The following is a 57,671-nucleotide window of genomic DNA, read 5'->3' on the forward strand; positions in this document are numbered from 1 at the left end:
ACGAACGCGACCGATGCCGACACGGACTGGCTCAGTCGCAGCGTCACGATCCCCGAGGCCACCGAGCTGGCCAAGCGCAACCGCGACGACGGCCTCGACCCGCTGAAGGCCTGGCGCGTCACGGAGCCCGAGGAGATCGCGTACACGAAGTCCTCCGGTACCAACTCGGACGACCCGCGCACCGTGCGCGAGGTCCGTACGAAGACGACCTACGAGTCGACCTACGGTCTGCCGACGCTGGTCGAGTCCCTCGGTGACGTGGACAAGCCGAATGACGAGTCCTGCACCAAGTCGGAGTACCTGCACCACACAGGCAAGAACATCATCGGTCTGACCAAGCAGGTTCTCACCTCGCCGACCACCTGTGCGGGCGCGAACTGGACCGACCTCACCACGCTGACCGGCGCTGCCCGTACCGCGTACGACAGCGCGGCCTACGGCGCGACCCTCGCCGACACCACGCGTGCTCTCGCCACGGAGACCTGGCAGCTGAAGGGCGACGGCACCGGCTTCCAGAGCAACGGCACGACCGGCTTCGACGCCGTCGGCCGTGTGATCCGTGCGACGGACCAGAACGGCAAGACCGGCACGATCACCTTCGACCCGCCGAGCGGTCAGGTGTTCAAGGTCACCCAGGTCAACCAGCTTGGTCACACACAGGTCCAGGAGCTGGAGCCGGGCCGCGCGGTCACGCTGAAGACGACCGACGCCAACGGGAACGTAAGCGAGGCGAAGTTCGACCCGCTGGGCCGTCTGGCCGAGGCTTGGGCCGCAGGCCGCACGCCTGCGGCGGGTGCCGTGCCGGACTTCCGCGCCGAGTACACGATCCCGAAGCCGGAGCAGGACCCGAACGACGCGTCGCTCGAGGTCCGCAAGCCTCCTTACGTCACGAGCTACTCCCGTGGCTACGAGGACCGGATCGAGACCTCCGTCACGCTGTACGACGGCCTCGGCCGTGAGCGTCAGTCGCTGGAGGAGGCCGACAACGACGCCGGCTACCTGGTCACGGACACGCTGTACAACTCCTCCGGTGAGGTGTGGCAGACCAACAACGCCTACCTGACCAAGGAGGCGAAGCCGGGCGAGCTGTTCACCCCGCTCGCCGACACCGCGATCCCGAACATCACGCGCTTCACGTACGACGGTCTGGGCCGTGTGGTCCAGGAGACCCCGTACATGAAGTACGTGGACCCGGTCACCAAGGAGACCTCGTCCAAGGCGTACCCGGAGCGGGCCACCCGCTACGAGTACGGCCAGGACTGGTCCAAGGTCATCAACCCGCAGGGTGACTCGTCCTACCGCGTCTTCACCGACGCGATGGGTCGCACGACGCGCACGGACACCTTCAACCCTGCCGCGCCCGACGGGTACACGTCGACTCGCTACGAGTACACCCCGCACGGAGACGTCAAGAAGGCGACCGCCTCGGCCGATCCGACGCACCCGTGGACGTGGACCTACGACCACAACGGTCGGATGCTGTCTTCCACCGACCCGGATACCGGCACGACCTACACCGAGTACGACGCTCTCGGTCGTGTCCAAACCACGACCAACGCCCGCGGCGTCAAGATCTGGAACGACTACGACGAGCTGTCGCGGCCCAAGCAGCAGCGCCTGAACGACGCCAACGGCACGCTCCTGTCGGACTTCACGTACGACACCGTTCCGGGCGGCAAGGGCATGGCCGCCAGCGCCACCCGCTACACGGACGGTCTGGCGTACACCCAGAAGGTCAACGGCTACACCAAGGACTACGCGCCGACCTCGACCACGCTGTCCCTGCCTCAGTCGATCGCTGACACGTGGGGTCTGCAGAAGGACTACAACTACAGCTACTCCTACTCGGACACGGGAGCGCTGGAAGACACCACGCTTCCGGAGGTCGGCAAGTTCGGCGCCGAGAAGCTGGTCGTCCGCTACAACAAGGACGGTAAGCCGCTCTCCATCTCCGGCAAGGACTGGTACGGCTCCGAGACCGTCTACTCCCCGTACGGTCAGGTTCTTCGCTCCACCCTGGGCGCTCAGCCCTACCGTGTGTGGGCGCAGAGCTCGTACGACGAGGGCAGCGGTGAGCTGAAGGAGCAGTCGGTCTACCGGGAGCAGAACACTGCCTCCCTGGTGAACGGCAACCTTGTGTCGAACCGGGCGTACACCTATGACCCGGCCGGCAACGTCACCTCGATCCAGGAGAAGTCCGTCGGGATCGAGGAGCGCCAGTGCTTCGCCTATGACCCGATGGGTCAGCTCAAGTCCGCCTGGACCTCGAAGGACCAGACGAACTGCACCACCCCGAAGAACACCGACGGCACCCTGAACGTCGCCGCCGGCACCGACAACTCCGGCTATTGGCAGGAGTACGAGTACGACCTCCTCGGCAACCGCACCAAGCTGACCGAGAAGGACCTCACCGGCGACGCTTCGAAGGACGCCACCAGCACGTACGCGTACGGCAAGGGTGCTGCCAAGGACCAGCCGCACACGCTGACCAAGGTTTCGAAGACCTACAAGACGCCCGCGGGTGCGCAGGTCACGGCCGAGGCCACGCGTCTGTACGAGCTGACCGGTGAGACCAAGTCGATCACCTCAGTCCAGAACGGCGACAAGCAGGAGCTGACCTGGACTCCTGACGGTCAGGTCGACCGGATCACCGGTCAGGGCACGGGTGGCAAGACCCCGTACGTGGGTCTGGGCCAGAAGTGCCTCGACCTGAAGTCCGGTCTCGCGACCGCGGGCAACGCCATCCAGCTCTACCAGTGCAACGGCACCGTGGCGCAGGCGTGGCACTTCGACCCGGCCCCCGGCCAGGCGGACGCCAATCTCGGTACGCTCGAGGTCTACGACACCTGGTGTGTCCAGCCGGCGGCGAACACCGCTGGTTCGGCTGCGCAGCTGCAGAAGTGCAACGGTTCCGCCGCGCAGCAGCTCAAGCGCAATGCGTCGGGTCAGCTGACCCACGTCGCCTCCGGTCTGTGCCTCGCGGTGCAGGGCGCGGCGAACGTGAACGGGACCGCGATCGTTCTGGCTACCTGTGACGCGGCGCAGGCCGCTCAGCAGTGGCTGCCGCAGAACGACACCCGTCACATCTACGGCCCCGACGGCGGGCGCCTGCTGACCATCCAGGGCAAGCAGGCCACGCTGAACGTGGGCGACGCCACGGTCACCGTCCAGCAGGGCGGCGTCCTGGTCCGCACCGAGCGCACGTACACCACCCCGGGCGGCGCGATCCTGCGCTACGCCAACGGCACCGGCGGTGACGCACTGGTCGCCCAGACCACAGACCACCAGGACAGCGCGTACACCGAGGTCGGCCTCTACACCAACATGCCGGTCCGGGTGCGCAAGCAGGACCCGTTCGGCAACCAGCGTGGCGCCGACACCGCGGGTCAGAACCTCCAGACCCACAAGGGGTTCACGGGACAGACCCGAGACGACGCCTCCGGCTTCCAGCCGCTGGGCGCCCGTCTCTACGACCCCGTCGTCGGACGCTTCCTGTCCGCCGATCCGCTGGTCGACCTGAACGACCCGCTGCAGTCCAACGGGTACGCGTACGCGCACAACAACCCGGTGACGTACGCCGACCCGACCGGTCTGGCGATCAGCCTCACCGCTTCCGAGCGGGCCGCGGCCCTCGCGGGCGCGGGTCTGTCGGCGGCGCAGGTCGCGCAGGCCGAGGCGATGCAGGGCAAGTCCCTCACCTCCGTCATCCTCGCGGTCGCGTGGGAGACGCTGAAGGACTTCATCGGCATCAACGACGCCATGGCCTGCTTCGGCGGTGACATGTGGTCCTGCGGCAGCATCATCCTGGACGCCATTCCGTGGACGAAGCTCGGCAAGATCCCGTCTGTCCTGAAGGCGATCAACCGCACCATCGACGCCATCCAGGCGTTCAAGGCAGCCAAGAAGGCCGCCGAGGCCGTCCTCAAGGCCGCCAAGGCCGCCGAAGAGGCAGCCTTGAGAGCCAAGAAGCTGGCAATCGAGAAGGCCAAGAAGGAGGCCGCGCAAAGGGCCAAGAAGAAGGCTGCGGAAGAAGCCAAGAGAAAGGCCGACGCAGCAGCCGCCGCCAAGCGGAAGACCGGTAACCCCGTCCAGAAGAAGGCCCAGGCGAAGGCGGCCCCGAAGGCCTCGTCCCACGCCGGCAAGGGTGGCGGCAAGGGCGGCGGAGGCGGCAAGGGCGGCGGCAAGGTCAATACGACCAAGCCGGGCGGCTCCTCCGGCGGTTCCTCCCGTGGTAAGGGCGGAACCAGTGGAAGCGGCGGCTCCGGCAAGGCCGAGAGCGGCGGCTCCTGCCCGATCAACAACAGCTTCGTGCCCGGCACGAAGGTGTTGATGGCGGATGGCTCAACCAAGTCGATCGAGAAGGTCAAGGCGGGCGACAAGGTCGTCGCGACCGACCCGAAGACGGGCGAGACCCTGATCGAGACGGTCACGGCCGCGATCAAGGGCCAGGGCCTCAAGCACCTCGTCACCGTCACCATCGACATCGACGGCAAGGCAGGGACGAAGACCGCGAAGATCACGGCGACCGACGGGCACCCCTTCTGGGTCCCCGAGGTCGGCAAGTGGATCGAGGCCACCGACCTCACCGCCGGTGAGTGGCTGCGGACCAGTGCGGGCAGCTACGTCCAGATCGGTTCGGTCGAGCGCTGGACCGCGCAGGGCGCCACGGTCCACAACCTGACCGTCTCCGACGTCCACACGTACTACGTCGTGGCGGCGGGGTCCTCGGCACTCGTCCACAACTGTGGCCCCAGCCGGCCCAACGAGGGTGATGGACTGACGCCGGAGAACCCGGCGTTCACCAATGACCCGTATGGTGAGGCCGCACAGCGGCAGCGCACTGCGGACTGGGCAGCGCACTTCGCGAACTACGAAGACCTGACGAGGCAGCTCGACAGGCTGGCCCGCTACGTCGCCCAGAACCCGGGTGCTGTGCAGCGTGTGAACGCAAATGGTCTCGACCACTTCGGGAACTACGGCAACGTGCGCGACTGGGGCAGCTGGGTGGGTTCGCCCATCTTCGACGGCGAGAACATCGGTCTGCCGGCGAACAACCAGCTCCGCGTCATGCTGAATCGGTCGACTGGTGAAGTCGCATGGTTCCCGCTCAAAAACGGGGTCCACGACTACAACAGGCCGACGCTCTATCACTACGCGCGCCGTAGGTAAATTCCGGCCGTGAGATGCTGAACGGGCGGGCCGTCCGAAAGGACGGCCCGCCCGCTCGTTTTTTCGCAAGGAAGAAAAGGAAGCAGTGACATGGATGTCGCACAGGAGGCCCTGGAGAAGCTCTCCGCCGCCGGGTTCGTCTTCCACGAGGTCCTGGAAACACGCGACGACCTGCCTCCCGTCAACGTCGCCAGTTACATGGGACACGTCGGCGCGGAGAGCGGCCGGCACGGATTCCTCCTCGCGCACGACGAGAAGGACCTGGGGAGCCGCTTCAACGGGGAGTGGGAGCGGCTGGCCCGTGACAGCGGCCTGTTCTCGACGGGCGCAGACGGACAACCCGAATTCCTGATCGGCGTCGATGTCGTGCAGGACACCTCTGCTGACGGGGAGTCCCAGTCCTGGCGGTGGGTCCGGGTGGCGCTCGCCGACCACTGGGACATTGCGGGGGCCGGCTGCACGAACGGGATCCTCGGGGCGGGAGCGAACAACCCGGCCTTCATCATGATGTCCCTCGACGGAGATGTCCTCGTACATGGTGGCTACTGGCAGGACGGCATCGGGGCGAACACTGTCTCTCATCCCGCTCGTCTTCGGGAACTACGTGAGCACGCCGGCCGCATCGCCTCCGACTTCGACTGGCTGGAGCTCGAGACGCGCCAGTGGGCCGAGCGCTGGCTCGCGCACGTGACGGGTAAGCAGGCTTAGGGACGCTCGGGTTCCTACCCCCGCCCCTCCCTCTCCAGCCGGAGCCCCTCCTCCATCACCGCCCGGGCGATCGGGGCCGCGTCGCCGCCCCCGCTGATGTCGGTGCGGTTCGCCTCCGCGTCCTCCACCACGACGGCGACGGCGACGGCCGGCTGGGCCGAGTCAGGGGCCTGGGCCCAGGCGATGAACCAGGCGTAGGGGGTGCCGGTGTTGCCCAGGCCGTGTTGGGCGGTGCCGGTCTTGCCGCCGACGCGGGCGCCGGGGATGGCGGCGTTGGTGCCGGTGCCGTCTTCGACCGCGCGGACCATCAGGTCCTGGAGCCGGGTGGCGGTGGAGGGGCGCATGGCCTGGTGGTAGGTGCGGCGGCCGGTGGTGGTCACGGTGGTGCCGCCCGCTGTCGTGGTGCGGTCGACCAGGTAGGGGTGGGCGATCTCGCCGTTGTTGGCCACGGCTGCCGCCACCATCGCCATCTGGAGCGGGGTGGCCGCCGTGTCGAACTGGCCGATCGACGACAGGGCCAGTTGGTCCGCCGACATCGACGTGTCGAAGTTCGACTTCGCCACCCAGGACGGGATGCGCAGGCCCGTGTCGTTGAAGCCGAAGTTCTCGACCGTGTCCAGCATTCCCTCCAGGCCCACCTTCACCCCCAGGCCCGCCATCACCGTGTTGCACGACCACTGGATCGCGTACGCGAGGGACGCGTTCGCGCAGCCCGTGGCCTCGTTGGGGAGGACCTGGCGGGTGCCCGGGAGGACGAAGGGGTCGGGGGTCCGGGTCGGGGCGTCCGGGTCCGTGACCACGCCCGCGTCCAGGGCCGCCGCCGCCGTCACGATCTTGAAGGTGGAGCCGGGCGGGTAGGTCTGGCGGAACGCGCGGGCCAGCATCGGCTGGTGCGGGGAGGTGTTGAGGAGCCGCCAGGACTCCTTCACCGTCGGGCCCGTGCCCGACAGGGCGCCGGGGTCGTACGAGGGGGAGGAGACCAGGGCCAGGATGCGGCCGCTCGCCGGTTCGATCGCCGCCACCGCGCCGCGCTTGCCGTCCAGGCCGCGGTAGGCGGCCTCCTGCATCCGGGCCCGGATGGTCGTCACCACCTTCCCGCCGGGTCGTGGGGCACGGCTGAGGTCGTTCCAGAGGGGGAGCGGGGCGAGCATCGGGTCGGTGCCGGAGAGTACCGGGTCCTCGGCGTTCTCGATCAGGGTCGTGCCGTACGTCTGGGAGGCGTAGCCGGTCACCGGCGCGTACAACGGGCCCTGGGTGTACGTGCGTTCGTAGCGCAGCTGCTGGCCGCTGTCGCGCGCGCCGGTGACCGGTCGGCCGTCGACGAGGATCTCGCCGCGCGGCTGGCCCCAGCGGGTGATCGCGATGCGGCGGTTGGCCGGGTTGTCGTCCAGCTGATCCGCCTGGATCACCATGACTCTGGCCGCGTTGACGAGCAGTGCTGCCAGGAGGATCAGGCAGAGGGCGGCCGCCCGGCGGATGTAGCGGATCATTTCGGGGCCTCCACGGTCACTTCGGGGCATCCACGGTCACCTCGCGTCCTCCGCGGTCACTTCGCGTCCTCCGCGGTCACTTCGCGTCCTCCACGATCGGTGCGATGACGCCCGCGTCGGCCATGTCCGGGCGTGGCGCGCGGGCCGAGTCCGATACGCGGACGAGGAGGGCCACGATGACCCAGTTGGTGACGACCGACGAGCCGCCCTGGGCGAGGAACGGCATCGCCATTCCGGTCAGCGGGATCAGGCCCATCACCCCGCCCGCGATGACGAAGACCTGCAGCGCGAGGATCGAGGCGAGGCCGATCGCGAGGAGCCGGCCGAAGGGGTCGCGCAGGGCGAGGCCGGCGCGGTAGCCGCGGGCGACCAGCAGGGCGTAGAGGAGGAAGAGGGCGGTGAGGCCGACCAGGCCCAGTTCCTCCCCGGCGGTGGCCAGGATGAAGTCGGACTTGGCGGCGAAGCCGATCAGGACGGAGTGGCCGAGGCCGAGTCCCGCGCCGAGCATCCCGCCCGCGGCGAAGGCGAAGAGCGACTGGGCGAGCTGGCCCGGGCCGTCGCCCGCCCGGATCGAGGCGAACGGGTCGAGCCAGTCCTGGACCCTGCTGTGTACGTGGGGTTCGAGCGAGCCGACGAGGAAGGCGCCGGCCGCCGCGAGGACGAGCCCGACGGCGATCCAGCCGGTGCGTCCGGTCGCCACGTACAGCATGATCACGAACAGTCCGAAGAACAGCAGCGAGGTGCCCAGATCCCGTTCGAGGACCAGGACGCCGACGCTCAGCAGCCAGATCGCGACGATCGGGCCGAGGACGCGGCCTGTGGGAAGCTGGATCCGCCACAGTGTGCGGCCGGTGTACGCGAGGGCGTTGCGGTTGGCGGCGAGGTACGCCGCGAAGAAGACAGCGAGCAGGATCTTGGCGAACTCGCCCGGCTGGAAGGAGAGTCCGCCGATCCTGATCCAGATCTTGGCGCCGTTCACGGCGGGGAAGAAGATCGGCAGGAGCATCAGGGCGAGCGCCGTCGCCACTGACAGATACGCGTATCTCTGCAGCACCCGGTGGTCGCGGAGCAGCAGCACCACCACGATGAACAGGCCCACCCCGAGCGTCGACCAGACCAGCTGGGTCGGGGCGGCCCGGTCGCCGGGCGTCTCCAGGTCGAGGCGGTAGATCAGCACCAGGCCGAGTCCGTTGAGCAGTACGGCGATCGGCAGGAGCAGCGGGTCGGCGTAGGGGGCGCGCAGCCGGACGGCGGCGTGGGCGACGAGCGCGAGCAGTCCGAGGCCCGCGCCGTAACGGGCGGCGTCCGGTGGTACGGCGCCGCTGCGGGCCAGGCCGACCTCGGCGTAGCCGTAGACGGAGATCAGGACGGCGCAGACGAGCAGGGAGAGTTCCACGCCGCGGCGCTTGGGGACGCGCAGGCCGGGCGGGGGTGAGTCCTGCGCGTCCTTCGCGTCCGTGGGCGGCGGTGCGGTCATGGTCCGCAACGTAGCAAGCAGTAAGCCTTATGTCCCTTTTGTGTGACGGTGTGCCGCCCCCGGCTCGACGTCGCCACCCCCGGCCGGGCCGGGGCCGCTACACCTCCGCCGCGTCCTCCGGCTCCGACAGCCTCACGTACTCCGGCAGCGTCAGCCGCGCCACCGCGCCCCCGTCCGGCGCGTTCGCGAACACCAGGTCCGCGCCGATCACCTCGGCCTGGCCCACCGCGATCGTCAGGCCGAGACCGTGGCCCTTGCCGCCGCTCTCCGTACGGAACCGCTGCGGGCCGGCCGCCAGCAGGTACTCCGGATATCCGGCGCCATGGTCCCGCACCGTCACCACCGGGCCGTCCACCGTGAGGACCACCGGCGGCGCCCCGTGCTTGTGCGCGTTGACGACCAGGTTGCCGAGGACCCGCTCCAGGCGCCGCTTGTCGGTCTCCACCGTCGCGTCGCGCGCGACCCGCACCTCGGTCCCGCTGCCGGACGCGCGCACCACCCGCTCGGCGAGCGGGCCGAGACCGTACACCGCCAGGTCCACCCGCTCGGTGCCCGCGTCGAGGCGGGAGATCTCCAGCAGGTCCTCGGTGAGGCTACGCATCGCCTTCACCCGGTCCCGCACGAGCTCCGACGGCCGCCCCTCGGGCAGCAGTTCGGCGGCGGCGGACAGTCCGGTCAGCGGGGTGCGCAGTTCGTGCGCCACGTCGGCGGTGAAGCGCTGCTCGGTCTGCAGCTTTCGCTGGAGCGAGGAGGCCATGGTGTCCAGGGCCCCGGACACCGTGGCCACCTCGTCCTGGGGGCGCGAAGGGTCCTTCGTGCGGGGGTCGTTGACGCGCGCGTCGAGGTCGCCCGCGCTGATCCGCCGGGCCACCGTCGCGGTCAGGTGCAGCCGCCGGGTGATCCGGGTGACGGCGAACGCGCCGACGAGCAGGGTCGCCCCGATGGCGAGGACCGAGGAGCCGAGGATCGAGCGGTCGAGGCCGTCGATGGTGGCCGCGCTCGTGGTGTAGTCGACCCGTACGGCCAGGGCGCGGCCGTCGGCCGGGCCCGCCGCCCACATCGTCGGCCGGCCCTGGTACCGGGTGACCATGGTGCCGCGCTCACCCCGGGCCGCGAGCGCCCGCAGCGAGGCGGGCAGCCCTTCCGGGTCCACTCCGGAGAAGCGGGGGAGCGGCTCGCCCGACTCGTACAGCCTGCTGACCTCGCCGAGCCGGGTCAGCGCCTTGTCGCGGGAGTCCTTCACCGTCTGGCCGGCCACCGACACGTGGACGAGGACGCCGAGCAGCGCGGCGAGCGCGCAGCACATCACGGTGATGAAGACCGCGGCCTTCCAGGTGAGGGTCGCGGTCCAGGCCGGCAGCCGCAGCCGCTTCGGCACTCGCTTCGGCATTCGCTTCGGGATTCGCTCCGGCATTCGCTTCCGTGCTCGCTTCAGCCCTTGCTTCACCGGATCACCCGCTTCGGCACTCGCTTCACCGGGTCACCTCGGCGGGCCGGGTGTCGGACCGGACGGGGTCCCCGGGGCCGGGCGCGACCGGGGCCGGTGCCGGGGTGCGCGTGGCGCTGGGGCCGGGGCTGGGGCTGACGAAGTCGGGCGCGGGTACGAGCGAGGCCCCGGGGCCCGGCGGCTTGACCCGGACGATCTCGTCCCGCGCGGGGAGCATCGAGCGCTGCTGCTCGTCCCACGACCACGCCGTGCGGTACTCGTACCCGGGGATCCCGGCCGAGCTGACCCGCATGATCAGGTCCCGCCCGGCCAGCTCGACGCTGATCGCCTGGTCGACGGTGGACATGATGCGGGTCAGGCCGTCGTTCTCGGCGAGGTAGACCCGTACGCCGAGCTGCTGGTCGGGCATGCGGATGCCGACGATCAGCTCGTCGCGGCCGTTGCCGGTGAGATCGCGGTAGTACGGGGTGAGGACGGGGCAGTCCTTGCGGTCGGAGGTGCACGCCTCGATGGCCCGTGCGGTCTCCTCGTACAGAGCGTCCTCCCCGCTGCGCGCGTCGCCGTGGGCGCGCACCTCGGCCTGCATCACCGCGACCGGGTCGACGCCGTGGACGTCGTTGTCGGGGACCTGGATGCCGGGTACGCGTTCGGTGTCGGTCTCGCCGTAGTCGATGGGCGGATTGGTGGCGGGCGGCAGGTCGGGCCAGAGCCGGACCGGGCCGACGGCGGTCGGGGTGGGGCCCGCGCTCTCCAGCTCGCCGTGGCCGCCGCAGCCGGTCAGGGTGAGGACGAGCACGCCGAACGCCGCGGCCGGCACGGCCACGGCGGCGAGCTGCACTCCGCGCGAACTCAATCTGGTCCCTCGTACTCCTGCGCCCTCACTTCACCAGGTCGGCGAAGAGGATGATGTTGTCGGTCCGGTGGCCGTCCCGGACGGGGCCCCCGCAGGTGATGAGGCGGAGCTCGGGACGGTCGGTCTTCCCGTAGACCTTATTCGTAGGGAAGTCCTTTTTGTCTACTTGCTGGATCTCGCGGACCGCGAACCGGGCCGTCGAGCCGTCCGCCCGCCCCACCTCCATCAGGTCCCCGGCCTTGATCTCCGCCACGTTCCGCAGGAGGGCCGGGCCGCGGGCCGTGTCGTAGTGCGCGACCAGGACCGCCGCCCCGCGCTCGCCCGGCGTCACGCTCCCGGTGTACCAGCCCGGCTGCCCGGCCTGCTCGACGGAGGGCACCTGGAGCTCCTGGCCCGCGTCCAGGCCGAGCCGCAGGACCGGCCCGGCGTCCACGCCCGCGGAGGGGATGGTCAGGCGGGTCGGCTCGGAAGCGGGCATCGGCCGGGCGGCCCGGTCGGCGGCGGGGGCGGCCGAGACGTGCCGGACCTGCACGTCGGGCGCCATGGCGGCGCTTCCGGTCCCCGCGCATCCGACGACGCCGCCTCCGACGGCGAGGGCGAGCGCGCCGCCGGCGAGGAGGCCGCGGTGACGGGCGAGGCCGCGATGGCGTGGGAGGGGGCGGTGGCGGGGGAGGGTGTGCTGGCGGGGAGTGGTGGACGGGCGGCTCATGCGGGGGTTCCGATCCGGCGACGACTGCTGACCGGATACGAAGGTAAATGTCCCGCTTTGCGGTTCTGTAACGGTCAGCCGGAGGCCGGGCATCACCCTCGCTGCGCAGCCGCCCCCGTCACCACGCCCGGTGCTCCAGCTGCGACAGCGCCGCCCGGCACAGCGTGAGCAGCTTCTCGTCGTCGTGTACGTCGTGGGAGCCGGCGCCGTCCTCCCGCGCGTTGTGCCGTCGTCTTCGGGCGAGCTCCGTACGGATCGCGAGTTCCGCCTCCGCGGCCGCGGGCCCCATCTCCGCCAGGCACTCGGCGACCGCGACCCGGGCGTGCCGGTTCTCGTCCCAGGCCGAGAGCAGCACCGGCAGCACGGCGGGCGCGTCCCCGGCGACCCGCCACAGGGCCGCCGCCGAGCGCACCCGGACCCACAGGTCCCGCGCCCCGAGGCCCGCCTCGAGCGCCGGGGCCGATGCGGCCGCGGCCGGGCCGATCGCGCCGAGGGACCGGGCCGCCGCACACCACTCGGCCCCCGAAGTGCCCGGCCGCAGCCACCGCTCCAGGGCGCCGAGCGCCTCCGCGAGCGAACCGTCGAGCGACCACACCGCCTGCGCCGCCATCGACGACACCGTCGCCGACTCCGAGCACAGCAGCGCCCGCACGTCCGGCAGCGCCTCACGGGCCACCGGACCGAACGACGCGAGGGTCCGCAGGCAGGCCTCCCGTACCCAGTCCCGCCGGTTGGGCGGCGCCCCGCGCAGCACCCGCAGCACCTCCGGCAGCGCCTGGGCGCCCCGGACCGCCGTCAGCGCGAACAGCAACGGCGCCACCCGGTCGTACAGCAGGTCGTCGAGCTCCACCTCCGCAAGCCGGCGGCGCAGCAGCGGGGCGAGCGGCAGCGCGGCCGGGCCGAGCGCGTCCACCGCGTACAGCAGCTCGCGCCGCACCTCCCGCTCCTCAAGGGCCCGGGCGAGCAGCGGGATGGCCCGTGCGTCCCCGCAGCGGGCGAGCGCGAGCAGCGCCCCGCCCTTGCCGGCCCGCGCCCCCGGCCCCGGCAGGCCGAGCGGCCCCTGCGGGGCGGTGGCGAGCCGGGTGGCCAGCGCGTCGGCGGCGGGGCCGGCCAGTTCGAAGAGCCGCTCGAGGAACGAGGTGGCCGCCTCGCGCAGCCGCGGCTCGGGATCGCTCAGCTGGGCGCCGACGAGCCGGACCACCTCGTCGTACCGCCCGCGCCACACCCGTATCAGACCGCCACACAGCCAGATCGCGTCCGAGCGCTGCCCCCAGTCGGGGCTGCGCAGCTGGGCCAGGATCAGCTCGATGCGGTCGTCGACCCGGTCGTCGAGGGCGGTGTGCAGGGTGCGGAGCAGCTCCTCGGTCCACGGCGTGGGGCGGCCCGCGGAGTGCTCCTCCAGGAGCTCGCGGACCTGGCCGATCAGGGTCGGGGTGGCCGCGCGCGGGGTCTCGGCGGCCGGTTCGGCGGGGGCGGTGCGCACCTCGTCGAGCAGTGTGGTGACCCGCTCCACCACGTCGTCGGGGATCTGCGCGGGCGCGCACCTGGCCAGCTGGGCGAGGGCGGCGAGCCGGAGGCCGGGGGCCTGGGCGGCGCAGGACAGCCAGCCCAGCCAGTCGACCGTCTCGGCGCGCAGCGACTCGTGCCGCAGTGCGATCCGGCCGACGGCGGCGACCAGGGCGAGCCGCACCTCCGTGTCCCGCTCGACGGTCAGCCGCTCCCGCAGCAGGTCGAGCACGCGGGCGGGGTCGGGGTGCAGGGAGGCGAGCGCGCAGGGCGCGGCGAGCCGCACCTCGGGGTCGGGGTCGCCGACCAGGCCGAGGAACACGTCGGCGCCGGCGGCGATCGCGGCGGCGGCCATCGCGTAGTTCGCCGCGGGGATGAACTCCTCGTCGTCCGCGTCGAGTTCGTCGAGCTCTTCGTCGTCGCCGAGGTCGATGCCTCCGATGCTGGTGAGCAGCTCCACGATGCTGCCGCGGTCCTGGACCTCGGGGTCGGCGACGAGTTCCAGCAGGAACGGGATGCAGGCGAGGGTCGAGTCGTACACGTCGCCCTGGTGGTGCACCGCCCCGTACATGCCGTCGAGGGCGGTCTCGCGCTCCGCGGGATCGGCGGAGGCCAGTCCCCGCAGCAGCTCCGGCACGTCGTCGGCCGGGCCGTACGCATGCCCCAGCGAGGCCCAGTCGACCTCCTCGATCCCCGTCAGCATGGCCGACCGCCTTCCCCGTGAGCGCTGTACCAGGCAGCAAGTGTGCACCAACGTGCGGACAACAAGGGCCTGCCTGCAACACGCCGTCGGCGAACCCCCTCGCGGCCGCTCGCTTTGCGCCACCCGCGGGTCCGTCCACCGCCCTGCCGGACCCCCGCAGGACCCCTGCCGGACCCCCGCGAGACCCCCACGAAGCCCTCCCGCCGGGTCCGCACCCGGCCCCGCGGACGCGGGACCGGCGACGTTCCGCGCCCGGTCGGCCGCGGGACGGCCGTGCGGCGGCCGAGGCGGCGTTGCGTGAGTTTGTCCTGAACGAAGCGCAGGGGGAGGGGAGATGGGGCTGGAGGGGAATTCAGCCAGTGGGCTCGTTCGTGCCCGGGCGGGCTTCGGGCGGCGTGTCGGCGCCTGGGCCGGCGTGTTCCTCCGGGTCCCCCTCCGCCTCTCCCTCCCCCTCCCCCTCTCCCTCACCTTCCTCATCCGCCGCCCCTCCCCCCTCCCGTACGCGGACGAAGCGCGCCGTGTCCCCCCGGCCGGCGGGCTGCCGGAGCTCGACCGGCAGGTACGCGGTGAGCGGCCGTACGGTCCCGTGCTCCGGGTCGGTCATCGGCCCCGCGAGGAGCCCCGCGGTCAGTTCCGCGACCTCGCGGGCCTGCGCCCCGGTGAGCCGCGGGCTGGTGCGCAGGGTGCGACCGTCGGGGAGGCGGACGAGCGCGGCGTGCGGCCGGTCGGGCGGCCCGAAGACGCCGATCAGCTGGGCGTCCCGGGTGTCCGCGTACCGGATCTTCCGCCACGACCAGGTGCCGCCGGGCCGGTACGCCGAGCTCCAGGCCTTCGCCACGATCCCCTCCACGCCCGCCTCCCGCAGCGCGCCGAACCAGTCGCGCGCGGTGGCCTCGTCGTCGGTGGCCAGCACCCGCTGGAGCGGTGGCCCGGTCCCTTCGAGCGCCGCGCCGAGCAGTTCCCACCGCTCCCGCAGCGGCCGGGCCCGCAGGTCGCGGCCGGGGAGCGCGAGCAGGTCGAAGGCGATGTACGAGACGGGGACGCCGGTGCGTTCGCGGTCGCGGTGCGAGCGGAGCAGGTCGGTGAAGCTCAGCCGTCCCTCGCGGTACGCGCAGAGCTCGCCGTCCAGCACGGTGCCGGCGGGCAGCCGTTCGCCCAGGTACGCGGCGATGCCGGGGAACTCGGGGGCCAGATCGCGCCGGGCCCGGGACTGGAGGAAGACCTGGCCGTCGTCGAGGACGAAGGCGAGGGCGCGGAAGCCGTCGAGCTTGAGGGAGTACTGGAGTCCGCCGGGCACGCTGCCCTGCCGGGGGATCTCGTCGACCGAGCGCGGGCGCATCACGTCGACGGGCGGGCGAAGCACGACGCCCGGCGCCGCGGCGTCGGGCCCGGCCGGCTCGGGCCCGGTCGGCTCGGGCCCGGTCGGCTCGGGCCCGGTCGGCTCGGGCCCGTTCCGCTCCGGCCGCCCGGCGGGCTCCGGTGCCGCCGTCATGGCAGCGCTCCCGCGACGGCCGGGTCGAAGAGCGGGGCGAGCAGCTCGCCGTACCGCTCCAGGCGGGGCGGGATGTCGTCCATGAGCAGGACGAGCCGGTCGGGCGAGGTGCAGTTCTCGACCTCCTCCCAGGTCACCGGCGCGGACACGGCCGGCAGCGGGCGGGCGCGCAGGGTGTAGGGGGTGGCGGTGGTCTTGGCGGCCGCGTTCTGGCTGTGGTCGACGAAGACCTTGCCCGGGCGCAGCGCCTTGGCCATCCGGTGCACGACGAGGCGGGGGAGGTCCGCCTCCGCTTCGACGGCGAGCCCGCGGGCGTAGGCGGAGACCTCGTCGGACGGGGTCGGTTCCAGGGGGACGAGGAGGTGCAGGCCCTTGGCGCCGGAGGTCTTCGCGTACGCCGTGAGGCCGTCGGCCGCGAGCCGTTCCCGCAGGTGGCGGGCGACCACGCAGCACTCGACGACGGTCGCGGGCGCTCCCGGGTCGAGGTCGAGGACGAGCCGGTCGGCGATGGCGGGGGCCTCCTCCCGCCACTGGGGGGTGTGGAACTCGACCACCAGGTTGGCCGCCCACATCAGCGAGGGCAGGTCCTGGATCATCACCTGCCGGGCGCGGGGGTCCTCGGAGCGGGGTACGGGGGTGGTGTTCACCCAGGCGGGGGTGCCGGGCGGCGGGTTCTTGGTGAAGAAGAGCTGGCCGTCCGGGCCGTCCGGATAGCGCAGGAAGGAGACCGGGCGATCGCGCAGATGCGGCAGGATCGCGGCCCCGACGGTGGCGTAGTAGTGCAGCAGCTCGCCCTTGGTGGTGCCGGTGGCGGGGTGCAGGACCTTGTCCAGGTTGCTGAGGGCAAGCCGCCGCCCCTCCACCTCGGTGATGGGCGTCATACGATGAGAATCCCATGATTCCCGACCTCCCGGTCACTCGGCGCGAAAGGGAACGAACCGTGCGATCAATCTGGAACGGTGCCATATCCTTCGGGCTGGTCAGCATCCCGATCAAGCTGGTCAACGCCACCGAGAGCCGGTCGGTCTCCTTCCGCCAGATCCACACCGAGGACGGCGGCCGCATCCGCTACCGCAAGGTGTGCGAGCTGGACGGCGAGGAGGTCTCGCAGGCGGAGATCGGCAAGGCGTACGAGGACGCCGACGGGACCATGATCCCGATCACCGACGAGGACCTGGCCGCCCTGCCGCTGCCGACGGCGAAGACGATCGAGATCGTGTCCTTCGTGCCGGCCGGGGAGATCGACCCGCTCCAGATGGACGCGGCCTACTACCTCTCCGCCAACGGGGTGCCCGCCGCCAAGCCGTACACCCTGCTGCGCGAGGCGCTGAAGCGCAGCGACCGGGTGGCCGTGGCGAAGTACGCGCTGCGCGGGCGCGAGCGGCTCGGCATGCTGCGGGTGGTGGACGACGTGATCGCCATGCACGGACTGCTCTGGCCGGACGAGATCCGCGCCCCGGAAGGCGTGGCGCCCGAGACCCAGGTGACCGTACGGGACGCCGAACTCGACCTGGCGGACGCCCTGATGGCCACGCTCGGCGAGGTCGACATCGGCACCCTGCACGACGACTACCGCGAGGCCGTGGAGGAGATGATCGCCGCGAAGGCGGAGGGCGGCGAGGGGGTCGCGCCCCCGGAGCCCGAGACGGGCGGCGGCGGTCAGGTGATCGACCTGATGGCGGCCCTGGAGAGCAGCGTGCGCGCGGCGAAGGAGGCCCGTGGCGAGCCGGCGGCCGGGGCCGGGGCCGCCGAGGAGGTCGCCGGGGTGACCGAGCTCAAGCCGCGGAAGAAGGCGGCGCGGGCGCCGGCCGCTCCCAAGGAGACGGGGGCGAAGAAGTCCACGGCGAAGACGGCCGCGAAGACGACGGCGGAGCCGGCCCGCAAGTCGACCGCGAAGACGGCGAAGTCGACCGCGAAGACGGCGAAGACCGCCAAGACGGCCAAGAGCACGGCGACGGCGAAGGGTGCCGGCAGTGCGTCGGCGTCGAAGAGCACAGCGAAGGGCACCGCGAAGACCGCCGCCAAGAAGCAGCCCGCGAAGAAGGCGGCCACGCGCAGGCGCACCGCCTGACGCCGACCGGCCAACCCCGATGTGGCCGGAAGTGATCCTGGACACACCGCGAATCCGGCGGTGAGGAGAGAAATCGCCATGCGTACACGCCTGTGGGCAGCGCACACGTATGTGCCTGTCGGTTTTCGGTCGCGCACCGGTGTGTCCGAAAGGTGACCCGTCCTGTTGGCGCCATGCGAGGGGTGTGGCGGGGGTGTCCGGAATGCTTCGTCCGCCATGGGCCGGACATGCCGCCGGTGTATCCTCGGAGATCAAAAAAGTTCCGGAATATAGAACCGGAATTCAATGTTCCCCTTTACTTCGCGGACACAGCCTGTTTACGACGGCGATCTTTGACAAAGCGAAGCGGTGGTTTTTAGACTCGCTGGAGACAGGTCTAGGGGGAGACGATGAGTCAGCGTACACAGGAAAAACCCACACCTCTGATACCCGACGTGCCCGACGTCTATTTCGGGCGGGATTCCATGAGTTCCGACACCTGGCGGATCCTCGTGGTGGAGAGCGATCTCCGGTACGCGGAAACGCTCGTGACGGGTCTGCGCCGGCACGGCCACCGGGTGACGACCGTCGAGACGGGCGGCGCCGCACTCCAGCGCTACACCACGAGCGACCTGGTTCTGATCGACCTCGAACTGCCCGATCTGGACGGCCTCGAGGTCTGCCGGGCGATCCGCACCGCGGGCGACACCCCGATCATCGCGCTCACCGCGCGGGGGTCCGAACTCGACCGGGTGCTCGGCCTCCAGGCGGGCGCCGACGACTACATGGTCAAACCGTACGGATTCCGCGAGCTGATGGCCCGCATGCAGGCCGTCATGCGCCGGTCGAGGCCCAGGCCGCGCTCCGTCCACGTCATCGACCAGGGGCCGCTGCGTATTGACGCGGGCGCCCGCCAGGTCAGTATCGACGGAAAGCGTATCGACGTCACCAGAAAAGAATTCGACGTCCTCTATCTACTCGCCTCGAATCCCGGAAACGTCATTCCCCGTAAAAGACTCATGCAGCAGGTCTGGGGGGATTCCTGGTCCCGCAGGACCGTCGACACCCATGTGAGCAGCCTCCGCCACAAGCTCGGCTGCCGGGACTGGATCGTCACCATTCGCGGAGTGGGATTCAAACTCGGCAATGTGTGAGCATTCGTCCTTTCGCAACGGCTTCGGACCAAAGACGGAGAACGGAACAATGGCTCACCCGGCGACGCACCTGCCCTCGCGGGCCATGTGCGTGGGCGAGGACTGCAGGCGAAGCGCCGTCGACGGCGGCGGCAGACGACGGGCACGGCCGGGCCTCCGGCTCTGTCCCCCCTGTCTGGGCCGGCTCGTGGCCGCCCTGGACGAGCTCCCCCGGCTCTACGAGGAGTGCGAGCGGGTGCTCGGCGGAGCCGGCCCGGCGCGCCGCACCGGCGAACGGCGCGGCTCCGGCGGCCGGCCCGCCGGGATCCCGCTGAACGGCGCCGCGGCCGAGGTGCGTTCGGCGATCGTCGCCACCCTCGGCTCCTGGAGCGGCCTCGTCGCCGACGAGCGCGGCTGCCCGCCGCCGCGACGGTCGCCCGCGCACCTGGCCGCCTTCCTGCTGCGCAGCGCCGAATGGCTCGCGGCCCACGCGGCCGTCGGCGACGCCACCCGCGAGCTGGAACGACTGGTCGCGGCGGCCCGGCGGGTGGCCCGCAGCGAGCCCGTACGGCACCTTCCGGTCGGCCCCTGTGTGGAACCGGGCTGTACGGGACGGCTGGCGGTCCCGGCCGGCACCCGGCGCATCCAGTGCGACGCGGACCCTGCCCACCAGTGGGACGGCCACGAGTGGACCCGGCTGCGCCGCGCCATGCCGGGCCAGCGGGCGACGCCCGCCGCCACCCGCACCCCGGCCCACGCCCCGGCCGCCCAGGCCCCGGCCCACGCCCCCGCGGCGCACGCCCCGGCCCCCGCCGCCGAGCCCGTCGAACGCTGGCTCACCGCACGGGACATCGCCGACCTGTGGGGCGCACCGACCGGGACCGTCTACCGGCTCGCCAGCGAGCAGCGGTGGCGCCGCCGCAACCGCTACGGCCGCACGTACTACGCCGAGAGCGACGTCCACGGCAGCTTCAGCCGCAGACGCCCGCGTACGCACGCGATGAAGTGACGCGCCGCGCCCCCGGCGCCGCACACGCCCCGCCCGCCCGGCTCCGGCCCGGCCGGCGGGGCGTCGTCGTGTCCGGAGCCGGGCGAACCCACGACCGTGCACCGTCACCGACCGCCCTCACCGACTCGCCGTCGCCGACCGCCCTCACCGACTCGCCGTCGCCGACCGCCCTCACCGACTCGCCGTCGCCGACCGCCGTCGACCGACCGCCCTGTGAGACAGCACCCCGACCCCGACCGGGATTTGAGAAAACCGACAGAGCTCTGACACAGCACCCATTGAACGCCGCCGCCCGTCCGAAGAAGCTTGACGTCAAGGTCCGGTGCGCTGTCTCCGCAATGTGACCCCGCCAGGCCGGAGCACCCCTCCCCGGCCGTCCCCCCACACGACTCCGACCGCCGTCGCGCTGCCCATCCCGCAGCCGGCGGCGGTCGTGTGTCCGGCACCCGTCACGCGCCCCCACACGGAACGCCGCACCCCCACACCGCACACCCAAGAGAGGACATCGCCATGACCGTGGCCATCCCATCGACCCGGACCGTCGCGGACCTGCTGCTCCAGGCGGCGGAGGAACACCCCGGCTCCGGCGTCCTCTACCACGAGGGCGACGCCGCCACCGGAGACGCGCACCTCCAGCCGTACCCGGAGCTCGTGCACGAGGCCCGCCGGGTCCTCACCGGCCTGCGCGAGCGCGGCCTCGCCCCCCAGGACAAGGTCGTCCTGCTCCTGGAGCGCCCGGCCGAGTTCCTGACCGCATTCTGGGCCTGCCTCCTCGGCGGTTACGTGCCCGTGCCCATGGCCCCGCTCGGCGGCGACCCGGAGCGCTGGGCCGCCCAGCTCGGCCATGTCGACACCCTCCTCGACGGCCCGCTGCTCGTCACCAACGAGACCCTGGCCGCCGAACTGCCCCGCGTCGAAGGCCTGGCCGTCACGCCGCTCTCGACCCTGTACGCGGCCGAACCGGCCGCCGAGCTGCACCGCGCGGCCCCCGAGGACACCGCCCTCCTGGTGCTCACCTCCGGCTCCACCGGCAACTCCAAGGCCGTCCGCCTCACCCACGCCAACCTCGTCGCCTCCATGGCCGGCAAGAACGGCGCCCACCGCATCGGCGCCGAGGACATCTCGCTGAACTGGGTCTCCTTCGACCACGTCGCCGCGCTCCTGGAGTGCCACCTGCTGCCGCTTTCCGTCGGCGCCACCCAGCTGCACGTCGAGGCCGCCGTCGTCCTCGGCGAACCGCTCGACTTCCTGCGGCTCGTCTCCCGCTACGGCGTCACCATGACGTTCACGCCGAACTTCCTCCTGGGCCTCCTGAACGCCTCCGCCGACCGCCTCACCGCCGACGGCCCCGTCGACCTCTCCCGCCTGCGCCACATCATCAGCGGCGGCGAGGCCGTGGTCCGCACCACCGGCGAGGCCTTCCTGGAGCGCTTCGCGCCGTACGGCCTCAAGGGCGACACCCTCTGGCCCGCCTTCGGCATGACCGAGACCTGCGCCGGCTCCATCTACTCCCGCGAGTTCCCCGCCTCCGACCGGGGGCAGGAGTTCGCCAACCTCGGCCGCCCCGTCGACGGCCTGCGGATCCGCATCGCCGACGAGCAGGACCGGCCGCTCGGCGAGGGCGCGACCGGCGAGCTCCAGCTCATCGGCCCGATGATCACCCCCGGCTACCACAACAACGAGCAGGCCACGAAGGACGCCTTCACCGCCGACGGCTGGTTCCGCAGCGGCGACCTCGGCCGCATCGACGAGGGCCGGCTCACCCTGGTGGGGCGCAGCAAGGACAGCATCATCGTCAACGGCGTCAACTACTTCAGCCACGACATCGAGACCCTGCTCCAGGAGCTCGACGACGTCGCCCGCTCCTACGTCGCCGCCTTCCCCACCCGCGCCCCCGGCTCGGACACCGAACAGCTCGTCGTCGCCTTCCACCCCGAGGTGCCCGAGGGCGACGAACTCGCCCTCTACCGCGTCCTTTCCGCGGTCCGCGCCAGCGTGGTCATGCACTGGGGCTTCCGCCCCTCGCTGATCCTGCCGCTGCCGAAGGAGGCCTTCCCGAAGACCAGCCTCGGCAAGATCCAGCGCCCGCTGATGCGCAAGCGCCTGGAGGCCGGTGCGTACGCGGAGACCGTCGACGCCGTCGCCGACCTCGTGCTGCGCCGCCTCGGCGGCTACACCGCCCCCGCCGGCGAGACCGAGGAGGTCCTCGCCGGGATCTACGCCGAGATGTTCGACACCGACCCGGCGAAGCTGAGCGCCACCGCCAACTTCTTCGACCTCGGCGGCACCTCGCTCGACATCCTGCGGCTGCGCAGCCTGGTCGCCCAGCGCCTCGGCGCCCACGACCTGCAGATCATCACCGTCCTGATGGCCCCGACGGTCCGGGCCCTGGCCGCCCGGCTCGCCGAGGACGCCGGCGCCGGGGGCGCGCTGGAGCGCCCGTACGACCCGATCGTCCCGATGCAGGTCGTCGGCGACAAGACGCCGCTGTTCTGTGTCCACCCCGGCGTCGGCGAGGTCCTCGTCTTCGTCAACCTCGCCAAGTACTTCGTCGGCGACCGGCCCTTCTACGCGCTGCGCGCCCGCGGCTTCAACCCCGGCGAGAAGCCCTTCGCGAGCTTCGAGGAGATGGTCGGCACCTACGTGGCGGCCATCCGCGAGAAGCAGCCGCACGGCCCGTACGCCGTCGCGGGCTACTCGTACGGCGGCGCCGTCGCCTTCGAGATCGCCAAGGTCCTGGAGGCGGAGGGCGAGCGGGTCGACTTCGTGGGCAGCTTCAACCTGCCCCCGCACATCAAGTACCGCATGGACGAGCTCGACTTCGTCGAGACCGCCGCCAACCTGGCCTTCTTCCTCGCCCTCATCGACAAGAAGCAGTCCCTCGACCTCCCGGGGCAGCTGCGCCACCTGTCGCGGCAGGAGCAGCTCGCGTACTTCATCGACCAGGCCCCCAAGGGACGGCTCGCCGAACTGGACCTGGATCTCGCCAAGTTCACCGCGTGGGCGGAGCTCGCCGACGGCCTCACCGACCTCGGCCGCAGCTACTCCCCGTCGGGCCGGGTCCGCGGGATGTCCGTCTTCTACGCCATACCGCTGCGCGGCACCAAGGAGGACTGGCTGAACAACGAGCTCAGCCGCTGGAAGGAGCACGCCGACGACGTGACCTTCATCGACGTGCCCGGCGAGCACTACACGCTCATGGGACCGCAGCACGTGGCGAGCTTCCAGTCGATCCTCCGCAAGGAGCTCGACCGGGCACTCGGCGACGCCAACTAAGCACCAGAAGAAGGGGACTGCACACATGCACGGCAAGAAGATCCTGGTCACCGGCGGTACCGGGCAGGTGGCCGGACCGGTCGCCAAGGAGCTCGCCAAGAACAACGAGGTGTGGGCGCTCGGCCGATTCGGCACCCCCGGCTCGGAGGAGGCCCTGCGCGAGCACGGCATCACCACCTTCCGCTGGGACATGAACGACCTCGGCGAGGACGCCCTCAAGGGCCTGCCCGAGGACTTCACCCACGTCATCCACTCGGCCGTCAACCGCGGCGAGGACGGTGACTTCAACACGGCCATCGAGGTCAACGTCGTCTCCACCGGCCGCCTGATGACCCACTGCCGGACCGCCGAGGCGTTTCTGTACGTCTCCACCGGCGCCCTCTACAAGCGCCAGACGCTCGACCACGCGTACCAGGAGAACGACCCGGTCGACGGCGTCGCCGACTGGCTGCCCGTCTACCCGGTCGTCAAGATCGCCACCGAGGGCGCGGTCCGCGCGTATGCCGCGACGCTCGGCCTGCCCACCATCATCGCCCGCCTCAACATCGCGTACGGGCCCGGCGGCTACGGCGGCGTGCCGATGCTCTACTTCAAGCGGATGCTCGCCGGCGAGCCCATCCCGGTCCCCGTCGAGGGTCAGAACTGGTGCTCCCTGCTCTACACCGACGACCTCGTCGAGCAGGTCCCGCACCTGTGGGACGCGGCGACCGTGCCCGCCACCCTCACCAACTGGGGCGGCGACGAGTCCGTCGGCATCACCGACTGCGTCCGCTACCTGGAGGAGCTCACCGGCGTCGAGGCCAGGCTCGTGCCGAGCGAGGTCACCCGCGAGACCTACCAGTTCGACCCGACCCTGCGGAAGCGGCTCACCGGCCCGTGCAAGGTCGACTGGCGCGAGGGCATCCGCCGCACCGTCGAGTCGATGTATCCCGAGTACGCGAAGAAGGCCTGAGGAGCACCCCGGACCATGACCACACAGACCTCCACGACCAGCAACCTGGACCTCGTCCACGCCGCCTACCAGGCCTTCCGCGAGCGGGACGTCGACGCCCTGCTCGCGACCATGGCCGAGGACATGGAGTGGATCCACCCCGAGGGCATGCACGCCTACGGCCTCGGCGGCACCAAGCACGGCCACGCCGGCGTACGGGCCTTCCTGGCCCATGTCCCCACCGTCCTGGGCGGGATGAAGCTCCAGCCCCTGGAGTTCCTGGACCACGGCGACCGGGTCGTCGTCTTCGGCGTCCGTGACGTCACCTCACGGACCGGCCACACCGAGACGCTGCAGTTCGTCCACTCCTGGACGTTCCGCGACGGCAAGGCGGTCCGGATGGAGGACGTCTTCGACACGGTCGCGTTCCACCGGGTGATCGAGAGCTGAGGGGCGGCCCCGGCCATGACCTACGCCGACCCGACCGCCTACGCGTATCTGGGTCCCGAGGGCACCTTCACCGAGGCGGCGCTGCGCCGCCTGCCCGCCTACGGTGAGGGGCTGCCCCGGCGGCCGTACGAAAGCGTGCCCGCGGCGCTCGACGCGGTCCGCCGCGGGCACTGCGCGACGGCAGTCGTGCCGCTGGAGAACTCGGTCAAGGGCGTGGTGCCCGCCACCATGGACCAGCTGGCCGAGGCGGAGCTCCACATCACGGGCGAGGTCGAACTCGCGGTGACCTTCGCCCTGATGGCACCGGCCGGCACGGACCTGGGCGACGTACGGGAGGTGTTCAGCCACCCGCACGCGCTGGCCCAGTGCGGCGGCTGGCTGGCCGAACACCTCCCGGGCGCCCGGGCCGTACCCGCCGACTCCACGGCGGCCGCGGCACGCGAGGTTGCCCAGCACGCAGGCGGCGGGGCGGCGGCGATCGCCGCCCCGCCGGCCGCCGAGCGGTACGGGCTGCGGATCCTGGCGGGCGGGCTCGGGCGCCGCGGCGGTGCGGTCACCCGCTTCGTCGCGGTGTCCCGGGCCTGGTTCCCGCCGGCGCGCACGGCGCGGGACCGGACCTCGCTGGTGGTCACCACCGCCGACGGCGGGCCGGGGGCGCTCGCCGAGGTGCTCGGTCTGTTCGCCGAGCGCGGCATCGAGGTGAGCCGCGTGCACGCCTGGCCGACCGGCGAACGGCTCGGCAGCTACCGGTACTTCGTGGACGTGGACGGCCATGTGGAGAACCCGGCCGTGCGGGGGGTCCTGTCGGCCCTCGGCGGCCTGGGTGCGAGCGCGCGCTTTCTGGGGAGTTACCCGCGGTGGTCCGGCGATGGGGGCGGACCTGCTGGTGACCCGGGGGCCGTACCCACCGGAGCCGTCGGGGCCGCCGAGCCCGCCGGAGCCGTCGGGTCCGCCGAGCCGGCCGGAGCCACCGGAGCAGTCGGAGCCACCGGAGCTGCCGGGTCCGCCGTGCCCGCCGTACGCGCCGGAGCTTCCGGGTCCGCCGTGCCCGCCGGGTGCGCCATCTCCGTACAGCCCGCGATGTGACCTCCGGATCCGCCGACGCAGCCGGATCCGCCACCACGAGAGGACCCCCATGCCCACCCTGCTCCACATCGACACCAGCGCCCGGCCAGGCTCCACCACCCGTCGCGTCACCGCCGAGTTCGCCGCCTCCTGGCGGGCCGCCAACGAGGGCGGCACCCACCTCTACCGCGACCTCGGCGCCGCGCCCGTTCCGCACATCGACGGCGATCAGATCGCCGTCATGCAGCGGATCGAGGCGGCCGGCGTCCGCGACCTCGACGAGGCGCGCGGCGCGGCCCTGACCGTGGGGGAGAAGGAGAGCTGGAACACCACCTGGGAGCTGGTCGACGAGGTGCTCGCCGCCGACACGGTCGTCCTCGGGCTTCCCATGCACAACTTCTCGCTGCCCTCCACCTTCAAGGCCTGGCTCGACCGGGTCGTGATCCCGCCGCTGGTCGTCGACCCCGAGACCGGCACCGGCCCGCTCGCCGGCAGACGGGTCGTCGTGGTCACCGCGCGCGGCGGCGCCTACGGCCCGGGCACGCCCCGGCACGCCTACGACTTCCAGGAGCCCTACCTGAAGGCGGCGTTCGGCATGGTCGCCCTCGCCGACGACCTGACGTTCCTGCACGCCGAGATGACCAAGTCCGGGCACGTGTCGCGGCTGGCCGGCTTCCGGCAGATGGCGGCCGAGTCGCTGAAGGGGGCGCTGGAGGGCGCTCGTGAGCACGCCCGGCGGGTCCACACCTGACGCCGTACAGAGCCAGAGCCAGAGCACGAGCCAGAGCCAGAGCCCGAGCCCGTACCCCCACTGCCTTCCTCCCCGAGAGGTACCTGTGATGGAGACCCTGAAGCCCGAGCCCCTCGCAATCGAACTGGTGAACACCTGGGACGGGCTGCCCGCCGCCCAGCAGCCCGAGTACCCCGACCCCGCCGCCGTCCACCGCGTCACCCGCGAGCTCGCCGCCGCGCCGCCGCTCGTCTTCGCCGGCGAGTGCGAACGCCTCAAGGACCGGCTCGCCGCCGTCGCCAGAGGTGAGGCCCTGCTGCTCCAGGGCGGCGACTGCGCCGAGACCTTCGACAGGGTCTCCGCCGAGACCGTGCACAGCAAGCTCAACACCCTCATGCAGATGTCCGCCGTGCTCACGTACGCGGCGGCGATGCCCGTCGTGAAGGTCGGCCGCATCGCCGGCCAGTACGCCAAGCCGCGCTCCAAGCCCACCGAGACCCGCGACGGCCTCACCCTCCCCACCTACCGCGGCGACGCCGTCAACGGCCTCGCCTTCACCGCCGAGGCCCGCGTCCCCGACCCGGAGCGGCTGCTGCGGATGTACCAGGCCTCCTCCAACACCCTCAACCTCGTACGGGCGTTCACGGCGGGCGGCTACGCGGCGCTCAGCCAGGTCCACGAGTGGAACCGCGACTTCATCGCCGGCTCCCCGCTGGGCGAGCAGTACGAGGCCATCGCGGCCGGCATCGACCGGGCGCTGAAGTTCATGCGGGCCACCGGGGCCAGCCCGCGCGCCTTCGACGACTCCGAGGTCTACGTTTCCCACGAGGGCCTGCTCCTCGACTACGAGGTCCCGCTCACCCGCCACGACGCAGACGCCCGTGCCGACGGGGGCGGCCGCCTCTACGCCACCTCCGCGCACATGCTCTGGATCGGCGAGCGCACCCGCGACCTGGACGGCGCCCACGTCGAGTACTTCTCCCGGATCGCCAACCCCATCGGCGTCAAGCTCGGCCCGACCACCACCCCCGACACCGCGCTCCGCCTCATCGACCGCCTCGACCCCGAGCGCGAGCCCGGCCGGCTCACCTTCGTCGTACGGCTCGGCGTGGAGCAGGTGCACGACGTGCTGCCCACCCTGGTCGAGAAGGTCACCGCTTCCGGCGCCACGGTCGCCTGGGTCTGCGACCCGATGCACGGCAACACCGTCGAGGCCCCGTCAGGCCACAAGACCCGGCACTTCGACGACATCCTGGGCGAGGTACGTGCCTTCTTCGAGGTGCACGGCTCCCTCGGCACCCACGCGGGCGGCATCCACGTCGAGCTCACCGGCGACGACGTCACCGAGTGTGTCGGCGGCGGGCACGACCTGGGCTTCCCCGACCTCTTCGACCGCTACGAGTCGGCCTGCGACCCGCGGCTGAACCGCAGCCAGTCACTCGATCTGGCCTTCCTGGTCGCGGAGTTCCTGCACGGAGAGGACGGGTCGTGACCGCAGTGGCACGACCGCGCCGGCTGACTGCGGGCGAGTCCCACGGACCCGCGCTGGTCGAGGCGACGGCCGGGGGACTGCGCCGGACCTCGGGCCGTGCCGGCGGCACCGAGGGCGGCCTGAGCACCGGCGAACCGCTGCGCGTCCGGGTGGCGACGAAGCCGATCGCGACGGTCCCGCGCGCCCTGGCCACGGTCGACATGGCCACGGGCGGGGCGGCGGCCGCGCACCACCAGCGCTCGGACGTCTGCGCCGTTCCGGCGGCCGGCATCGTCGCCGAGGCGATGGTCGCGCCCGTCCTGGCGGACGCCGTCGTCGAGGAGTTCGGCGACAGCGGGCCCGAGACGCGCCGCAACGTCAGGTCGTACCTCGACCACCTCTCCGTACGGTGAAGGAGGAAGCATGACCCTGCGCACGACCGAACGCCCGGCCGCATCCGCGCCCGTCCCCGCCGAGCTCGGCCGGCTCCGGGAAAGCATCGACAACATCGACGCGGCGGTGATCCACCTGCTCGCCGAGCGTTTCACCCACACCCGACGGGTCGGGGAGCTGAAGGCCGAACACGGGTTGCCGCCGGCCGATCCGGCGCGCGAGGCCCGCCAGATCGCCCGGCTGCGGGAGATCGCCGAATCGGCCCGGCTGGACCCGGAGTTCGCCGAGAAGTTCCTCGGCTTCGTGGTGGCGGAGGTGATCCGCCACCACGAGTCGATCGCGAGGTCGATCGCGAGGTCGACCGCGCGGTCGACCTCGCGGTGACGCCTACCGGTGGCGGGGGTACGCCGCCCCTGCCACCCGCGCCGTCGCCGTGGCCCACCCGCGCCGTCGCCCGGGCCGCGCCGGAATCAGCCCGCGTCGAAGGTCCGGCGCGACATGCTGATGTACTCGCGGTGCTCCTCGGACCACCTGATCAGCGAGGCGACCTCCGTCGAGAGCGTCTGGCCGACCGGCGTCAGCTCGTAGTCGACGCGCGGCGGCGTACTGGGTGTCACGGTCCTGATCACCAGGCCGTCCCGCTCCAGGCTGCGCAGCGTGAGCGTGAGCATGCGCTGCGAGATCCCGTCGATGGAACGGCGGAGCTCCGAATAGCGCAGGGGGCCGTCCCCCAGAATCGCCATGATCAGGACGCTCCATTTGTCGCCGACCCGGTCGAGCACCTCGCGGAGCCGGCAGGTCACCAGACCCGCGCTGACCTGGTCGGGAACATCCATGTGCGTAGCGATCTTTGAAGTGCCGTCTTCTGCCACACCTGCAGGATCGCCCACAATTCTTGTGGAAACAAGAAGTAACCAGCGCACTGTTTGTGCGCGGCTTTGCCGCACCCGTACCGGAGGAAAAAGCCCATGGCCGTCGATCTGAGCGTTCTGCCCCCGCGAAAGGGGCCCCGTCCCGAGACGACCGGCCGGGAGATTCCGCACGACCAGCTGGAGGACTTCTCGCCGCCGGAGATCCGCGAGGCCCTGGTGGCGCGCGCCCAGCGGCTGCCCGGCGTGTTCACCAGCCCCAGCCTGGTCTCCGAGCCGGGCTCCCTCGCCCTGCGGCTCCAGCGCCGCAACCGCCCCTTCGAGGCGTTCCTGCACCCGTCCGTCGACGAGTTCGGGCACATCCACCGGTCCGGGTTCATGCACCTGACGGTGCCGCTCGCGGACCTGGCGGCGCTGACCGAGCTGGGCTGGACCGAGCCGCACCCCATCACCCGGCGCGCGGAGTTCCCGGACAGCATCGTGATGCTCTACGCGCCGCGCGACGAGGACGAGCTGGAGGTGGCCGCCATGGTGCTGCAGGCCTCGTACGAGCAGGCGGTCTCCTGAGCCCGCCCCCGCCTCCCCTCATGCACTTCACACACCTCGTGCATATCCACCGACTCACCCCGCTCTTATCTGCTGCACCGGAAAGAGGAAATCAGCCATGCGCGCAGTGACCATCGAGGAATTCGGCGCGATCCCGACCGTCACCGAGGTGACCAAGCCGGTCCCCGGTCCCGGCGAGATCCTGGTCAAGGTCAGCCACTCCTCCCTCAACGGCTTCGACGGCGCCGTCATCTACGGATTCCTCAAGGACGTCCTTGAGCACAAGTTCCCGGTGACCCTCGGCAAGGACTTCGCCGGCACGGTCGAGGCCGTCGGCGAGGGCGTCGGGCGCGCCGCCGGCGAGCGGGTCTTCGGCGTCGTGATGAAGCCGGTCGTCCAGGACGGCGCCCTCGCCGAGTACGTGGTGGTGGGCGAGGGCTACGGCATCGCCGCCGCCCCCGAAGGCCTGGACGCGGCCCACGCCGGGGCGCTCGGCCTGGCCGGTTCGGCCGCCGTCGGCGTGGTCGACGCGCTGGCCCCGCAGCAGGGCGAGACCGTCCTGGTCGTCGGCGCGACCGGCGGTGTGGGCGCGTACGCGGTGCAGCTCGCCGCCAGGACCGGCGCCACGGTCATCGCGACGGCGAGGCCGGGCGCGGAGACCGAGTTCGTGAAGGGCCTCGGCGCCGCGCACGTCGTCGACCACACCGCCGACCTGGCCGCGCAGGTCCGCGCCATCGCCCCGGGCGGCGTGCACGCGGCGGCCCACCTGGCCGGCGACCCGGCCGCCGTCGCCACCCTGGTCGCCGCCGGCGGCCGGCTCGCCTCCACGCTCGGCTTCGGCCCCGAGGCCGCCGCCGGACTCGACCTCACCGCCACCTCGGTGATGGCCAACCCCGACCCGGCCACCCTCCAGCGCCTGGCCGACGCCGTCGTCTCGGGCGCCCTGACGGTGCCGATCGCCGAGACCTTCGCCCTGGACGCGGTCGCCCAGGGATTCGCCGCCTTCGGCGCGGGCACGGTCGGCAAGATCGCCGTCTCCGTCGCCTGACGCTCCGCCTTGCGTACGGGGTGACCGGGGCCGACCGGCCCGGGCCGCCCCGTACGTTCGTGCACCCCCCCACGCACGTACGACGTCCGTCAGCCAGACCTCGGAGACTTTCGGAGGCTTCCATGGATGCACGTACCAGCGCCGCCACCGCACCTGAGCAGGAGCAGGACCAAGAGAACACGCCGCAACAGCCCGACTTCGCCGGGATGTTCGACCTGGTCACCGGCTTCTGGGTGGCCCGGACGGTGCACGCCGGCACCGCGCTCGGCCTGCCCGACCACGTCGCCGGCCGGCCCGGGACCGCGGCCGAGCTCGCCGCCCTCACCGGCACCGACCCCCGCTCCCTGCACCGGCTCCTGCGCGCCCTCGCGGCCGTCGGCGTCCTGCGGGTCGACGGCGAGGGCCGCTACACCACCACCGCCCTCGGCGACACGCTGCGCACCGACGTACCCGGCTCGCTCGCCTCGTTCGTGCAGCTGGAGCTCGGCGCCGCGCACCACGGCGCCTGGGGCCTGCTGACGGACGCCGTCCGCAGCGGGGAGCCGGTCTTCGAGGCGGCGTCGGGCCACCCGATCTGGGAGTACTTCGCGCGTACGCCGGAGCTGGCCGACCACCTCGGCAAGGCGATGACCGGCCTGACCGCCATGGTCGCGGACGCGGTCCTGGACGTCTTCGACTTCGGCCCGTACCGCCGGATCGTGGACGTCGGCGGCGGTGAGGGCGGCTTCCTCGCCGCGATCCTCGGCGCCCATCCCGGCGTGTCCGGCACCGTGTTCGACCTGCCGCACGTGGTCGCCAACGGCCGCACCCGGATCGCGGAGGCGGGCCTCGCGGACCGCTGCGCACTGATCGGTGGCAGCTTCTTCGAGAAGGTCCCCCAGGGCGGCGACCTCTACACGATGAAGTGGGTCCTGCACGACTGGAGCGACGACTCGAGCATCGAGATCCTCACCTCCGTACGGCGCGCGATGCCGGCCGACGGACGGCTGCTGGTCGTGGACACGGTCGTGCCGGACGGCGGCGACTTCTCGCCGAGCAAGATCATCGACCTCAACATGATGGTGCTGAGCGGTGGCCAGGAGCGCACGGCGGACGAGTTCCGCGCCCTGTTCGAGGCGGCGGGCTTCACGCTGACGAGGATCCTGCCGACGGCGTCGCCGAGCAGCGTGGTCGAGGCGATCCCGAACCCGTGACGCGCCCCCTTCCCGGCCTTCCGAACATCCCCCTTCCCGGCCTTCCGAACACCCACCTTCCCCACCCTCCGACTCGTTCAACTCCCCTCCCGTTCAAGGAGCATCCGTGTTCATCGCATACGTCGTCGTGGCGGTTCTGGTCTCGCTGATCCTGGTCGGATCGGCGCGCGGCAAGCTCGTGCGCGACGAGAAGATCGTCAGCGGCATGCAGAAGGTCAACGTGCCGGACAACTGGCTGCCGCGCCTCGCCACGCTGGAGATCCTGGGCGCGGTCGGCCTGATCGCGGGCATCTGGTTCCGCCCGCTGGGCGTCGCGGCCGGCGTGGGCGTGGTCCTGTACTTCCTGGGCGCGATCGTCACGCACCTGCGCGCCAAGGACGGCAAGGGCGCCCCGGTGCCGGCGGTCCTGGCGCTGCTCGCCGCCGTACCCGTCGTCCTCGGCCTCGCCACCAACTGAGCCTCGCCACCGACTGAACGGCACCCGCCGCACCGCAGGGAGGGAACATCGCATGACCACGCCCGAGATCCCGACGGTCGACCTCTGGTTCGACCCGCTGTGCCCGTGGACCTGGCTCACCTCGCGCTGGCTGGTGGAGGTCGAGCGCCAGGGCCTGGCGAAGATCCGCTGGAACGTGCTGAGCCTGGCGATCCTGAACGAGGACCGGATCGATCAGATCCCGGAGCAGTACCGGGAGTTGCTGGGCCCGAAGGGCTGGCGCCCGGTGCGCGTGGTGACCGCCGCCAAGGACAAGTGCGGCAACGAGGCGGCCGGCCGGCTGTACACGGAGCTGGGCACCCGCTTCCACCCCGGCGGGCAGGGCCCCGAGCCGGACGTGATCCGGGAGGCGTTGGAGGCGGCCGGGCTGCCGGCCGGCGAGCTCATGCCGTACGCGGAGAACGACACGTACGACGGCGAGGTGCGCAGCTCGCACGAGGCGAGTCAGGCGGCGGTGGGCGAGGAGTCGGGCAGCCCGGTCCTCGCGGTGCCGGGACCGGAGGGGGAGCGGCTGGGCTACTTCGGCCCGATCCTCTCGCGGACGCCGAAGGGGGAGGAAGCCGCCCGGCTGTGGCAGGCGGTGCTGCTGGCGGCTTCGGTGGGGGGATTCGCGGAGTTCAAGCGGGTTCGGGCGTCCGGACCGGCCTTCGGCTGACTCCCCGGCGAGACCCTGGACCACCCCGGTACGACCCCTCTGCCACCCCCGTACCACCCCTGTATCGCCCCTACGTGACCCTCAGGGCGGTCAGCTCCCCGCATAACGGACGGAGTTGGCCGCCCTTCGGACAACTACTGGTCAAATCCTTGTTGCATACCTGTCATTCGGGTTCCTTCGCTGGCACGCTCACAGCCGCACCACCCCCCCACACCCCCCACGCTTCACAGCGAAGGAGCCCGCGTGACCCGCCAGCAGTCCTCGCACCGTCGTACCACCGCCCGAGCCGCCGCCCTCATCGCATCGGCCGCCATGGTCGTCGTCGGAGTCCAGACCGGATCCGCCAGCGCCGATGCCCAGCGCGAGGCCGGAGCGACCGCGCTCGTGCTCTCCGGCACCCAGCGCGCCGCCGCCATCCAGGGCGCCCAGGCGGAAGCGGCGGCCACCGCCAAGGCCATCGGCCTCACCGGCCAGGAGAAGCTGGTCGCCCGTGACGTCGTCAAGGACGCGGACGGCACCGTCCACACCCGCTACGAGCGCACCTACGAGGGCCTGCCGGTCCTCGGCGGCGACCTCGTGGTGCACGAGAAGAAGAACGGCGCCCGTTCGACCACCAAGGCGACCGAGGCCCGGATATCCGTGCCGACCACGGCCACGACCGCGGCCCAGGCCCCGGCCGCCGCGGCGCGCGCCGACTCCTCGGCCCGCAAGGTGATCTGGGCGGCGACGGGCAAGCCGGCCCTCGCGTGGGAGAGCGTCGTCCGGGGCACGCAGCCCGACGGCACCCCGAGCGAGCGTCACGTCATCACCGACGCGGCGAGCGGCAAGCAGCTCTACGCCTACGAGGCCATCGAGACCGGCGTCGGCAACACCCAGTACAGCGGCCAGGTCACGCTCGGCACGGCCCCCTCGTACACGCTGACCGACACGGCCCGCGGCGGCCACAAGACCTACGACCTGGCCGGCGGCACCAGTGGCAAGGGCACGCTGTTCACCAACAGCACCGACAGCTGGGGCAACGGCCTGGCGAGCAACCGCGAGACCGCCGCCGCGGACGCGCACTACGGCGCGGCCGTCACCTGGGACTTCTACAAGAACGAGCTCGGCCGCAACGGCATCCGCGGCGACGGCGTCGCGGCCTACTCGCGCGTCCACTACGGCAACGCGTACGTCAACGCGTTCTGGGACGACTCCTGCTTCTGCATGACGTACGGCGACGGCACGAACAACTCCAAGCCGCTGACGTCCCTGGACGTGGCGGGCCACGAGATGTCCCACGGCCTGACCGCCTCCACGGCCGGCCTGCGCTACAGCGGCGAGTCCGGCGGCCTGAACGAGGCGACGTCCGACATCTTCGGCACGTCGGTCGAGTTCTACGCGGCCAACTCCTCGGACGTCGGCGACTACCTCATCGGCGAGAAGATCGACATCCGCGGCAACGGCACCCCGCTCCGCTACATGGACAAGCCCAGCAAGGACGGCAACTCCGCCGACTACTGGTCCAAGAGCGTCGGCCGCCTCGACGTGCACTACTCCTCGGGCCCGGCCAACCACTTCTTCTACCTGCTCTCCGAAGGCAGCGGCACCAAGACCGTCAACGGCGTCACGTACAACTCCCCGACGTCCGACGGCTCCACGCTGACGGGCATCGGCCGGACCAAGGCCTACAAGATCTGGTACAAGGCCCTGACCACCTACATGACCTCCTCCACCAGCTACGCCGGCGCCCGCACCGCCACCCTCTCGGCGGCCCGCGACCTCTACGGCGCAGGCAGCACGGAGTACAACGCGGTCGCGGCGACCTGGACCGCCATCAACGTCAAGTAGCCATACCCGCAGGAGGGTCGCGCGGCGAGAGGGAGGCCGCGCGGCCCTTCGGCGTCTCACCGTCCGGTGAGGGCGGCCGGCGCCGACCACCGGGTGCGTTCAGAGCGCGTACCCCGGGGGAGTGAACAGCGCACCCTTCCAAGAGGTCTGACCGCAGGAGTTGTGCGACCCGGCGGCCGTTAGGGTGAGGGCTGTCGAGCGGAGCCCGAGCCGGATCGGAGCACGGAGAGTCGTGGGCGGTATCACGGAAGCGAAGCTGAGGGCGCTGGCCGGGGAGATTTCGTTCGAGCGTGGGCTCGGTTACGTCGACGCGGTGTCCGGTGTGGACGTCGGTGACGGCTGGATCAGGGCGTCCGTGCGCGGCTCGGAGCGGTACGAGTCGGAGCTGGTCCTGGACGGGCCCAAGGGGCCGGCGGGCACGTGCGACTGTCCGTACGGTCAGGAGGGCAACTTCTGCAAGCACCTGGTAGCTCTCGGCCTGACCGTGATCGCCCAGGAGGCGGACCTCCCCCGTCGGCGTGAGTCGGCCCGGGACCGGGCGCGCGGCGTCGACGCCTGGCTGTCCGGCCTGTCGCGCGAGGACCTGCTCGCTCTCGTGCGGGAGGAGATCGCCGGGGACCGGCAGCTGCGGCGCCGCCTGGAACTGCGGGCGGCGAGCGCTCGCGGAGACCTGGCCGGGATCCGGTCCCACATCCGTGAGCTGCTCGACATCGGCCCGTTCGCCCGGTACGGCTACGTCGAGTACGCCGACGCCCGCGCCTACGCCGAGCAGGCCGGGCAGGCGGTGTCCGCGATCCGGTCGCTGACCGCCTCGGGCCGGGCGGCTGACGCGATGGCGCTGGCGCGGGAGGCGATCGGGTTCCTGGCAGAGGTGGTCGAGAGCGTCGACGACTCCGACGGATGTCTTGGCGAGATCGGTACCGATCTCGCCGACGCCCACCACGACGCCTGCCGTGAAGCCGGCCCGGACCCGGAAGAACTCGCGCACTGGCTGGTGACTCACGAGCTCGGTGACTCCGCGGACCTGACGGACATCGACCCGCTCGACTACGAGGACCTGCTCGGCGAGCAGGGTCTGATCGCCCTGCGTCGGTACGCCACGGAAGCATGGACCGCGAACCGCACCGGTTGGGCCGAGAAGCACCTGATGCAGCGCCTGGCGAAGTCGGGCCGGGACGTCGACACGCTGATCGCCGTACACGCCGCCGACCTCGCGCCGAACGGCCACACCCACCTCCTCATCACCCGCGAACTCGAGGCTGCCGGCCGCCCCGCCGAAGCCCTGGAATGGGCCGAGCGCGGCATCCGCGAGACCGAGGACCTCGCCACCGTCGACACCGCCCTCGTCGACCACCTGACCGACCGCTACACCCAGACGGGCCGGCTCGCCGACGCCGTCACCCTGCGCCGCGACCACTTCACCGCCCGCCGCACCCTGCTCACCTACCAACAGTTGCGTGCCGCCGCCCGGGCCGCCGCGTGCTGGACGGTCGAGCGAGAGAAGGCCCTGGACTTCCTGCACGCCGACGCCAAACGGGAAGGCGATCACGCCGGCCGCGTCCTCGTCGACGCGCTCCTCGACGACAAGGACACCGACGCCGCCTGGCAGGCGGCCAGGGAGCACGGCGCCCACGACGGCCAGTGGCTCACCCTCGCCGACCACTCCCGCCCCACCCGCCCCGCCGACGCCCTCGCGGTCTACCACCGCCTGGCCACCCCGCTCACCCGCCAGACCGGCAACCACGCCTACGAGCAGCTCGTCAGCCTCCTCCTGAGCATCCGCGACTGCCACCGCCGCCTCGGCACACCGGACGACTTCGCCGCCTACGTCACCGACCTGCGCACCACCCAGAAGCGCAAGCGGAACCTGATCCGGCTCATGGACGACCACGGCCTGTCAGGCTCGTGACTCCGGCGCTGACTGGGCGCTGCTTCGCTGCGGATGTGGACAATCAGCCGCACACCTTCAGCGCGATGTCCCCCGTCTATTGGACTCGGGATCGGGCTCGAGGGCCACCTGGAAGAGCAGAACTCCCGCTCGTCGTTCTGGTACGGCTACGAGAGGGAGACCAGCTGGTGTCAGATGGAGATCGAGCCGATCGACGGGCCGGACGTCTTGCTGAACGGGGTCGTCGACCCGACGCGCCTCGACGAGTTGGGCCGCCTCCTCAGCTACCTCGGTCTCCCGTACGTGCTGGAACTCACCGACGAGAACAACACCCTGGTTCGCGAGATCAGAGGGTGACCCACCACCGCTCCCCAAGGTCCCTGAACACCGACGGATTCGAGGGGCCTTCCACCCAGGCGTAGCGACCTCAAGGACCCTCGTCTCGCAAGGTCTTCCTTTTCCAGGATGACACCGGTGGGCCGCTGTCGCATTCCCTTGCCACGGATGCGACTGCGGCAGCCACAGGCCAGGCTCAGGCACGCAGGATGCGGCCGCTCCCCGGCCCTGCACGGGGTTCGCCACCGGGTCCAACCCGATGTAGCCCCGGCAGAAGATGGCGATCCCACCGGCAAGTTCTGGAAGGCCGAGGACCGGTGCAATCGGCCGGTTGGCGTCGTCCATCCATGTGGTGGTCCAGCACAGCTTGAAGCCGAGTTGGAGCAGGACGCGCTCGTCGGCTGCCTCATCTCGGCGGGATGTAAGGGGCGGTTGCGTAACAGTTGCACCCATCTGCGTTCGGCGCACACTGGAAATTGAGCCCGCGTCACAGGGTTGCCGATGCGCTCGCCCTCATGCAGAGCAGGCAGAAGAAGGGAGCCTGTCATGCCCGAAGAAGCTGAGATTCGCGGTACCGTCAGCAAAGCGGGAGAGGAAAAGGTTGAGGTCTACAAGATGTCCCTCGACCTCGATGAAGCATCACGAGAGAAGCTGAAGGCGGACCCTGACGGGGTCATGAAGCGATTCCTGGAATCTCAGGGGTACACGGTCAACGCCCTGGAAATGCCAGATCTGCTGGCCCACGCGGATGTGTGGCCCTCGGGGTGGTACCACATTTCCAGCGGCCCACAGAAGTCCCGCTGGCATCCGATTTACATGTAGGCGGTACAGAAGATCAGGCATCAACTGCGTCGGCATCCATACAGTGCTGCGCTGATGGCAGGGAGATGAGGGAGGAGGCAGAGCCTCATGTTGTCCGACGGTAGGACGTGGACCGAAGAGCAGCAGAAGGCCATCGAAGACGCCTCGAACCACGTCAAGCGCGCCTTGATGGAGGCGGGGTCACGTCTCGCTGAAGTGGGCGTCAGGTTCGAATCGGGTTCACCGTGCCTCATCTGCGCGTGTGAGAATTTCGACGCAGGGACCGAGATGTGGTGCACCTGCTCTCATTCCCTCCCGGACCATTACATCTACTGACGTAAGGGCTGTTCTGTAACCGGTGGGCGGGCTCGGGGCAGGGTGTACCGCACGCGGCGGTGCGGCGCAGGGCGGAGGCTGCCGAGCTCAGGCCGGCTCTACCCAGACGTCGAAGTCGAGGCGAACGCCCTCAAGATGCGTTTGGGGGAGCCAACTGCGGCACTCCGCACGTGCCTCGACGGCCGTCAGGACGTGGCGAATCGGCGCATCGAGGACCTGGCTCCGCGAGCGCGAGCGAGCGGCGAGTGAAGTGCTCTGAGAGGCCCTGGGACCCAACCCGGGGCCTTCACCGCTCTTATGTGGTTCAGCCGGGGGCATACGGAGCACCAAGACCCTCAAGACGACTCGGCACTCGCTACCTCGTCGATGTAGCGCGTGAGGTATCCCGCGTCGAAGAGGAGCATGTCGTCCTGATGCTCCGGGAGCGGCACGCCATTGATCTCCATGGTCGGCTTGTCGGCGGAGACGGATACTGGGACTGGCTCTCTGGCAGCATCCACGAAGCTCTGATACTTCATCGTTTTGACGGCCGCATCGAAGCGCTCGCCGCGCAGACCCTCGACATGAGATGCCAGCGTCAGGAGATAGGTGTCAGTAATGCCTGCGGCCTGCTCCTTGGTGTGATCGCTGTAGAGGGCTTCGTAGTACTCAACGAACTTCCCCTCTTCCAAGGCTGCACGCAGGGCGTTCACGACCTTCTGTGAGGCGATGCCGCTGGAGGCCATGAACGTGTACTGAACCGTTCCCTCCCCTCTCTGCGCCATGCCGCGCAGCTCCGGCCAGGCACCGGTGGTCGCAAACTCTGCGCAGGAAGAGCATCGTGGGTCCACGTAGAGCCGCACCTTGGTCTTTGCGGCAGGATTTCCGAGGACGATGCTCGACCCGTCAGAGCTGAGCGACTCTGGTATGTCTGCGGGCTTGGCGTAGCCCGTGCGTTCTCCGCAGCCCGTCGCTGCAAGTCCGAAGGCGGCGATAGCGATCGCGCTCAGAACGCGATGTCTCAGCAGCAAGAGTGACTCCCCTAGTGGCAACTGGTGTTGCTGGCCATGACGTTGGTGACGCTCGCGTGGAGGCGTGAGACTGGAGGACGGAGCGCACGAAGACTGCGGCGCGGTAGTTTGCGCCGTTGTCGGTGACCACGTGGACGACCCGATGGATGCCGTGGGCGAGCGAAGAACGCGCGGGCGCGGCTGAGGAACGCCACGGTCGTGGTGGCCTTCTCGTTGGGAAGGGGCTCAGTGTAGGCCAAGCGGGAGAATCCGTCGACGGCGGAGTGCAGGTCGACGTATCCGCCCTTGGCGCCACTGGTCTTCGCGCGCTGTGCGGCCCTGGCCTGCTCGGAGCCGCGTCCGTGGGCCCGCCAGCCGTCGCCGTCGGGGATCCGTCCGACCTTCTTGACGTCCAGGTGGACCATGTGGCCCGGGTAGCGGGCCACGATCCGTTTCGACGGGCGCCTGTCGACCGAGCCGTCGGGGTCGAGGAACCGGCGATGGTCAATGCCCAGGCGCGCCAGCCACCGGCCTGCCGTGCGCTCGCTGATCTGCACTCCCTGGCTTGCGAGTTCGAGGGTGATCCGGCGGGCGGACCACTTCTTGTCCCGCCGTAACCGCTCGATCCGTTCGACGACATTGGGGTGGGGTCCGGGTCGGTGAGGATCGCGGGACGCTTGGGCGATCCTGCAGTCCGTCTTCGCCGTGCGTGTCGTACCGGTTCTTCCGCTTGGACAGGCAGGCGCGGGAGACACCGGCCTCGGCGGCGACGTGCGCGATCGGACGGGTACGGCGGCGTTCCACGAGCCTTTGGCGGCCCTCGATGTTCAAGGGGGCGTTCGCATGCGTCACCGGACCACCTCGGTGCTCCGGCCGGCCGTGACCACAGTGCGGAACGGGAGTGCGATGAGCAGTGCGATCGCGACGAGCAGGCTGCTTGCCCACAGCGGCCCGAGGTCCCCGAGCCCGGCACTGAAGGTGGTCGCGGCGACGAGGGGGCCGATGGCGGCGCCGACGTTGAGTGCTGCGGTCGCATACGAGCCGGCCATGGTGGGGGCTCCCGCAGCCTCGTAGAGGACCTGCGTAATCAGCGTGCTGCCCAGCGCGAACGACAAAGCGCCCTGCACGAACACGAGGGTGAACAGGGCAACCGGCTCGTTGGCCAGCACCGCCAGGGCCGACCAGCCGAGGAGCAGCAGCGGACCTCCGACTGCGATGACCAGACCGGGACGCTGGTCGGACAGCCGTCCGGCGACGATGACGCCGACGAAGGAACCGGCACCGAAGAGCACCAGAACGACAGAGATCCACAACTCGCCCAGCCCGGCGGTGCCGGTGACCACCGGGGCGAGGAAGGTGAAGCTTGCGAACGTTGCCGCGTTCACCAGCGCACCGAGCAGCATCGCCAGAATCAACCGCCGCCTTGTGAACCGGGCGAGCTCCGCTCGCAAGGTGGGCATGCCAGTTGCCTCTTCCTTCACACGTCCCGCCTGGATCCCCTTCAGGATGCCGAGAGCAGCGGGCAGGCAGAGAGCGGCGACCGCCCAGAATGTGGCCCGCCAGCCGAGCAACGTGCCGAGTACCGATCCACCAGGGACACCGGCGATCGTGGCCACCGTCGTGCCTGACAGCAGCACAGCCAGCGCACGTCCCTTCTTGTCGGGCGAGACCAGCGTGACGGCAGCTGTCAGAGCGACGGCAAGGAACCCGGCGTTCGCGAGCGCGGCGACGGCCCGGGTGGCGAACATGACCGCGAAGCTTGTGGTGACGGCGCCCACAGCGTGAGCTGCCGCGAATACGAGGATGAACCCGAGGAGGCTGGAGCGTCTGGGCCAGTTGCGAGCAAGCGCGGCCACAAGGGGGGCGCCGACCATCATGCCGACCGCAAAGGCCGAGGTGAGAACGCCTGCTGTCGCGACTGTGACGTCGAGATCTGAGGCGATGTCCGGCAAGAGGCCGGCGAGCATGAACTCCGAGGTGCTCATGGCGAAAACCGCCATGGCAAGTAGGTACAGCGGGAGAGGCATCGGGTGGCTCCGAGGTGAGGAGAAGCACGAGAAGGTCATCTCGTCACCGCGGCCAGCCCCTAGGACACACTCGTCCCACCACAGAATGCGGCGCGACGACAGTGCTACGAGCTCAGTGGTTCAGGGGGCTGACGGCGTGACCGAAAGCCCCCACCTTGTCTGACTCAGGACTCGACATGACCCGCACGCTACCCGACCGACTCCCGTCGAGGCACCGCGGTTTACCGGCATTGATCTGTGTCACCAACGCCCGGGCGTGCTTGAGCTTGTTGATGGCTCGTTCGACGGTGTTGCGCTTCTTGTAGCTTCGTCGCAGCCTGGTGGCCGTCCGCCTTGCGAGCCTTTGCGTAGGCGGGATGGTGTGTCGGATGCCGCGGCGTCGCAGGTAGTCGCGGCAGGGCCCGTTGCTGTAGGCCTTGCCCGCGGCGAGACTGTCAGGCTTCTTGCGGGGCCTGCCTGTCCCGAGTCGGGGAACGATGTGTGGCCGGAGCAGTCACGTGATCGACCCGGACTGGCTGGAACCGATCAGGAGATCACTCCTGGGGTGGGCCGATGACGGACTGTCCGATCTGCTCTGCCAGCCAGGACGCGTGCCGTTCCTCGGACCCGTCGCGATTCCTGCGGCGCACGTGGACGAGCACGGTGTGCTCACCGGAGCGCTGGTCGAGGTCTTGGGTTCGGCAGTTGAACAGCAAAGAGACCAGGGCGTTGTTGGCTTCGCCACGGATGTCACGGTCCGGTACATCAGGCCAGATCAGGCTGGACCACCAGATCTCGCCGATGTTCGGGCCTACCAAGGCAGCGAACTCCTCCTCGACGCTGCCCACGGGCCGGTATTCCATCGACGCCCAGAGCGGCAGGTGCGAGGAGAGGAAGTCCGGATCATGGGAAAGCTCGGGCGCGTGGACTCCGCCGTGCAAACCCGTCGGGTCGGAAGGATCCCGCGCCCAGTCCTCGACATCCTCTTTCCGGAACCAGGCATCCGGCAGCGCCTCACGTATCCGCAATACTTCCGGGACGGTGCACAGCTCGACGTCCACTGACACCTCCGCGTACTGCCGGTCGCCCATTGCCACGAGCTGACGCGCCACGCGCAGAGCGAGTACCGGGTCGGTGGTGCGGAAGACCGGGTACGCGATGGGGTTGGACATGCGAGCACCTTGCCACAGCCGACAGCGGACGAAGATCCATTTCCTGTAGAGGCGTCCCTGGCGTCTGGACGGCCACTGGGAGGGAGCCGGCGAGGCCCTGGGATTGGTCCCGGGCCCTTCGTCGTTTCCCGGTGCTGACCTGGCGATGCCGCCACGTTCCAAGCCGCGAACAGGCCGCGGCGCCTGTCACACGGCGACTCTGAGCGGCACACGCCCGCACATACAACAAGACCCCGTCCTCAGCGTTTCCGCTGACGGCGGGGTCTTTAGGCACTTCCTGCGAAGTGCCCCCGGCAGGATTCGAACCTGCGCACACGGCTCCGGAGGCCGTTGCTCTATCCCCTGAGCTACGGGGGCGTCCGCCGCGTTCGGCGGCGACGGGTAGAACCCTACCAGCTCGCTGAGGGTGGCTGTGAACAGGTATTTCCGCCGCGTCACCAGGGGGGTGTTCGCTCGCGCGGGTCAGAAGTGGGTAAAACCCGGACGCAGCCCTTCGCGGAGACCTACTCTCGACGTGTGTCAGGCGTGTCCGGGCGGGTGTTGGTTGTCGATGACAACAGGGTGATCCGCCAGCTGATCAGGGTCAATCTCGAACTCGAGGGGTTCGAGGTGGTGACCGCTGCCGATGGTGCCGAGTGTCTGGATGTCGTGCATCAGGTCTGTCCTGATGTCGTCACCCTCGATGTCGTCATGCCCCGTCTGGACGGGCTGAAGACCGCCGCGCGGTTGCGTGAGGATCCGCGGACGAGTCATCTGCCCGTGGCGATCATCAGCGCCTGCACCGAGTACGAGGTGGAGGGCGGAGCCGCAGCCATGTCCGCGGCGGACGTGTTCCTCGCGAAGCCCTTCGAGCCGGCCGAGCTCGTACGGGTCGTGCGGCAGCTCATGCACCGCGAGCGGCGTGGGCGTCGGGATGGCGATGCCGGTCAGGAGGGCGGCGAGGAGCCGCCACCCGCAGTGGACGGGCGGCAGGGGGCCGGCACCACGCGCCGCGGCGGGCGGTAGCGATCGGCGTCACGCGCGCCCCACGTGTAGTAGCGATCGGCATCACGCGCGCCCCACGTGTAGTAGCGGTCGGCATCACGTGCCGCGCGGGTAGTAGGGGTCGGGACTACGTGCTGCGGCGGGTAGGAACGGTCGGGACCATGTGCTGCCGCAGGTAGTAGACGTCGGGACCACGCCGCCGCCGGCGTAGTAGTCGGGACCGCGCCGCCGTCGGCGTAGTGGTCGGGACCATGCCGCCGCCAGCCGTTGCGGTCGGGACCCGCGGGGCCGCGATGGGTCGTACGGGACCGCACCGCCTTGCGGCGAGGGCGGTAAGGGGCGTGGTCGCTGCGGACTGGGACGCGCTTCCTGCCGGCCGTCCCTGGCCTGCGGCCCCCACCCCACCGCCCACATGCCGAAACCCGTTCGCGTTCGGACCCCCCTCCTCCCCTAGGCTTGTCCCGTGACCCCCGCGGACCTCTCCCTCACCGTGCTGCACGCCGTGCGCCGTGCGGTCGACGAGGGTGCGCTTCGGGTCGACGTGCCTTCGCGGGTCAAGGTCGAGCGGCCTCGGCCCGGCGGTACCGGTGACTACGCCAGCAGCATCGCGCTCAGCCTCGCCCGGCCTGCCGGGCGGCAGCCGCTCGACGTCGCCTCGATCCTCAGGGAGCGGCTGCACGGCAGCCCCGGGATCCTCGCCGTCGACATCACCGGGCCCGGGTTCCTCAACTTCACCCTCGACAAGGGGCAGAGCGCGCGGCTTGTCCGCGAGATCGCCATGGCCGGCGTCGGTTACGGGCACTCCGCCTCCCTCGCCGGCACCACCGTCCGGCTGCTTCCCGCCACCGAGCCCCGGGCCCGTCTCCTCACCGAGACCGTTCTCCGGCTGCTCCGTGCCCAAGGGGCCGACGCCGACCTCGCCGACCTCGCCGACCTCGCCGACCTCGTCGGCCGGAGCGAGGGTGACGGTGACGGTGACAGCTGCGGCTACGAGCGGATTCGGGCTCTTCCCGCTCCCTTCCGGCCCGACCTCCTCGGGTCCGACGCCGCCCGCTGGGCGCTCCTCCGGCCCGCCGCTCACGATCACGCGCTGCCCGGCGAGCCCCTCCTCGTCCAGCACGAGCGCAATCCCCTCTTCCGCGTCCGGTACGCCCACGCCCGCACGCAGCGCCTGCTCCACAACGGCGCCCAGCTGCACATCACCCCCGCGTACGACACCCCCTCGTACGACAGCTCCACCGACGACACCCCCGCGTACGACACCCCCACTCACGACACCCCCCCGTCCGAGTACGACGGCCTCGCCGCCGCCCCCCGCCTCCTCGCCCTCCTCGCCGATCACCCCGCCACCCTCCTCGCCGCCGCCCGTCTCCGCGCCCCCGACCGGGTCGCGCGCCACCTCGAGGCCGTGGCCGACGCGGTGCTCGCGTTTCAGCACACCGTTCTGCCGCTCGGCGACGAGAAACCCTCGGCCGCCCACCGTTCCCGGCTCGCGCTTGCCGAAGCTGCCGGGGTGGTGCTTGCCGGTGGCCTGTCCCTGCTCGGCATCAGCGCACCCGACCAGATGTGAAAGATGCAGACATGAGCCGTTCCGCCCACCCCGCCGGGCCCCGTCACGCCGATGTCCTTCCCGAGGGGCACTACTCCGCTCCGCCCGCCGACCTCAACCGCCTCGACCCCAAGGTCTGGGCGCGGACCGTCGGGCGTAACGAGGAGGGGCAGGTCACCGTCGGCGGCCTCAGTGTCGCCGCCCTCGCCGAGGAGTTCGGGACTCCCGCCTACTTCCTCGACGAGGCCGACTTCCGTGCCCGCTGCCGTGCCTGGGCCGACGCCTTCGGCAAGGACGCGGACGTGTTCTACGCGGGGAAGGCGTTCCTTTCGCGGGCCATCGTCCGGTGGCTCAAGGAAGAGGGGCTCAACCTCGACGTCTGCTCCGGTGGCGAGCTCAGCACCGCCCTGTCCGCCGGTATGCCGGCCGAGCGCATCGCCTTCCACGGCAACAACAAGAGCACCGAGGAGATCGAGCGCGCCGTGAGCGCCGGTGTCGGGCGGATCGTGCTCGACTCCTTCCAGGAGATCGTCCGGGTCGCGCACGTCGCCCAGTCGCTCGGGAAGCGGCAGCGGGTGCAGATCCGCGTCACCGTCGGCGTCGAGGCGCACACGCACGAGTTCATCGCCACCGCCCACGAGGATCAGAAGTTCGGCATCGCCCTGGCCGGCGGGCAGGCCGCCGAGGCCGTGCGGCGGGCGCTGAGGCTGGACGGGCTCGAGCTCATCGGGATCCACTCGCACATCGGGTCCCAGATCTTCGACATGGCGGGCTTCGAGGTCTCCGCCCGCAGGGTCGTCCAGCTGCTGGCAGCCGTGCGGGACGAGCACGGGGTCGAGCTGCCCGAGATCGACCTCGGTGGCGGTCTCGGCATCGCGTACACCTCCGACGACGACCCCCGCGAGCCGCACGACATCGCCAAGGCGCTGACCGAGATCGTCAGCCGCGAGTGCGAGGCCGCCGGGCTGCGGACGCCGCGCATCTCCGTCGAGCCGGGGCGCGCCATCGTCGGGCCGACCGCCTTCACCCTGTACGAGGTGGGCACGGTCAAGCCGCTGGAGGGGCTGCGGACGTACGTCTCCGTCGACGGCGGCATGTCGGACAACATCCGCACCGCCCTGTACGACGCCGAGTACAGCGTCGCCCTGGTCTCCCGTACGAGTGACGCCGAGCCCATGCTCGCCCGTGTCGTCGGCAAGCACTGCGAGAGCGGCGACATCGTCGTACGCGACGCCTTCCTGCCCGCCGACGTGGCGCCCGGCGACCTCATCGCCGTGCCGGCCACGGGTGCGTACTGCCGCTCCATGGCGAGCAACTACAACCACGCGCTCCGCCCGCCCGTCGTCGCCGTCCGAGACGGCGAGGCGCGCGTGATCGTACGGCGCGAGACGGAGGAAGATCTCCTGCGTCTGGACGTCGGATGATGAAATAGTCGGGTGGTGGAATCCATGTCTCACCATCCGGACTGAGGGCGGAAACGCCCGTCCGGTGAGTGAGACTGGTTCCCACCGTCGGGAAACCGTAGAGAACCGTAGAAACACGACCGTAGACATACGAGTCGAAGTCGTTCGAGAGACGAGGTCGGATGATGCGTACGCGTCCGCTGAAGGTGGCGCTGCTGGGCTGTGGAGTGGTCGGCTCAGAGGTGGCGCGCATCATGACGACGCACGCCGACGACCTCGCCGCGCGCATCGGCGCGCCGGTCGAGCTCGCCGGTGTGGCGGTCCGCCGCCCGGACAAGGTCCGCGGGGGCGTGCCCGCCGAGCTGATCACCACCGACGCGACCGCCCTCGTCAAACGCGGGGACATCGACGTCGTCGTCGAGGTCATCGGCGGGATCGAGCCGGCCCGCTCCCTCATCACCACCGCCTTCGAGCACGGCGCCTCCGTCGTCTCCGCCAACAAGGCGCTGCTCGCCCAGGACGGCGCGAACCTCTACGCCGCCGCCGAGCAGCACGGGCAGGATCTCTACTACGAGGCCGCCGTGGCCGGGGCCATCCCGCTCATCCGGCCGCTGCGCGAGTCGCTCGCCGGGGACAAGATCAATCGTGTGATGGGGATCGTCAACGGGACGACCAACTTCATCCTCGACAAGATGGACACCTCCGGGGCCGGCTACAGCGAGGCGCTCGACGAGGCCACCGCGCTCGGGTACGCCGAGGCCGACCCGACCGCCGACGTCGAGGGCTTCGACGCCGCAGCCAAGGCCGCCATCCTCGCCGGGATCGCCTTCCACACCCGCGTCCGCCTCGACGACGTCTACCGCGAGGGCATGACCGAGGTCACCGCCGCCGACTTCGCCTCCGCCAAGCAGATGGGCTGCACCATCAAGCTGCTCGCCATCTGCGAGCGGGCCGCCGACGGCGGGTCCGTCACCGCGCGCGTGCACCCCGCGATGATCCCGCTCAGCCACCCGCTCGCCTCGGTCCGCGAGGCGTACAACGCGGTCTTCGTCGAGGCGGACGCCGCCGGGCGGCTCATGTTCTACGGCCCCGGCGCCGGCGGCGCGCCGACCGCCTCGGCCGTGCTCGGCGACCTCGTCGCCGTATGCCGCAACAAGCTCAACGAGGCCAACGGCCCCGGTGAGTCCGCGTACACCCAGCTGCCCGTGAGCCCCATGGGCGACGTGGTGACGCGGTACCACATCAGCCTCGACGTGGCCGACAAGCCTGGCGTCCTCGCCCAGGTCGCGACGGTCTTCGCCGAGCACGGCGTGTCGATCGACACCGTCCGCCAGACGGGCAAGGACGGCGAGGCCTCCCTCGTCGTCGTCACCCACCGCGCGCCCGACGCCGCCCTTTCGGGGACCGTCGAGGCGCTGCGCAAGCTCGACACCGTGCGCGGTGTCGCCAGCATCATGCGTGTTGAAGGGGAGTAAGGACCCATGACCAGCAAGGGCACCCACCAGTGGCGCGGCATCATCGAGGAGTACCGGGACCGCCTTCCGGTCACGGACACGACCCCGGTCGTCACGCTCCGTGAGGGCGGCACGCCGCTCGTACCCGCTCAGGTCCTCTCCGAGCGCACGGGCTGCGAGGTGCACCTCAAGGTCGAGGGCGCCAACCCCACCGGCTCCTTCAAGGACCGGGGCATGACCATGGCCATCTCCAAGGCCAAGGAGGAGGGCGCGCAGGCCGTCATCTGCGCCTCCACCGGCAACACCTCGGCCTCCGCCGCGGCCTACGCGGTGCGGGCCGGGATGGTCTCCGCCGTCCTCGTGCCGCAGGGCAAGATCGCGCTCGGCAAGATGGGCCAGGCCCTCGTGCACGGTGCGAAGATCCTCCAGGTCGACGGCAACTTCGACGACTGCCTCACCCTGGCCCGCAGCCTCTCCGAGAACTACCCGGTGGCGCTGGTCAATTCGGTGAACCCGGTGCGTATCGAGGGCCAGAAGACCGCCGCCTTCGAGATCGTGGACATGCTGGGCAACGCCCCCGACATCCACGTCCTGCCGGTCGGCAACGCCGGAAACATCACGGCGTACTGGAAGGGGTACCGGGAGTACGCGGCCGACGGCATCGCCGCCCGCACCCCGCGCATGTGGGGCTTCCAGGCCTCCGGTTCCGCCCCGCTGGTACGCGGTGAGGTCGTCAAGGACCCGTCGACCATCGCCACCGCCATCCGGATCGGCAACCCGGCCTCCTGGGACTACGCGATCGCCGCGCGCGACGAGTCGGGCGGCTTCATCGACGAGGTGACGGACCGTGAGATCCTGCAGGCCTACCGCCTGTTGGCCTCCCAGGAGGGCGTCTTCGTGGAGCCCGCCTCGGCCGCCTCGGTGGCCGGTCTGCTGAAGGCCGCCGCCCAGGGCAAGGTCGACCCGGGCCAGACCATCGTCTGCACGGTCACCGGCAACGGCCTCAAGGACCCCGACTGGGCCGTCGCGGGCGCTCCGCAGCCGGTCACCGTCCCGGTCGACGCCGCGGCCGCCGCCGAGCGGCTCGGACTGGCCTGAACCAACGCGTCGAACGGTTCCTGATCGAGGGTCAAACCCGATCAGGAACCTACATAGGCGCACAGGTTGGCGCGCGACACGCATCGTGCGCCTCCTGTGCGCCCTATGTCGCCACAGAACCTTCCTTCGATAGGCTGTACCGAACCCGCCCCGTTGCATATGCGCGGTGTCGTTGCCGTCGTCGCCCGTGAGGCGCGAGCGGCCCCCGGGTTCCTCGTACTTCCCCATTCGTTTCCCCCGCACAATCCCCGCAAGTCAAGGAGAGTCATCGAGCGATGGCCGGTCCCGCGTTCCGCGCCGCCGCCGTACGGGTGCGCGTTCCCGCCACCAGCGCCAACCTCGGCCCGGGCTTCGACGCCTTCGGCCTGTCGCTGGGGCTCTACGACGACGTCGTCGTCCGGGTCGCCGACTCCGGGCTGCACGTCGACATCGCCGGAGAGGGCGCCGACACCCTTCCGCGCGACGAGAGCCACCTGCTCGTACGCTCGATGCGCACGGCCTTCGACCTGCTCGGCGGGCAGCCGCGCGGCCTCGAGGTGGTCTGCGCCAACCGCATCCCGCACGGCCGTGGCCTCGGCTCCTCCTCCGCCGCCATCTGCGCCGGCATCGTCGCCGCCCGCGCCGTGACCATAGGCGGCGACGCCAGGCTCGACGAGGCCGCCCTCCTCGAACTGGCCACCGAGATCGAGGGTCACCCCGACAACGTCGCCGCCTGTCTGCTCGGCGGATTCACGCTCGCCTGGACCGAGTCCGGTGCCGCGCGGGCCATCAGGATGGATCCCTCGGATTCCATCGTTCCGGTGGTTTTCGTCCCCGGAAAGCCCGTACTGACCGAGACCGCCCGCGGACTGCTCCCGCGCACCGTCCCGCACGTGGACGCCGCGGCCAACGCCGGTCGTGCCGCCCTCCTCGTCGAGGCCCTGACCCGCCGCCCCGAGCTGCTGCTCGCGGCCACCGAGGACCGGCTGCACCAGGAGTACCGGGCGCCCGCGATGCCCGAGAGCATCGCGCTCGTGAACCGGCTGCGGGCGGACGGCGTGCCCGCGGTCATCTCCGGCGCGGGCCCGACGGTGCTCGCGCTGGCGGAACACGCAACGGCCGACAAGGTCGCTCTGCTCGCGGGCGACGGGTGGGCCGCGAACCGGCTCGACCTCGACGCCCTCGGCGCGAGCGTCCTGCCGCTCGCGCCCTGACGGGCATCCGTGCGGTTCCTGAGCCGGGGACCGCACGGACACGGGATTGCCGGTGACGGAGAGGGGGAATGTTTGTTGGAGCCGGTAGTGTTAACCTCATGTCTGCACCCGACGTCTTCGAGGCGCGGTGCTGAGTGTCCCCATCCGGGACCGCCAATTCTTCCGGGAGCCTCCTCCACTGCCTGAGCAGCCTGCCTGAGCAGTTTCGAGCACGCTCCGGAACCGGCACGACACCCCTCGCTCTTCTTCAGTGAGGGCCGAGCAGGGGGCCTCGGGCCGGACCCACAGCACGTTTTCTCTCTTCCGCCGCACCCGGCGGGACCACCGCCCCGACACGGTCCACAAAGCAGGACCGCTGCCGGACAGCACAACCGGTCGCCGAGCCAGATGGCCGACGTCCGCTCCAGGGAAGGACCCTTCGTGAGCGACACCACCGATCTGATGGGCGTGACTGCCGACAACAGTGTCGACACCGCCGCGCCCGCCGCAGGTGCTGCCACTGGCACCACCGCACGGCGCCGCCGCTCCGGCACCGGCCTCGAGGGCATGGTCCTGGCCGAGCTGCAGCAGGTCGCGTCCGGCCTCGGCATCAGGGGCACCGCGCGGATGCGCAAGAGCCAGCTGATCGAGGTCATCAAGGAGGCGCAGGCCGGCGGCTCCGCCGCGCCCGCCAAGACCGCGGACGCCGCCGAGACCAAGCCGAAGCGCCGCGCCACCTCCAAGGCCCGTACGGGCGAGACCGCTGCCGAGGCCGCGCCGAAGGCCGAGAAGGCCGAGCAGGTCGCCCAGCAGCAGATCGAGATCCCGGGCCAGCCGTCCCCCAAGGTCTCGGCTTCGCTCGACCAGGGAGGCGTCCCCACCGACGACGCCCCCGCCGGCGAGCGCCGTCGTCGTCGTGCCACCGCGCCCGCCGGTTCGCCGGAGGGCGAGGCCAAGGCGGAGGCCGCGCAGGCCGTGAAGACCGAGGCCCGTGCCGAGGCCAAGACCGACACGCAGGCCGACGCCGCCGTCGACACCGCCGAGGGCCGCGGTCGCCGCGACCGCGGTGAGCGGGGCGAGCGCGGTGACCGCCGCGACCGTCGCGACCGCCAGGACCGCCAGCGCGGCAAGGGCGACGAGCAGCAGGGCGGTGGCCAGGGCGGCCAGCGCCAGCAGCGCCAGGGCGGCCAGCAGGGCCAGCCGGCCGGTCCCCAGGACGAGGACGACTTCGAGGGCGGTCGCCGTGGCCGTCGCGGCCGCTACCGCGACCGTCGTGGCCGTCGTGGCCGTGACGACTTCGCGACCGGCGAGCCGCAGGTCTCCGACGACGACGTCCTGATCCCCGTCGCGGGCATCCTCGACATCCTCGACAACTACGCGTTCATCCGGACCTCCGGCTACCTGCCCGGCCCGAACGACGTGTACGTCTCCCTCGCCCAGGTCCGCAAGAGCGGCCTGCGCAAGGGCGACCACGTCACCGGTGCCGTGCGCCAGCCGAAGGAGGGCGAGCGCCGCGAGAAGTTCAACGCGCTGGTGCGCCTCGACTCGGTCAACGGCATGGCGCCGGAGTCCGGCCGCGGCCGCCCCGAGTTCAACAAGCTCACCCCGCTGTACCCGCAGGACCGCCTCCGTCTGGAGACCGACCCGGGCGTGCTGACCACGCGGATCATCGACCTCGTGTCGCCGATCGGCAAGGGCCAGCGCGGTCTGATCGTGGCGCCGCCGAAGACCGGCAAGACCATGATCATGCAGGCGATCGCCAACGCGATCACCCACAACAACCCCGAGTGCCACCTGATGGTCGTCCTGGTCGACGAGCGTCCGGAAGAGGTCACCGACATGCAGCGGTCGGTCAAGGGCGAGGTCATCTCCTCGACCTTCGACCGCCCGGCCGAGGACCACACCACCGTCGCCGAGCTGGCCATCGAGCGCGCCAAGCGCCTCGTGGAGCTGGGTCACGACGTGGTCGTCCTGCTGGACTCCATCACCCGCCTGGGCCGCGCGTACAACCTCGCGGCGCCCGCCTCCGGCCGCATCCTGTCCGGTGGTGTCGACTCGACCGCGCTCTACCCGCCGAAGCGCTTCTTCGGTGCCGCGCGCAACATCGAGGACGGCGGCTCGCTGACCATCCTGGCCACCGCGCTGGTCGACACCGGCTCGCGCATGGACGAGGTGATCTTCGAGGAGTTCAAGGGCACCGGCAACATGGAGCTCAAGCTCGACCGGAAGCTCGCCGACAAGCGCATCTTCCCGGCCGTCGACGTCGACGCCTCGGGCACGCGCAAGGAGGAGATCCTGCTCGGCAACGAGGAGCTCTCCATCGTGTGGAAGCTGCGCCGGGTGCTGCACGCGCTCGACCAGCAGCAGGCGATCGAGCTGCTGCTCGACAAGATGAAGCAGACGAAGTCGAACGCCGAGTTCCTGCTCCAGATCCAGAAGACGACTCCGTCGGCCGGCAACAACGACTGACGCGAGAAATCCAGCACAGCGCCCGCCGTGTCACACGGTGGGCGCTGTGCTTTTGTGCGTCGTCCGCTCAAACCTCACCGGTTCGAAGGGAACCCTTTCGGGTGTTTCGTCGTCACACAAGGTGAACCGAGGGCCTGGGGAAGACGATGACCGAGCAGAACAGCGACGGCCGAATACGCGGCGCCGGCCGCCGCCGCAAGCCGCCCGCCAAGGGCCGCCGCGCGGTGACCGTGGCCGCCTGGAGCGCGGCCGCGCTCGTCGTGCTCGGCGGCAGCGGACTCGGCTACGTCTACTTCAGGCTCAACGGCAACCTGCAGAGCGTCGACATCAACGCCCAGCTGGGCAAGGACCGCCCCGAGAACGTCGACAACGGCTCGATGGACATCCTCGTCCTCGGCTCCGACTCCCGCTCCGGCGCCAACGGCGCGTACGGCAGGGACGAGGGCGGCGCCCGCTCCGACACCGCGATGGTCGTCCACGTCTACGAGGGCCACAAGAAGGCCTCCGTGGTCTCCATACCGCGCGACACCCTGATCGAGCGGCCCCAGTGCACCGACACCAAGGGCGGCAAGGTCCCCGCCGCGCACCGGGCCATGTTCAACACGGCGTACGAGGTCGGCGGCCCGGCCTGCGCCGTGAAGACCGTCGAGTCGATGTCCGGCATCCGCATGGACCACTACATCGAGGTCGACTTCACCGGCTTCACCAAGCTCATCGACCAGCTCGGCGGCGTCCGGGTCACCACCACCCAGGCCATCAAGGACCCCAAGAGCCACCTCGACCTCGCCCCGGGCACGCACACCCTCGACGGCGAGCAGTCCCTCGGCCTGGTCCGCACCCGCAAGAGCGTCGGCGACGGCAGCGACCTCGGGCGCATCCAGCTCCAGCAGGCCTTCATGAAGGCCTTCATCGACCAGGTCAAGAGCGTCGGCGTGTTCTCCGACCCCAAGACGCTGCTCGACCTCGCCGACACCGCCACCAAGGCCATCACGCCGGACTCGGAGCTCGACTCCGTCAACGAGCTGATGGGCTTCGCCAAGGGCCTGTCCGGCATCGGCGCCGGCGACCTCCACATGATCACGCTGCCGGTCGAGTACGACCCGCTGGACCCCAACCGGGTCATCCCGCTCGAAGCCCAGGGCCGGCAGGTCTGGAAGGCCCTCAAGGCCGACCGCCCGATCCCGGCCTCGGCCACCAGGGACACGGCCACCGGCCAGGCCGACGGCCTCGTGAAGTAGCCGCGACGCACGGTCGCAGTCACGGCCAGGAATAGTTCCGGCCCGACCCCGGTTTTGGGAGATGCGGCCGGTCCTGGCAGACTGGTACGTCGGCCCCGGTTCACGCATGTGCATCCCGCACGGCGACCCGGTGCCCTCCCGGAACTAGGAGACACCTTGAAGCGCGAGATCCACCCCGAGTACGTCGAGACCCAGGTCAGCTGCACCTGTGGCGCGTCGTTCACCACCCGTAGCACCCTGACCGAGGGCACCATCCGTGCCGAGGTCTGCTCCGAGTGCCACCCGTTCTACACGGGCAAGCAGAAGATCCTCGACACCGGCGGCCGCGTCGCCCGCTTCGAGGCCCGCTTCGGCAAGGCTGCGGCCAAGAAGTAGCACGTCACTGCGCCGGTCCTTGGTCGCTCCCGCAGGGGGGACCGGACCGGCGCTTTGCCGTCCCCGCAGTCCGTTCGTACGAAAACCAGGAGCCCCCGATGTTCGAGGCGGTCGAGGAACTGATCGGCGAGCACGCCGATCTCGAGAAGAAGCTCGCTGACCCTTCGGTCCACGCGGACCAGGCCAACGCGCGCAAGCTGAACAAGCGTTACGCCGAGCTGACCCCGATCGTCGCCGCCTACCGTTCCTGGAAGCAGAACGGTGACGACATCGAGACCGCCCGCGAGCTGATGCACGACGACCCCGACTTCGCCGCCGAGGTCAAGGAGCTGGAGAAGGCGCGCGAGGAGCTGACGGACCGGCTCCGGCTGCTGCTCGTCCCGCGCGACCCCAGCGACGACAAGGACGTCATCCTGGAGATCAAGGCCGGCGCCGGTGGCGACGAGTCCGCGCTCTTCGCCGGCGACCTGCTGCGGATGTACCTGCGCTACGCCGAGCGCGTCGGCTGGAAGACCGAGATCATCGACGCCACCGAGTCCGAGCTGGGCGGCTACAAGGACGTCCAGGTCGCCGTGAAGACCAAGGGCGGCAACGGGGCCACCGAGCCCGGCCAGGGCGTGTGGGCGCGACTGAAGTACGAGGGCGGGGTGCACCGCGTGCAGCGCGTGCCCGCCACCGAGTCGCAGGGCCGTATCCACACCTCGGCGGCCGGCGTGCTGGTCACGCCGGAGGCCGAGGAGGTCGACGTCGAGATCCACGCCAACGACCTGCGCATCGACGTCTACCGCTCGTCCGGTCCCGGCGGCCAGTCCGTCAACACCACCGACTCCGCGGTCCGCATCACCCACCTGCCGACCGGCATCGTCGCCTCCTGCCAGAACGAGAAGAGCCAGCTCCAGAACAAGGAGCAGGCCATGCGCATCCTCCGTTCCCGGCTGCTCGCGGCGGCGCAGGAGAAGGCCGAGGCCGAGGCCGCGGACGCGCGCCGCAGCCAGGTCCGCACCGTGGACCGCTCCGAGAAGATCCGTACGTACAACTTCCCGGAGAACCGGCTCTCGGACCACCGCGTCGGATTCAAGGCGTACAACCTGGACCAGGTGCTCGACGGCGAACTGGATGCGGTCATCCAGGCGTGCGTCGACGCGGACTCAGCTGCCAAACTCGCTGCGGCGTAACCCCCGTCAAGCCCCACCCGCACCACGGAGGACCAGCGTGAACCTGCTGCTTGCCGAGGTGGCCCAGGCCACCCAGCGGCTGGCCGACGCCGGCGTTCCCTCACCGCGTTTCGACGCCGAGGAGCTCGCCGCGTTCGTGCACGGCGTCAAGCGGGGGGAGCTGCACAACGTCAAGGACGCGGACTTCGACGCCCGCTACTGGGAGGCCATCGCGCGCCGCGAGGCGCGCGAGCCGCTCCAGCACATCACCGGGCGGGCGTTCTTCCGCTTCCTGGAGCTCCAGGTGGGCCCCGGCGTCTTCGTGCCGCGCCCGGAGACCGAGTCGGTCGTCGGCTGGGCCATAGACGCCGTACGCGCCATGGACGTCGTCGAGCCGCTCATCGTCGACCTGTGCACCGGCTCGGGCGCCATCGCGCTCGCCATGGCGCAGGAGGTGCCGCGCTCGCGCGTGCACGCGGTGGAGCTCTCCGACGACGCGCTGGTGTGGACCCGGAAGAACGCCGAGGGCTCGCGGGTCACCGTGCACCAGGGCGACGCGCTGTCCGCGCTGCCGGAGCTGGACGGCCAGGTCGACCTGGTCATCTCCAACCCGCCGTACATCCCGCTGACCGAGTGGGAGTACGTGGCGCCCGAGGCCCGCGACCACGACCCGGAGATGGCCCTGTTCTCCGGCGAGGACGGCCTCGACACCATCAGGGGCATCGAACGCACCGCGCACCGGCTGCTGCGTCCCGGCGGGCTCGTCGTCATCGAGCACGCGGACACCCAGGGCGGCCAGGTGCCGTGGATCTTCAACGAGGAGGCCGGCTGGGCGGACGCCGCCGACCACCCCGACCTGAACAACCGGCCGCGCTTCGCGACGGCTCGCAAGGCAACCCCATGACCACGCAGACCACGCAGACCACGCATCACGCGTACGAGGAGGACCGGGACTGATGGCTCGGCGATACGACTGCAACGAGGCGACGGACCGTGCGACGGGTCTGCGTGAGGCCGCGTCCGCCGTACGCCGCGGCGAGCTGGTCGTGCTGCCCACCGACACCGTGTACGGGATCGGGGCGGACGCCTTCAGCTCGGAGGCCGTCGCGGATCTGCTCGCGGCCAAGGGGCGCGGCCGGAACATGCCGACGCCGGTCCTGATCGGCTCGCCGAACACGCTGCACGGCCTGGTCACGGACTTCTCCGAGCAGGCCTGGGAGCTCGTCGACGCGTACTGGCCGGGCGCGCTGACCCTGGTGGCCAAGCACCAGCCGTCGCTGCAGTGGGACCTGGGTGACACCCGGGGCACCGTCGCGATCCGGATGCCGCTGCACCCGGTCGCGATCGAGCTGCTCACGGAAGTCGGTCCGATGGCGGTGTCCTCGGCGAACCTGACCGGCCACCCGTCGCCGGAGGACTGTGACGCGGCGCAGGGCATGCTCGGCGACGCCGTGTCCGTCTACCTGGACGGCGGCCCCACCCCCGGCATCGTGCCGTCCTCCATCGTCGACGTGACGGGCAAGGTGCCGTTGCTGCTGCGCGAGGGCGCGCTGTCGGCGGAGGAGCTCCGGAAGGTGGTACCCGACCTCGAGGTGGCGAATTGACCGCCCCTGAGGGGCGTGGCATAGCGGGGCACGAGTTCGACGGCAGTACCTTCCGCATCCTCCACGTCAGCACCGGCAACGTCTGCCGCTCGCCGATCACCGAGCGGCTGACCCGGCATGCCCTGAGCGACCGCCTCGGCGACCCGCGGGGCGGTGGCCTGATCGTGGAGAGCGCGGGCACCTGGGGCCACGAGGGCGCCCCGATGGAGGCCAACGCGGAGCTGGTCCTCGCCGACTTCGGCGCGGACCCGACCGGCTTCGTGGGCCGCGAGCTCCTCGACGAGCACGTCATCCGCGCCGACCTGGTCCTCACCGCGACCCGCGACCACCGCGCGCAGGTCATCTCGATGGGCCACTCGGCGGGCCTGCGCACCTTCACCCTGAAGGAGTTCACCCGCCTCGTCCGGGCCATAGACCCGGCGACCCTGCCCGACCCGCTGGGCGCCAACGGAACGGTCGACCGCGCCCGCGCCCTGGTCCGCGCGGCCGCCGCTCTACGCGGGTGGCTCCTGGCCCCGTCGGCGGAGGCGGACGAGGTCAACGACCCGTACGGCGCCCCGATCACGTTCTTCCGCTCGATCGGCGACGAGATCAACCAGGCGCTGGACCCGGTCGTCACGGCCCTGACGGGCGTGCCGACGCGCCGTTGACGGCCCTCACGGGCGTCCCCACCCGTCGGCAGGGGCCGACGGGACCAGGTGGCCCAGTGGGGGAGCGGGAGGCGGTGGGTGGGCCTACTGTGGGTTTCTAGCCCGCTCACCGCACGGAGTCCCTCATGCCGGTCACCGCGCCCCCCGAAGACGAGAACCAGCTCGACGTCCTCCTCGACGTACTGCGCCGGCAGGACCCCGAGATCGCCGACGTGCTGCTCGGGGAGGTGCGCCGGCAGGGCGACAGCCTGCAGCTGATCGCCGCGGAGAACTTCACCTCGCCGGCCGTCCTCGCCG

General features: G+C 70.9%; 47 protein-coding genes, 1 tRNA gene and 2 pseudogenes (1 of these 50 running past the window's edge). 36 read left to right on the top strand and 14 right to left on the bottom strand.

All coding sequences use genetic code 11. The features are described 5' to 3' along the window. Both ACIGEZ_RS21185 and ACIGEZ_RS21190 read left to right on the top strand, forming a co-directional pair. Positions 1-5,169 (top strand): ricin-type beta-trefoil lectin domain protein (locus ACIGEZ_RS21185; protein WP_399833260.1); only part of this gene is annotated, 5,169 nt, incomplete at its 5' end. A gap of 90 nt (positions 5,170-5,259) precedes the next feature. Beyond that, entirely contained in the window at positions 5,260-5,877 is a 618-nt protein-coding gene (locus tag ACIGEZ_RS21190; protein ID WP_399833262.1) for a hypothetical protein, read from the top strand. 14 nt (positions 5,878-5,891) lie between these two features. Here ACIGEZ_RS21190 and ACIGEZ_RS21195 read toward each other — a convergent pair whose 3' ends face one another. The 8 genes from ACIGEZ_RS21195 to ligD all read right to left on the bottom strand — a co-directional run bounded on the left by ACIGEZ_RS21195 (position 5,892) and on the right by ligD (position 16,435). Then, the gene (locus ACIGEZ_RS21195) at positions 5,892-7,367 is read right to left on the bottom strand and encodes a penicillin-binding transpeptidase domain-containing protein (protein WP_399833264.1); all 1,476 of its coding nucleotides are present in this window, start codon (positions 7,365-7,367) and stop codon (positions 5,892-5,894) included. Positions 7,368-7,443: 76 nt separating this feature from the next. Next, on the bottom strand, positions 7,444-8,844 hold the full coding sequence (locus tag ACIGEZ_RS21200; protein ID WP_399833266.1) for an FtsW/RodA/SpoVE family cell cycle protein: 1,401 nt from the start codon (positions 8,842-8,844) through the stop codon (positions 7,444-7,446). A 97-nt stretch (positions 8,845-8,941) separates the two neighbouring features. Continuing rightward, the gene (locus tag ACIGEZ_RS21205) at positions 8,942-10,234 is read right to left on the bottom strand and encodes an ATP-binding protein (protein ID WP_399833268.1); all 1,293 of its coding nucleotides are present in this window, start codon (positions 10,232-10,234) and stop codon (positions 8,942-8,944) included. A gap of 82 nt (positions 10,235-10,316) precedes the next feature. Further along, on the bottom strand, positions 10,317-11,144 hold the full coding sequence (locus ACIGEZ_RS21210; RefSeq protein ID WP_399833270.1) for a hypothetical protein: 828 nt from the start codon (positions 11,142-11,144) through the stop codon (positions 10,317-10,319). 25 nt (positions 11,145-11,169) lie between these two features. Then, positions 11,170-11,853 (bottom strand): class F sortase, encoded by a 684-nt coding sequence (locus ACIGEZ_RS21215; protein WP_399833272.1) that lies wholly within the window; start codon positions 11,851-11,853, stop codon positions 11,170-11,172. 118 nt (positions 11,854-11,971) lie between these two features. Next, positions 11,972-14,062 carry a PBS lyase gene (locus ACIGEZ_RS21220; RefSeq protein WP_399833274.1) on the bottom strand — a complete coding sequence of 697 codons (2,091 nt, stop codon included), beginning with the start codon at positions 14,060-14,062 and terminating at the stop codon, positions 11,972-11,974. Positions 14,063-14,414: 352 nt separating this feature from the next. Further along, positions 14,415-15,554, bottom strand: a complete 1,140-nt coding sequence (locus ACIGEZ_RS21225) for a DNA ligase (RefSeq protein ID WP_399833276.1) — start codon at positions 15,552-15,554, stop codon at positions 14,415-14,417. After that, positions 15,551-16,435, bottom strand: coding sequence for a non-homologous end-joining DNA ligase (gene ligD, locus ACIGEZ_RS21230; RefSeq protein WP_399833277.1), 885 nt, complete (start codon positions 16,433-16,435; stop codon positions 15,551-15,553). The genes ACIGEZ_RS21225 and ligD overlap by 4 nt, the downstream gene beginning before the upstream one ends. 59 nt (positions 16,436-16,494) lie before the next feature. Between ligD and ACIGEZ_RS21235 the strand changes: the two genes are divergently transcribed. The 11 genes and pseudogenes from ACIGEZ_RS21235 to ACIGEZ_RS21285 all read left to right on the top strand — a co-directional run bounded on the left by ACIGEZ_RS21235 (position 16,495) and on the right by ACIGEZ_RS21285 (position 28,446). Further along, the gene (locus ACIGEZ_RS21235; protein ID WP_399833279.1) at positions 16,495-17,625 is read left to right on the top strand and encodes a Ku protein; all 1,131 of its coding nucleotides are present in this window, start codon (positions 16,495-16,497) and stop codon (positions 17,623-17,625) included. 464 nt (positions 17,626-18,089) lie between these two features. After that, entirely contained in the window at positions 18,090-18,758 is a 669-nt protein-coding gene (locus ACIGEZ_RS21240) for a response regulator transcription factor (protein WP_399833281.1), read from the top strand. Positions 18,759-18,945: 187 nt separating this feature from the next. Further along, positions 18,946-19,746 (top strand): hypothetical protein, encoded by an 801-nt coding sequence (locus ACIGEZ_RS21245; protein WP_399833283.1) that lies wholly within the window; start codon positions 18,946-18,948, stop codon positions 19,744-19,746. 510 nt (positions 19,747-20,256) lie between these two features. Continuing rightward, positions 20,257-23,022, top strand: coding sequence for an AMP-binding protein (locus ACIGEZ_RS21250; protein WP_399833285.1), 2,766 nt, complete (start codon positions 20,257-20,259; stop codon positions 23,020-23,022). A gap of 25 nt (positions 23,023-23,047) precedes the next feature. Further along, positions 23,048-23,974 carry an NAD-dependent epimerase/dehydratase family protein gene (locus ACIGEZ_RS21255; protein WP_399833287.1) on the top strand — a complete coding sequence of 309 codons (927 nt, stop codon included), beginning with the start codon at positions 23,048-23,050 and terminating at the stop codon, positions 23,972-23,974. A gap of 15 nt (positions 23,975-23,989) precedes the next feature. After that, complete coding sequence (locus ACIGEZ_RS21260; protein ID WP_399833289.1) at positions 23,990-24,403, top strand: nuclear transport factor 2 family protein; 414 nt, start codon at positions 23,990-23,992, stop codon at positions 24,401-24,403. A 15-nt stretch (positions 24,404-24,418) separates the two neighbouring features. Next, positions 24,419-25,489, top strand: coding sequence for a prephenate dehydratase (gene pheA / locus ACIGEZ_RS21265; protein ID WP_399833291.1), 1,071 nt, complete (start codon positions 24,419-24,421; stop codon positions 25,487-25,489). Between the two features lie 49 nt (positions 25,490-25,538). Beyond that, positions 25,539-26,219, top strand: coding sequence for an FMN-dependent NADH-azoreductase (locus ACIGEZ_RS21270; protein ID WP_399833293.1), 681 nt, complete (start codon positions 25,539-25,541; stop codon positions 26,217-26,219). Positions 26,220-26,307: 88 nt separating this feature from the next. Then, positions 26,308-27,690 carry a class II 3-deoxy-7-phosphoheptulonate synthase gene (locus ACIGEZ_RS21275; protein WP_399833295.1) on the top strand — a complete coding sequence of 461 codons (1,383 nt, stop codon included), beginning with the start codon at positions 26,308-26,310 and terminating at the stop codon, positions 27,688-27,690. Positions 27,691-27,752: 62 nt separating this feature from the next. Beyond that, positions 27,753-28,082 (top strand): annotated as a pseudogene (locus tag ACIGEZ_RS21280) (chorismate synthase); the annotation flags it as partial. A 10-nt stretch (positions 28,083-28,092) separates the two neighbouring features. Next, a complete protein-coding gene (locus ACIGEZ_RS21285) occupies positions 28,093-28,446 on the top strand; it encodes a chorismate mutase (protein ID WP_399833297.1) in 354 nt (117 codons plus the stop codon). An 86-nt stretch (positions 28,447-28,532) separates the two neighbouring features. Here ACIGEZ_RS21285 and ACIGEZ_RS21290 read toward each other — a convergent pair whose 3' ends face one another. Beyond that, complete coding sequence (locus ACIGEZ_RS21290) at positions 28,533-28,898, bottom strand: winged helix-turn-helix transcriptional regulator (RefSeq protein ID WP_399833299.1); 366 nt, start codon at positions 28,896-28,898, stop codon at positions 28,533-28,535. A 132-nt stretch (positions 28,899-29,030) separates the two neighbouring features. On the opposite strand from ACIGEZ_RS21290, the gene ACIGEZ_RS21295 reads away from it, so the two are divergent. The 9 genes from ACIGEZ_RS21295 to ACIGEZ_RS21335 all read left to right on the top strand — a co-directional run bounded on the left by ACIGEZ_RS21295 (position 29,031) and on the right by ACIGEZ_RS21335 (position 37,742). Then, complete coding sequence (locus ACIGEZ_RS21295; protein WP_399833301.1) at positions 29,031-29,498, top strand: luciferase family protein; 468 nt, start codon at positions 29,031-29,033, stop codon at positions 29,496-29,498. Between the two features lie 97 nt (positions 29,499-29,595). Continuing rightward, entirely contained in the window at positions 29,596-30,525 is a 930-nt protein-coding gene (locus tag ACIGEZ_RS21300) for an NADP-dependent oxidoreductase (protein ID WP_399833303.1), read from the top strand. A 122-nt stretch (positions 30,526-30,647) separates the two neighbouring features. Continuing rightward, positions 30,648-31,718 (top strand): methyltransferase, encoded by a 1,071-nt coding sequence (locus tag ACIGEZ_RS21305; protein WP_399833305.1) that lies wholly within the window; start codon positions 30,648-30,650, stop codon positions 31,716-31,718. A gap of 106 nt (positions 31,719-31,824) precedes the next feature. After that, positions 31,825-32,175 carry a DoxX family protein gene (locus ACIGEZ_RS21310; RefSeq protein ID WP_399833307.1) on the top strand — a complete coding sequence of 117 codons (351 nt, stop codon included), beginning with the start codon at positions 31,825-31,827 and terminating at the stop codon, positions 32,173-32,175. 52 nt (positions 32,176-32,227) lie between these two features. Further along, positions 32,228-32,869 carry a disulfide bond formation protein DsbA gene (locus ACIGEZ_RS21315; RefSeq protein ID WP_399833309.1) on the top strand — a complete coding sequence of 214 codons (642 nt, stop codon included), beginning with the start codon at positions 32,228-32,230 and terminating at the stop codon, positions 32,867-32,869. Between the two features lie 243 nt (positions 32,870-33,112). After that, positions 33,113-34,696: a M4 family metallopeptidase gene (locus tag ACIGEZ_RS21320; RefSeq protein WP_399833311.1), complete on the top strand. Its 1,584-nt coding sequence runs from the start codon at positions 33,113-33,115 to the stop codon at positions 34,694-34,696. A 232-nt stretch (positions 34,697-34,928) separates the two neighbouring features. After that, positions 34,929-36,605, top strand: a complete 1,677-nt coding sequence (locus tag ACIGEZ_RS21325) for an SWIM zinc finger domain-containing protein (protein ID WP_399833313.1) — start codon at positions 34,929-34,931, stop codon at positions 36,603-36,605. A gap of 174 nt (positions 36,606-36,779) precedes the next feature. Beyond that, positions 36,780-36,941 (top strand): hypothetical protein, encoded by a 162-nt coding sequence (locus tag ACIGEZ_RS21330; protein WP_399833753.1) that lies wholly within the window; start codon positions 36,780-36,782, stop codon positions 36,939-36,941. A 525-nt stretch (positions 36,942-37,466) separates the two neighbouring features. Next, positions 37,467-37,742, top strand: coding sequence for a hypothetical protein (locus tag ACIGEZ_RS21335; protein WP_399833315.1), 276 nt, complete (start codon positions 37,467-37,469; stop codon positions 37,740-37,742). A 650-nt stretch (positions 37,743-38,392) separates the two neighbouring features. Here the strand turns inward: ACIGEZ_RS21335 and ACIGEZ_RS21340 are convergent. The 5 genes and pseudogenes from ACIGEZ_RS21340 to ACIGEZ_RS21360 all read right to left on the bottom strand — a co-directional run bounded on the left by ACIGEZ_RS21340 (position 38,393) and on the right by ACIGEZ_RS21360 (position 42,581). Beyond that, positions 38,393-39,067 (bottom strand): DsbA family protein, encoded by a 675-nt coding sequence (locus ACIGEZ_RS21340; protein WP_399833317.1) that lies wholly within the window; start codon positions 39,065-39,067, stop codon positions 38,393-38,395. 76 nt (positions 39,068-39,143) lie between these two features. Continuing rightward, positions 39,144-39,898 (bottom strand): annotated as a pseudogene (locus tag ACIGEZ_RS21345) (helix-turn-helix domain-containing protein); the annotation flags it as partial. Further along, entirely contained in the window at positions 39,895-41,073 is a 1,179-nt protein-coding gene (locus ACIGEZ_RS21350; RefSeq protein WP_399833319.1) for a Cmx/CmrA family chloramphenicol efflux MFS transporter, read from the bottom strand. The pseudogene ACIGEZ_RS21345 and the gene ACIGEZ_RS21350, both read right to left, overlap by 4 nt. 533 nt (positions 41,074-41,606) lie before the next feature. After that, positions 41,607-42,224: a hypothetical protein gene (locus tag ACIGEZ_RS21355; protein WP_399833321.1), complete on the bottom strand. Its 618-nt coding sequence runs from the start codon at positions 42,222-42,224 to the stop codon at positions 41,607-41,609. Between the two features lie 285 nt (positions 42,225-42,509). After that, positions 42,510-42,581, bottom strand: a tRNA-Arg gene (locus ACIGEZ_RS21360). 159 nt (positions 42,582-42,740) lie between these two features. Here ACIGEZ_RS21360 and ACIGEZ_RS21365 point away from each other — a divergent pair. The 14 genes from ACIGEZ_RS21365 to glyA all read left to right on the top strand — a co-directional run. Further along, positions 42,741-43,229, top strand: coding sequence for a response regulator (locus tag ACIGEZ_RS21365; RefSeq protein ID WP_399833323.1), 489 nt, complete (start codon positions 42,741-42,743; stop codon positions 43,227-43,229). Between the two features lie 442 nt (positions 43,230-43,671). After that, positions 43,672-44,778: an ArgS-related anticodon-binding protein NrtL gene (gene nrtL / locus ACIGEZ_RS21370; protein WP_399833325.1), complete on the top strand. Its 1,107-nt coding sequence runs from the start codon at positions 43,672-43,674 to the stop codon at positions 44,776-44,778. 11 nt (positions 44,779-44,789) lie between these two features. After that, positions 44,790-46,181 carry a diaminopimelate decarboxylase gene (gene lysA, locus ACIGEZ_RS21375; RefSeq protein WP_399833327.1) on the top strand — a complete coding sequence of 464 codons (1,392 nt, stop codon included), beginning with the start codon at positions 44,790-44,792 and terminating at the stop codon, positions 46,179-46,181. A gap of 161 nt (positions 46,182-46,342) precedes the next feature. Then, complete coding sequence (locus tag ACIGEZ_RS21380; RefSeq protein ID WP_399833329.1) at positions 46,343-47,635, top strand: homoserine dehydrogenase; 1,293 nt, start codon at positions 46,343-46,345, stop codon at positions 47,633-47,635. 6 nt (positions 47,636-47,641) lie between these two features. Next, positions 47,642-48,712, top strand: a complete 1,071-nt coding sequence (thrC, locus tag ACIGEZ_RS21385) for a threonine synthase (RefSeq protein ID WP_399833330.1) — start codon at positions 47,642-47,644, stop codon at positions 48,710-48,712. Positions 48,713-48,987: 275 nt separating this feature from the next. Next, positions 48,988-49,905: a homoserine kinase gene (thrB, locus tag ACIGEZ_RS21390; protein ID WP_399833332.1), complete on the top strand. Its 918-nt coding sequence runs from the start codon at positions 48,988-48,990 to the stop codon at positions 49,903-49,905. A 420-nt stretch (positions 49,906-50,325) separates the two neighbouring features. Beyond that, entirely contained in the window at positions 50,326-52,353 is a 2,028-nt protein-coding gene (rho, locus tag ACIGEZ_RS21395; RefSeq protein WP_399833334.1) for a transcription termination factor Rho, read from the top strand. A 146-nt stretch (positions 52,354-52,499) separates the two neighbouring features. Continuing rightward, positions 52,500-53,591: an LCP family protein gene (locus ACIGEZ_RS21400; RefSeq protein WP_399833336.1), complete on the top strand. Its 1,092-nt coding sequence runs from the start codon at positions 52,500-52,502 to the stop codon at positions 53,589-53,591. A gap of 156 nt (positions 53,592-53,747) precedes the next feature. Continuing rightward, entirely contained in the window at positions 53,748-53,966 is a 219-nt protein-coding gene (rpmE, locus tag ACIGEZ_RS21405) for a 50S ribosomal protein L31 (RefSeq protein ID WP_046909139.1), read from the top strand. Positions 53,967-54,064: 98 nt separating this feature from the next. Further along, the gene (gene prfA, locus ACIGEZ_RS21410) at positions 54,065-55,141 is read left to right on the top strand and encodes a peptide chain release factor 1 (RefSeq protein ID WP_399833338.1); all 1,077 of its coding nucleotides are present in this window, start codon (positions 54,065-54,067) and stop codon (positions 55,139-55,141) included. A gap of 37 nt (positions 55,142-55,178) precedes the next feature. Next, on the top strand, positions 55,179-56,024 hold the full coding sequence (prmC, locus tag ACIGEZ_RS21415; RefSeq protein ID WP_399833340.1) for a peptide chain release factor N(5)-glutamine methyltransferase: 846 nt from the start codon (positions 55,179-55,181) through the stop codon (positions 56,022-56,024). Positions 56,025-56,076: 52 nt separating this feature from the next. Beyond that, positions 56,077-56,724, top strand: coding sequence for an L-threonylcarbamoyladenylate synthase (locus ACIGEZ_RS21420; RefSeq protein WP_399833342.1), 648 nt, complete (start codon positions 56,077-56,079; stop codon positions 56,722-56,724). Next, positions 56,721-57,374: a protein-tyrosine-phosphatase gene (locus ACIGEZ_RS21425; protein WP_399833344.1), complete on the top strand. Its 654-nt coding sequence runs from the start codon at positions 56,721-56,723 to the stop codon at positions 57,372-57,374. The genes ACIGEZ_RS21420 and ACIGEZ_RS21425 overlap by 4 nt, the downstream gene beginning before the upstream one ends. A 125-nt stretch (positions 57,375-57,499) precedes the next feature. Continuing rightward, positions 57,500-57,671 carry the start of a serine hydroxymethyltransferase gene (gene glyA / locus ACIGEZ_RS21430; RefSeq protein ID WP_399833346.1) on the top strand. The gene runs 1,094 nt beyond the window's last position, so only the first 172 of its 1,266 coding nucleotides appear in the window; it begins with the start codon at positions 57,500-57,502; its stop codon lies off the right edge, out of view.

Source organism: Streptomyces sp. NPDC085481, from assembly GCF_044541845.1.
In the GTDB taxonomy this organism is placed as follows: Bacteria; Actinomycetota; Actinomycetes; order Streptomycetales; family Streptomycetaceae; genus Streptomyces.

Bases quoted from the DNA above. Each gene is read 5' to 3' on its own strand.
- ligD (WP_399833277.1), bottom strand. From the start codon at position 16,435: ATGACGCCCATCACCGAGGTGGAGGGGCGGCGGCTTGCCCTCAGCAAC.
- thrC (WP_399833330.1), top strand. From the start codon at position 47,642: ATGACCAGCAAGGGCACCCACCAGTGGCGCGGCATCATCGAGGAGTAC.
- ACIGEZ_RS21220 (WP_399833274.1), bottom strand. From the start codon at position 14,062: ATGCTGACGGGGATCGAGGAGGTCGACTGGGCCTCGCTGGGGCATGCG.
- ACIGEZ_RS21350 (WP_399833319.1), bottom strand. From the start codon at position 41,073: ATGCCTCTCCCGCTGTACCTACTTGCCATGGCGGTTTTCGCCATGAGC.
- thrB (WP_399833332.1), top strand. From the start codon at position 48,988: ATGGCCGGTCCCGCGTTCCGCGCCGCCGCCGTACGGGTGCGCGTTCCC.
- ACIGEZ_RS21285 (WP_399833297.1), top strand. From the start codon at position 28,093: ATGACCCTGCGCACGACCGAACGCCCGGCCGCATCCGCGCCCGTCCCC.
- ACIGEZ_RS21330 (WP_399833753.1), top strand. From the start codon at position 36,780: ATGGAGATCGAGCCGATCGACGGGCCGGACGTCTTGCTGAACGGGGTC.
- ACIGEZ_RS21300 (WP_399833303.1), top strand. From the start codon at position 29,596: ATGCGCGCAGTGACCATCGAGGAATTCGGCGCGATCCCGACCGTCACC.
- ACIGEZ_RS21195 (WP_399833264.1), bottom strand. From the start codon at position 7,367: ATGATCCGCTACATCCGCCGGGCGGCCGCCCTCTGCCTGATCCTCCTG.
- ACIGEZ_RS21400 (WP_399833336.1), top strand. From the start codon at position 52,500: ATGACCGAGCAGAACAGCGACGGCCGAATACGCGGCGCCGGCCGCCGC.
- ACIGEZ_RS21200 (WP_399833266.1), bottom strand. From the start codon at position 8,844: ATGACCGCACCGCCGCCCACGGACGCGAAGGACGCGCAGGACTCACCC.
- lysA (WP_399833327.1), top strand. From the start codon at position 44,790: ATGAGCCGTTCCGCCCACCCCGCCGGGCCCCGTCACGCCGATGTCCTT.
- ACIGEZ_RS21295 (WP_399833301.1), top strand. From the start codon at position 29,031: ATGGCCGTCGATCTGAGCGTTCTGCCCCCGCGAAAGGGGCCCCGTCCC.
- ACIGEZ_RS21215 (WP_399833272.1), bottom strand. From the start codon at position 11,853: ATGAGCCGCCCGTCCACCACTCCCCGCCAGCACACCCTCCCCCGCCAC.
- ACIGEZ_RS21380 (WP_399833329.1), top strand. From the start codon at position 46,343: ATGATGCGTACGCGTCCGCTGAAGGTGGCGCTGCTGGGCTGTGGAGTG.
- ACIGEZ_RS21225 (WP_399833276.1), bottom strand. From the start codon at position 15,554: ATGACGGCGGCACCGGAGCCCGCCGGGCGGCCGGAGCGGAACGGGCCC.
- ACIGEZ_RS21420 (WP_399833342.1), top strand. From the start codon at position 56,077: ATGGCTCGGCGATACGACTGCAACGAGGCGACGGACCGTGCGACGGGT.
- ACIGEZ_RS21205 (WP_399833268.1), bottom strand. From the start codon at position 10,234: ATGCCGAAGCGAGTGCCGAAGCGGCTGCGGCTGCCGGCCTGGACCGCG.
- ACIGEZ_RS21305 (WP_399833305.1), top strand. From the start codon at position 30,648: ATGGATGCACGTACCAGCGCCGCCACCGCACCTGAGCAGGAGCAGGAC.
- ACIGEZ_RS21240 (WP_399833281.1), top strand. From the start codon at position 18,090: ATGAGTTCCGACACCTGGCGGATCCTCGTGGTGGAGAGCGATCTCCGG.
- ACIGEZ_RS21255 (WP_399833287.1), top strand. From the start codon at position 23,048: ATGCACGGCAAGAAGATCCTGGTCACCGGCGGTACCGGGCAGGTGGCC.
- ACIGEZ_RS21250 (WP_399833285.1), top strand. From the start codon at position 20,257: ATGACCGTGGCCATCCCATCGACCCGGACCGTCGCGGACCTGCTGCTC.
- pheA (WP_399833291.1), top strand. From the start codon at position 24,419: ATGACCTACGCCGACCCGACCGCCTACGCGTATCTGGGTCCCGAGGGC.
- ACIGEZ_RS21270 (WP_399833293.1), top strand. From the start codon at position 25,539: ATGCCCACCCTGCTCCACATCGACACCAGCGCCCGGCCAGGCTCCACC.
- prfA (WP_399833338.1), top strand. From the start codon at position 54,065: ATGTTCGAGGCGGTCGAGGAACTGATCGGCGAGCACGCCGATCTCGAG.
- ACIGEZ_RS21190 (WP_399833262.1), top strand. From the start codon at position 5,260: ATGGATGTCGCACAGGAGGCCCTGGAGAAGCTCTCCGCCGCCGGGTTC.
- ACIGEZ_RS21260 (WP_399833289.1), top strand. From the start codon at position 23,990: ATGACCACACAGACCTCCACGACCAGCAACCTGGACCTCGTCCACGCC.
- ACIGEZ_RS21335 (WP_399833315.1), top strand. From the start codon at position 37,467: ATGCCCGAAGAAGCTGAGATTCGCGGTACCGTCAGCAAAGCGGGAGAG.
- ACIGEZ_RS21355 (WP_399833321.1), bottom strand. From the start codon at position 42,224: ATGTCCAACCCCATCGCGTACCCGGTCTTCCGCACCACCGACCCGGTA.
- ACIGEZ_RS21315 (WP_399833309.1), top strand. From the start codon at position 32,228: ATGACCACGCCCGAGATCCCGACGGTCGACCTCTGGTTCGACCCGCTG.
- ACIGEZ_RS21290 (WP_399833299.1), bottom strand. From the start codon at position 28,898: ATGGATGTTCCCGACCAGGTCAGCGCGGGTCTGGTGACCTGCCGGCTC.
- ACIGEZ_RS21275 (WP_399833295.1), top strand. From the start codon at position 26,308: ATGGAGACCCTGAAGCCCGAGCCCCTCGCAATCGAACTGGTGAACACC.